This window comes from Sphingorhabdus sp., assembly GCF_044239665.1.
Lineage (GTDB): Bacteria > Pseudomonadota > Alphaproteobacteria > Sphingomonadales > Sphingomonadaceae > Sphingorhabdus_B.
This window is the reverse complement of sequence record NZ_JBIIBA010000020.1, coordinates 1-41,620: the sequence shown is the minus strand read 5'-3', so window position 1 is coordinate 41,620 and position 41,620 is coordinate 1. Positions and strand designations below refer to the sequence as shown.

The 41,620-nt window shown below is 55.2% G+C and carries 33 protein-coding genes, 1 tRNA gene and 1 riboswitch; of the genes, 16 read left to right on the top strand and 18 right to left on the bottom strand.

The window, feature by feature from the left end; genetic code table 11:
• Positions 1 to 539: 539 nt before the first annotated feature.
• The gene (uvrA, locus tag ACILP3_RS07495) at positions 540 to 3,560 is read right to left on the bottom strand and encodes an excinuclease ABC subunit UvrA (protein ID WP_395616031.1); all 3,021 of its coding nucleotides are present in this window, start codon (positions 3,558 to 3,560) and stop codon (positions 540 to 542) included.
• A gap of 205 nt (positions 3,561 to 3,765) precedes the next feature.
• On the opposite strand from uvrA, the gene ACILP3_RS07490 reads away from it, so the two are divergent.
• Positions 3,766 to 4,572 (top strand): NUDIX hydrolase, encoded by an 807-nt coding sequence (locus ACILP3_RS07490; RefSeq protein ID WP_395616030.1) that lies wholly within the window; start codon positions 3,766 to 3,768, stop codon positions 4,570 to 4,572.
• 150 nt (positions 4,573 to 4,722) lie between these two features.
• On the opposite strand, the gene ACILP3_RS07485 is transcribed toward ACILP3_RS07490, so the two are convergent.
• On the bottom strand, positions 4,723 to 5,040 hold the full coding sequence (locus tag ACILP3_RS07485; protein ID WP_395616029.1) for a 2Fe-2S iron-sulfur cluster-binding protein: 318 nt from the start codon (positions 5,038 to 5,040) through the stop codon (positions 4,723 to 4,725).
• A 153-nt stretch (positions 5,041 to 5,193) separates the two neighbouring features.
• On the opposite strand from ACILP3_RS07485, the gene trxB reads away from it, so the two are divergent.
• Entirely contained in the window at positions 5,194 to 6,147 is a 954-nt protein-coding gene (gene trxB / locus ACILP3_RS07480) for a thioredoxin-disulfide reductase (RefSeq protein ID WP_395616028.1), read from the top strand.
• Positions 6,148 to 6,153: 6 nt separating this feature from the next.
• Here trxB and ACILP3_RS07475 read toward each other — a convergent pair whose 3' ends face one another.
• Complete coding sequence (locus ACILP3_RS07475) at positions 6,154 to 8,226, bottom strand: malate synthase G (RefSeq protein WP_395616027.1); 2,073 nt, start codon at positions 8,224 to 8,226, stop codon at positions 6,154 to 6,156.
• A gap of 651 nt (positions 8,227 to 8,877) precedes the next feature.
• Positions 8,878 to 9,015, top strand: a riboswitch (yybP-ykoY riboswitch).
• Positions 9,016 to 9,087: 72 nt separating this feature from the next.
• Between ACILP3_RS07475 and ACILP3_RS07470 the strand changes: the two genes are divergently transcribed.
• From ACILP3_RS07470 to ACILP3_RS07460, 3 genes are all read left to right on the top strand, one after another.
• Positions 9,088 to 9,657, top strand: a complete 570-nt coding sequence (locus ACILP3_RS07470) for a TMEM165/GDT1 family protein (protein ID WP_395616034.1) — start codon at positions 9,088 to 9,090, stop codon at positions 9,655 to 9,657.
• A 46-nt stretch (positions 9,658 to 9,703) separates the two neighbouring features.
• Complete coding sequence (locus ACILP3_RS07465) at positions 9,704 to 10,921, top strand: argininosuccinate synthase (protein WP_395616026.1); 1,218 nt, start codon at positions 9,704 to 9,706, stop codon at positions 10,919 to 10,921.
• An 80-nt stretch (positions 10,922 to 11,001) separates the two neighbouring features.
• Entirely contained in the window at positions 11,002 to 12,744 is a 1,743-nt protein-coding gene (locus tag ACILP3_RS07460; protein ID WP_395616025.1) for an amidohydrolase family protein, read from the top strand.
• A gap of 405 nt (positions 12,745 to 13,149) precedes the next feature.
• Here the strand turns inward: ACILP3_RS07460 and dnaN are convergent, their stop codons facing one another.
• Positions 13,150 to 14,265: a DNA polymerase III subunit beta gene (gene dnaN / locus ACILP3_RS07455; protein ID WP_395616024.1), complete on the bottom strand. Its 1,116-nt coding sequence runs from the start codon at positions 14,263 to 14,265 to the stop codon at positions 13,150 to 13,152.
• A 142-nt stretch (positions 14,266 to 14,407) separates the two neighbouring features.
• On the opposite strand from dnaN, the gene ACILP3_RS07450 reads away from it, so the two are divergent.
• From ACILP3_RS07450 to ACILP3_RS07435, 4 genes are all read left to right on the top strand, one after another.
• Positions 14,408 to 15,055 carry a histidine phosphatase family protein gene (locus tag ACILP3_RS07450; protein ID WP_395616023.1) on the top strand — a complete coding sequence of 216 codons (648 nt, stop codon included), beginning with the start codon at positions 14,408 to 14,410 and terminating at the stop codon, positions 15,053 to 15,055.
• Positions 15,056 to 15,286: 231 nt separating this feature from the next.
• Positions 15,287 to 16,312: a sensor histidine kinase gene (locus ACILP3_RS07445; protein ID WP_395616022.1), complete on the top strand. Its 1,026-nt coding sequence runs from the start codon at positions 15,287 to 15,289 to the stop codon at positions 16,310 to 16,312.
• Positions 16,313 to 16,361: 49 nt separating this feature from the next.
• The gene (gene rlmN, locus ACILP3_RS07440; protein WP_395616021.1) at positions 16,362 to 17,603 is read left to right on the top strand and encodes a 23S rRNA (adenine(2503)-C(2))-methyltransferase RlmN; all 1,242 of its coding nucleotides are present in this window, start codon (positions 16,362 to 16,364) and stop codon (positions 17,601 to 17,603) included.
• A 3-nt stretch (positions 17,604 to 17,606) separates the two neighbouring features.
• Positions 17,607 to 18,191, top strand: a complete 585-nt coding sequence (locus ACILP3_RS07435; RefSeq protein ID WP_395616020.1) for a septation protein IspZ — start codon at positions 17,607 to 17,609, stop codon at positions 18,189 to 18,191.
• Here the strand turns inward: ACILP3_RS07435 and ACILP3_RS07430 are convergent.
• A complete protein-coding gene (locus ACILP3_RS07430; RefSeq protein WP_395616019.1) occupies positions 18,188 to 18,961 on the bottom strand; it encodes a thioesterase family protein in 774 nt (257 codons plus the stop codon). The genes ACILP3_RS07435 and ACILP3_RS07430 overlap by 4 nt on opposite strands.
• Here ACILP3_RS07430 and ACILP3_RS07425 point away from each other — a divergent pair.
• Positions 18,960 to 20,108 carry an AraC family transcriptional regulator ligand-binding domain-containing protein gene (locus ACILP3_RS07425; protein WP_395616018.1) on the top strand — a complete coding sequence of 383 codons (1,149 nt, stop codon included), beginning with the start codon at positions 18,960 to 18,962 and terminating at the stop codon, positions 20,106 to 20,108. The genes ACILP3_RS07430 and ACILP3_RS07425 overlap by 2 nt on opposite strands.
• A gap of 64 nt (positions 20,109 to 20,172) precedes the next feature.
• Here ACILP3_RS07425 and ACILP3_RS07420 read toward each other — a convergent pair.
• Positions 20,173 to 20,247, bottom strand: a tRNA-Val gene (locus ACILP3_RS07420).
• A 216-nt stretch (positions 20,248 to 20,463) separates the two neighbouring features.
• Between ACILP3_RS07420 and ACILP3_RS07415 the strand changes: the two genes are divergently transcribed.
• On the top strand, positions 20,464 to 21,333 hold the full coding sequence (locus tag ACILP3_RS07415) for an N-formylglutamate amidohydrolase (protein ID WP_395616017.1): 870 nt from the start codon (positions 20,464 to 20,466) through the stop codon (positions 21,331 to 21,333).
• Positions 21,334 to 21,645: 312 nt separating this feature from the next.
• Here ACILP3_RS07415 and ACILP3_RS07410 read toward each other — a convergent pair whose 3' ends face one another.
• Positions 21,646 to 22,425 carry a SapC family protein gene (locus ACILP3_RS07410; protein ID WP_395616016.1) on the bottom strand — a complete coding sequence of 260 codons (780 nt, stop codon included), beginning with the start codon at positions 22,423 to 22,425 and terminating at the stop codon, positions 21,646 to 21,648.
• A gap of 66 nt (positions 22,426 to 22,491) precedes the next feature.
• Positions 22,492 to 23,931, bottom strand: a complete 1,440-nt coding sequence (locus ACILP3_RS07405) for an FAD-binding oxidoreductase (RefSeq protein WP_395616015.1) — start codon at positions 23,929 to 23,931, stop codon at positions 22,492 to 22,494.
• Between the two features lie 90 nt (positions 23,932 to 24,021).
• Here ACILP3_RS07405 and ACILP3_RS07400 point away from each other — a divergent pair, with 90 nt between their 5' ends.
• Both ACILP3_RS07400 and ACILP3_RS07395 read left to right on the top strand, forming a co-directional pair.
• Positions 24,022 to 24,525 (top strand): hypothetical protein, encoded by a 504-nt coding sequence (locus tag ACILP3_RS07400; RefSeq protein ID WP_395616014.1) that lies wholly within the window; start codon positions 24,022 to 24,024, stop codon positions 24,523 to 24,525.
• Positions 24,526 to 24,639: 114 nt separating this feature from the next.
• A complete protein-coding gene (locus ACILP3_RS07395) occupies positions 24,640 to 26,025 on the top strand; it encodes a DEAD/DEAH box helicase (protein ID WP_395616033.1) in 1,386 nt (461 codons plus the stop codon).
• Between the two features lie 241 nt (positions 26,026 to 26,266).
• Here the strand turns inward: ACILP3_RS07395 and ACILP3_RS07390 are convergent, their stop codons facing one another.
• The 4 genes from ACILP3_RS07390 to ACILP3_RS07375 all read right to left on the bottom strand — a co-directional run bounded on the left by ACILP3_RS07390 (position 26,267) and on the right by ACILP3_RS07375 (position 32,896).
• Positions 26,267 to 29,038, bottom strand: coding sequence for a TonB-dependent receptor (locus ACILP3_RS07390; protein WP_395616013.1), 2,772 nt, complete (start codon positions 29,036 to 29,038; stop codon positions 26,267 to 26,269).
• Positions 29,039 to 29,238: 200 nt separating this feature from the next.
• Positions 29,239 to 30,255 (bottom strand): NADP-dependent oxidoreductase, encoded by a 1,017-nt coding sequence (locus ACILP3_RS07385; RefSeq protein WP_395616012.1) that lies wholly within the window; start codon positions 30,253 to 30,255, stop codon positions 29,239 to 29,241.
• A gap of 2 nt (positions 30,256 to 30,257) precedes the next feature.
• Positions 30,258 to 31,964 carry an amidohydrolase gene (locus ACILP3_RS07380; RefSeq protein WP_395616011.1) on the bottom strand — a complete coding sequence of 569 codons (1,707 nt, stop codon included), beginning with the start codon at positions 31,962 to 31,964 and terminating at the stop codon, positions 30,258 to 30,260.
• A gap of 62 nt (positions 31,965 to 32,026) precedes the next feature.
• Positions 32,027 to 32,896 carry an NAD(P)-dependent oxidoreductase gene (locus tag ACILP3_RS07375; protein WP_395616010.1) on the bottom strand — a complete coding sequence of 290 codons (870 nt, stop codon included), beginning with the start codon at positions 32,894 to 32,896 and terminating at the stop codon, positions 32,027 to 32,029.
• A gap of 56 nt (positions 32,897 to 32,952) precedes the next feature.
• Here ACILP3_RS07375 and ACILP3_RS07370 point away from each other — a divergent pair, with 56 nt between their 5' ends.
• A complete protein-coding gene (locus ACILP3_RS07370; protein WP_395616009.1) occupies positions 32,953 to 34,173 on the top strand; it encodes a threonine ammonia-lyase in 1,221 nt (406 codons plus the stop codon).
• A 105-nt stretch (positions 34,174 to 34,278) separates the two neighbouring features.
• Positions 34,279 to 35,028 (top strand): arginyltransferase, encoded by a 750-nt coding sequence (locus tag ACILP3_RS07365; RefSeq protein ID WP_395616008.1) that lies wholly within the window; start codon positions 34,279 to 34,281, stop codon positions 35,026 to 35,028.
• Positions 35,029 to 35,055: 27 nt separating this feature from the next.
• On the opposite strand, the gene ACILP3_RS07360 is transcribed toward ACILP3_RS07365, so the two are convergent.
• Genes ACILP3_RS07360 through ACILP3_RS07350 form a run of 3 tightly spaced genes read right to left on the bottom strand, consistent with a single transcriptional unit; the run spans position 35,056 to position 36,718 of the window.
• Complete coding sequence (locus ACILP3_RS07360) at positions 35,056 to 35,538, bottom strand: GAF domain-containing protein (protein ID WP_395616007.1); 483 nt, start codon at positions 35,536 to 35,538, stop codon at positions 35,056 to 35,058.
• 12 nt (positions 35,539 to 35,550) lie between these two features.
• Positions 35,551 to 35,979: an alternative ribosome rescue aminoacyl-tRNA hydrolase ArfB gene (gene arfB / locus ACILP3_RS07355; protein ID WP_395616006.1), complete on the bottom strand. Its 429-nt coding sequence runs from the start codon at positions 35,977 to 35,979 to the stop codon at positions 35,551 to 35,553.
• 25 nt (positions 35,980 to 36,004) lie between these two features.
• On the bottom strand, positions 36,005 to 36,718 hold the full coding sequence (locus ACILP3_RS07350; RefSeq protein WP_395616005.1) for a pirin family protein: 714 nt from the start codon (positions 36,716 to 36,718) through the stop codon (positions 36,005 to 36,007).
• A gap of 521 nt (positions 36,719 to 37,239) precedes the next feature.
• On the opposite strand from ACILP3_RS07350, the gene ctrA reads away from it, so the two are divergent.
• Complete coding sequence (gene ctrA, locus ACILP3_RS07345) at positions 37,240 to 37,941, top strand: response regulator transcription factor CtrA (protein ID WP_395616004.1); 702 nt, start codon at positions 37,240 to 37,242, stop codon at positions 37,939 to 37,941.
• 74 nt (positions 37,942 to 38,015) lie between these two features.
• Here ctrA and ACILP3_RS07340 read toward each other — a convergent pair whose 3' ends face one another.
• The 3 genes from ACILP3_RS07340 to ACILP3_RS07330 form a co-directional block, all read right to left on the bottom strand.
• Positions 38,016 to 39,341 carry a M20/M25/M40 family metallo-hydrolase gene (locus tag ACILP3_RS07340; RefSeq protein ID WP_395616032.1) on the bottom strand — a complete coding sequence of 442 codons (1,326 nt, stop codon included), beginning with the start codon at positions 39,339 to 39,341 and terminating at the stop codon, positions 38,016 to 38,018.
• Between the two features lie 42 nt (positions 39,342 to 39,383).
• The gene (locus ACILP3_RS07335; protein WP_395616003.1) at positions 39,384 to 40,547 is read right to left on the bottom strand and encodes a saccharopine dehydrogenase family protein; all 1,164 of its coding nucleotides are present in this window, start codon (positions 40,545 to 40,547) and stop codon (positions 39,384 to 39,386) included.
• A 90-nt stretch (positions 40,548 to 40,637) separates the two neighbouring features.
• Positions 40,638 to 41,051, bottom strand: a complete 414-nt coding sequence (locus ACILP3_RS07330) for a hypothetical protein (protein WP_395616002.1) — start codon at positions 41,049 to 41,051, stop codon at positions 40,638 to 40,640.
• Positions 41,052 to 41,620: the final 569 nt, after the last annotated feature.

Below are 41,620 nucleotides of genomic sequence, written 5' to 3'. Positions count from 1 at the left end.
CCCACGACAATATCGTCGACCTCTGCTGCGAGGCGTGGAACAAACTCATAGATCAGCCTTGGCGCATTATGACCATCGGCCATCGTAAATGGGCCAGTGAGTTGTGATCAATGCAGGTTGGTATAAGCGCTACCCATTTGAACAAATGCGCCTTCCGGGGTTTTCTGCGCCGCCCATATTCGTCGATCGTGACGACGAAAATCGCGACAGTGACCACGATGAACAGGACACGAAAGATCAATATCCGGGCAATCAATCTCAGTAGCTTGAAATTTGGGCCATCAAGCCAATCCGTAAATCTCTGCTAACTTGCAATGCGCCGAGTTGGCCACAATGTGGCTAAGGTTAACGCCCCCTCCCAAGTGGAGAGGGGCGCATAGTTTTGGCACTCTGCGCGCTCGGCGGGAACGAGAGGTTGCTGGGATATAGTTGCGCAGCAGAAGGGCGACCCAACCGTCGCTTGCCCCACCGTCAGCCGTTCCGGCTGCCACCTCCCCATCGTTCTTCGACAGGCTCAGGATCGATAGGGAGGATTTGCGTTACGTCGCCTTTTCCAACATCGGCTTCAAATAATGCCCGGTATAGCTCGCCGCGACCTTAACTACATCTTCCGGCGTGCCTTCGGCGACGATTTCGCCGCCCTTCACGCCGCCTTCGGGGCCCAAGTCGATGATCCAGTCTGCCGTCTTAATGACGTCGAGATTATGTTCGATGACCACCACGCTATTGCCCTGTTCCACCAAACGGTGGAGCACTTCGAGGAGTTTGCGGACATCTTCGAAATGCAGGCCAGTGGTGGGCTCGTCTAGGATATACAGCGTCTGGCCCGTGGAACGGCGGCTGAGTTCCTTGGCGAGTTTGACGCGTTGCGCTTCGCCGCCCGATAGGGTCGTTGCCTGTTGCCCGACCTTGACATAGCCCAAGCCAACCTCGGCCAGCATCGCCATTTTGTCGCGGATCGGGGGGACGGCCTTGAATGTTTCCACCGCGTCCTCCACCGTCATGTCGAGCACGTCGGCGATGGAGAGGCCCTTCCACTTAACCTCCAATGTTTCGCGGTTGTAGCGTTTGCCGTTGCATTCCTCGCACGTCACATAGACGTCGGGCAGGAAGTGCATCTCGATCTTGATCAGGCCATCGCCGCTGCATGTTTCGCAACGCCCGCCCTTGACGTTGAAGCTGAAACGCCCCGGCTTGTACCCGCGCGCGGCGCTTTCGGGCAATTGCGCGAACCAGTCGCGGATGTTGGTGAACGCGCCGGTATAGGTTGCCGGGTTCGAACGCGGGGTGCGGCCAATCGGGGATTGGTCGATGTCGATCACCTTGTCGCAATGTTCCAGACCCGTGACCTTGTCATGTGCGCCCGCAATGACGCGCGCGCCGTTTAAGGACCGTGCGGCAGAGGCGTAGAGCGTGTCGATGGTGAAACTTGACTTGCCGGAGCCCGACACGCCGGTGATGCAACAGAATGTGCCCAGAGGAATGCTGGCGGTGACATTTTTCAGATTGTTGGCGCGGGCGTTGTGGACGGTCAGCTTCTTCTTATTGCCCTTGCGCCGTGTCTTGGGCATCGCAATCTCCCGCGTGCCATTGAGGTACGCGGCGGTCAGGCTGTCTTTCGATTTCAGAATGTGCTTCAACGTCCCTTCGGCCATGACCGTGCCGCCATGGACGCCAGCGCCGGGGCCCAAGTCCACGACCCAGTCGGCGGTGCGGATCGCGTCTTCGTCATGTTCAACCACGATGACGGTGTTGCCCAAATCGCGCAAGCGGCGCAGCGTGGCGAGCAGGCGGTCATTGTCTTTCTGGTGCAAGCCGATGCTGGGCTCATCAAGCACATAGAGCACGCCCGACAGGCCGCTGCCGATCTGGCTGGCCAAGCGGATGCGCTGGCTCTCCCCGCCGGACAAGGTGCCGCTGGTGCGGTCGAGGTTGAGATAATCCAGCCCGACATTGTTGAGGAAGCCCAACCGTTCGTTGATTTCCTTCAGGATCGCTTTGGCAATTTGCTGCTGCTGATTGGTCAATGTCTGGTCAACGTTGCCGAACCAGACCAAAGCGTCGCCCACGCTCATGCGGGTCGGCGTGGCGATGTCGACGCCGGCGATTTTGACGCTAAGGGCTTCGGGCTTCAACCGCGCGCCGTGGCAAGTCTCGCAGGGTTGCGACGTTTGGTATTTCGACAATTCTTCGCGCATCCACGCGCTGTCGGTTTGCAGCAAGCGGCGGTTGAGATTGCCGATGACGCCCTCAAACGCCTTGCGCACGGTATATTCCTTGCGCCCGTCCTTAAACGTCAGCTCCACCGCCATGCCGCCCGTGCCATGCAGGATGATGAGCTTTTGTTCCGGAGCCAAATCTTCCCATGTGGACTCAAGGCTGAAGCCATAAGCTTTGGCGAGGCTGGATAGCACTTGCATATAATATGGGCTGGGCGGGTTGGACTTCGCCCAAGGCACAATCGCGCCCTTTTTTAAGGACAGATGTTCGTTGGGGACCACCAGTTGCGGGTCAAATTCTTGCCGCTCGCCAAGGCCATCGCAATCAGGACAGGCGCCTTGCGGGGCGTTGAACGAGAATAAACGCGGCGCGATTTCGGCAATGGTGAAACCGGACACAGGGCAAGCGAATTTTTCTGAGAACACAATGCGGTTGGCAGGCAGGCCAGTGCCTTTGAGGTTCCCCTCCCGCTTGCGGGAGGGGTTAGGGGAGGGTGAATCCGAGTTGTCGTCGCTTGCTTGCCCTCCCGCTTGCGGGAGGGGAGAGAAGGTCGCGCGGGCTTCGCCAAATGCGGTTGGCACATGATCGGGGTTGCTACTCGCCAATTCCGCAACCGTGGTGTCCGCCAGATCTACAAAGGCCAAGCCATCGGCCAGCTTCAACGCTGCCTCAAAACTCTCGGCCAACCGTTGCTGAATACCATCCTTGACGACAATACGGTCAACGACAACTTCAATGTCATGCTTATATTTCTTGTCGAGCGCGGGCGCTTCTTCAATTGCGTAGAGTTCGCCGTCGATGCGCACGCGGGTGTAGCCCGAACGCTGCCATTCGGCGAGTTCCTTGCGATATTCGCCCTTGCGGCCTTGGACGACGGGCGCGAGCAAGAAGGCGCGCGTGCCTTCGGGCAATGCCATTACACGGTCGACCATTTGGCTGACCGTTTGCGCGGTGATTGGTAGGCCAGTCGCGGGCGAATAAGGCACACCCACACGCGCCCAGAGCAAGCGCATATAATCGTAAATTTCGGTCACCGTGGCCACCGTCGAACGCGGGTTGCGGCTGGTCGTTTTCTGCTCGATGGAGATTGCAGGGGATAGCCCCTCAATATGCTCGACATCGGGCTTCTGCATCATCTCCAGAAACTGACGGGCATAAGCGGAGAGGGATTCGACGTAGCGGCGCTGCCCCTCGGCATAAATGGTGTCGAACGCGAGGCTGGACTTGCCGGAACCCGAAAGCCCAGTGATAACGATGAGCTTGTCGCGCGGCAGGTCGATATCGATGCCCTTGAGATTATGCTCGCGCGCACCGCGCACCTTGATGTGGGTGAGTGACATGGTTCAGCTTGTTCCAGATTTGTTCTAAAAGCGCAAGTGCGCGCGTTGTTTTGGAAGTGGGCTAAAATTCATCGAATTTCAAGCTAGGCTTTTGCCTTAGCCTAAGCCGTGAACTGATGTCGGTGCATCATCAGCCACGACGCAGCCATGACGATGGGTTGATTTTCCGCTTCTAACCTGTGTGAAAGCATGCTTGAGTGAATGCATGGAAACTGAACTGCGCAATCATCCGATCAGCGGCGAACCGCTACCCGTCGCGACACCGGCGGCAACAATGGTCATTTTTCGGCAGAACCCGAATGGAGGCGCGCCGTTATTGTTGATGGTCGAGCGGATCAAGGCGATGGCCTTTGCCGGCGGCGCTGCGGTCTTCCCCGGCGGCAAGGTTGACCCTGCCGATTTTGATTATGCGCAGATGTTGGGTTCGGGACTGTCGCTGAATGAAACGGCTGCAAGGCTGGCGGCTATCCGCGAAACGATTGAAGAGGCCGGATTAGCGCTTGGTCTATCGGGTGTTTCGGACGCTGCGAACTGCATCGATGCTCGCGCCGCGTTGCATGATGGGCAAAGCCTGCAAGCGGTGTGCAACCGCTTTGGCTGGGCACCGGATTTGGAACAGCTCGTGCCGTGGTCGCGCTGGCGTCCGCCCGCCCATGAAAATGCCAGCCGCGTTTTTGACACGCGTTTCTATTTGGTGGATGCAGGCGACACTACGCCGCTCGCAACCGTTGACCAGACCGAAAACCGTATGCTGTTTTGGGCAACCGCTGCCGAGGTTCTAGAAAAAGCCGACAAAAGCGAGGTGAAGATCATCTTCCCCACGCGGCGCAATTTGGAACGGCTGGCTATGTTTGGTGACTTTGACGCGGCTGCCGCCCATGCGGCGGAACATCCCGTGTCGACGGTGCTGACCTATATCGACAAACGCGCAGACGGAAGCTGGCTATGCATCCCCGACGGCCATGGTTATCCTGTCATACAGGAACCGCTCGGCAGCGCCATGCGGGGGTGAGCGTTGCTGAGAGGCGTTTTTGGCGAAAGCCCGTGACATTCACCGTCACCCTGAACTTTTTTCAGGGTCCATCTATCCTCTCGGGCTCCGGGCGTGCTGCACGATAGACCCTGAAACAAGTTCAGGGTGACGCAGTGGGAATATACAAATTCAATCCTCAGGCGCAATCGTTACGATTAAGCCATTAAGGGCATCGCTGACGGGGATCTGGCACGACAGGCGTGAGGTGTCGTTGCGGTGATCGGTGCTGTCGAGCAAGTCGTCTTCGTCGGCGCTCATTTTCGGCAGACGATCGGTAAAGGCAGGGTCGATGTGCACATGGCACGTCGCGCAGGAGCAGCAGCCGCCGCACAAAGCGAGCAATTCGTCAAAACCATTGTCGCGGATCACTTCCATAAGCGACAGGCCGTTTTCAGCCTCGACTTCGCGACCTTCGCCGTTACGTGAAATAATCGTGACTTTGGTCATGAACTGTCCCTCTATTCTGAATGTTGACGGACTGATAGTTTGCACCTGCGGACATGTGAAGCCCTAATTTAATGGGGATAAGTCAGGTGCCGCCCTTGGCCAGCGCAGCGCCAGCGCCTATGATTCCAGCCAACAGAATCAGAAAGACAATATATGACCGAAAATCGCCATGCCCCTGTTATCATCATCGGTTCCGGCCCTGCGGGATATACCGCCGCCGTTTACGCCGCGCGCGCGAACCTGACGCCGATGATGATCACAGGTGTTGAAGTTGGCGGGCAATTGATGACAACGACTGAAGTCGATAATTGGCCCGGCGATGATGCGGGTGTCATGGGCCCTGAATTGATGGAGCGGATGCGCAAACATGCCGAACGTTTTGGCACGCGCATTGAAAATGACTATATCGAGAAAGTCGATTTTTCGAAGCGGCCATTTGTGCTGACCGGTGGGGTAGGTGATTATACCGCAGACTCCGTCATCATTGCGACAGGCGCAAGCGCGCAATATCTCGGACTGCCAAGCGAAACGGCGTTCATGGGCAAGGGCGTATCGGCTTGTGCCACGTGTGACGGCTTCTTCTACCGAAACAAGCCAGTTGCCGTAATTGGCGGCGGCAATACGGCGGTGGAAGAGGCGTTATATCTTGCCAATATCGCCAGCCATGTGACCTTGGTCCACCGCCGCGACAAGTTGAAGGCGGAGAAAATTCTGCAAGACCGCCTGTTCGCGCGTGAAGCAGAGGGCAAGGTCACGATTAAGTGGAACCACCGTTTGGATGAAGTCTTGGGTGATGCGATGGGCGTCACTGGGATGCGCATCGCCGCGACCGATGGCGACGGCACCGAAGATATCGAATTGCATGGCGTGTTCATCGCCATTGGGCACAAGCCCAACACCGGCATTTTTGAAGGGCATCTTGATATGGCAGGCGGCTATATCAAAGTGCGCGGCGGGTTCGAAGGACAAGCAACCGAAACGAGCGTCCCGGGCGTGTTTGCCTGCGGCGATGTGATGGACCATATCTACCGCCAAGCCTGCACGAGCGCCGGCACCGGCTGCATGGCCGCATTGGATGCCGAAAGGTTCATCGACGCGGTTGCTTAGGACGCGTCAGCTTTTCGCTTTCTTCTCCTGCCGGAATTTATGCAGCAGCGGCTCGGTATAGCCATTGGGTTGCATGACGCCTTCAAAAATCAAAGCGCGGGCGGCTTTTAGCGCAAGGCTCGCTCCGTCTAGCTTTTCGTAGAGCGGATCGCCCGCATTTTGGGCGTCGACCTTGGCTGCCATCTTGGCCAGCGCCGCGTCCACCTGCGCCTCGGTCGCAATGCCGTGCAGCAGCCAGTTGGCGATATGCTGCGACGAAATACGCAGCGTGGCGCGGTCCTCCATCAGGCCGATGTCATGAATGTCAGGGACTTTGGAACAGCCAACGCCTTGGTCAATCCAGCGCACAACATAGCCCAATATACCTTGCGCGTTGTTCTCCAGCTCTTGCGCCACATCCTCGGCCGACCAGTTATGACCAACGGGGGCGACGGGAATGGTCAGCAGCGGATCCAGCCCCGGCGTTGCTTCCTTGGCAAGTTCCGCCTGTCGGGCAAATACGTCGAACTGGTGATAATGCATGGCGTGCAATGTCGCCGCCGTGGGTGATGGCACCCATGCGGTATTCGCGCCAGCCTTGGGATGACCGATTTTCTGCACCATCATGTCCGCCATCATGTCGGGCGCGGCCCACATGCCCTTGCCGATCTGCGCCTTGCCGCTGAGGCCGCAGGCAAGGCCGATTTGGACATTGCGGGCTTCATAAGCTTGAATCCAAGATGAGGTTTTCATCTCGGCTTTGCGGATCATCGGGCCCGCATGCATCGCTGTGTGCATTTCGTCACCGGTGCGATCTAGAAAGCCGGTGTTGATGAACACAATACGGTCGCGGACCGCGTGAATACAGGCGGCAAGGTTCGCGCTGGTGCGGCGTTCTTCGTCCATGACGCCAACCTTGATGGTATGACGGGTGAGGCCAAGCACATCTTCGACCGCATCGAACAGGTCGTTGGTAAACGCCGCTTCTTCGGGGCCGTGCATTTTGGGTTTGACGATATAGATGCTGCCCGCGCGGCTATTGCGATGCGTGCCAAGCCCCTTGAGGTCATGCAGCGCGCAGAGCGATGTGAACACAGCGTCGAGTATGCCCTCTGGCGCTTCGCTCCCGTCGGCTAGCAATATGGCCGGATTGGTCATCAGATGCCCGACATTGCGGACAAACATCAGGCTGCGGCCAGCAAGCGTCAGCCCGTCATAAACGCGGTCTGGTTCAAGCGCGCGGGTGACGGTCTTGCCACCTTTGTCAAAGCTGGCGACCAGATCGCCGCGCATGAGGCCAAGCCAGTTGGTGTAAGCGGCCACCTTGTCATCAGCATCTACCGCTGCGACGGAGTCTTCCAAATCGATGATCGTCGTCAGTGCGGATTCCAGGATGACGTCGGCAATGTGCAATGCATCGGTGGCGCCTACGGGATGTTGCGGATTGACTAATATTTCGATGTACAGGCCATGATGTTTGAACAAATAACGCGTGGTGTCATTTGTTTGCGTCTTTGCCACGAAATAGGCATTGTCACCGCCAGCTAAAGCCGCCTGCCAACCGGGAATGGCCTCATCAAGAAAATGACGCGCATAAGCAACGACTGCGTCGCCACGGTCCGTGTCATAGCCACCGGGCCGTGCGGTGGGTGCCGGAAGGGCGTCGGTCCCGTAAAGCGCATCATATAAGCTGCCCCAGCGCGCATTGGCAGCATTGAGAACGAAGCGATCATTGAGGCTTGGTACCACAAGCTGTGGCCCAGCCATTGTTGCGATTTCGGCATCGACATTTTGCGTGCCAATGCGGAAAGGCGCAGGTTCGGGGACCAGATAGCCAATTTCGCGCAAAAAGGCTTGATAGCCTGCCATGTCCGTGATGGGGCCGGGATTGGCGCGGTGCCACGCATCCAATTTGGCCTGAATCGCATCGCGCTTGGCCAACAGCATCCGGTTTTGGGGCACAAAGCGACCAAGAATATCAGATAGGCCCTGCCAGAGAGCATCGGCAGCGACGCCTGTGCCGACAAGGGCATATTTCTCGATAAATTCGGCGAGCTGCTCGGCAACCCGAATTCCGGCACGCAGTGTATAATTGGTCATAATCTGGCTCCAGTAAAAACGGCGCCTGGGGAGATTCTTATCGTTGCGCTTCCCCTAACGGGTGTTGCCCATCGACAAAAGGAAAAAACAGGGCTGGCCGTTAATTCGGTGGCGCGTCTTGAATTGGCCATGAAATCCAAGAAGCATCGGTTGAGAAACCCATCGGGGCTGAAGAACTTCGAAGTGCCAACTGGGCTGGGGACGTAAAATCTTGCACGGCAATGTGTAAAATCGGTGATTACTTCTTGACCGCAGGCAACTGCATGACGAAGGATATAATGATTATACCAAAGGTTATAGTTTTTTGATTTCGCATTCCCTCGCTGGGCTGCTTTTGCGCGTTTTTGCAAGGCCTCGGCTCTTTCAGGGTTTCTCCTTTCGGGCGTGCTGAGAATCTGACTGTAACATCGGGCTCAACAATAGGTTTGCAGGACTGCACGTTAATGGAATCAAGGGTCATCATTGCATATACGATCTGCGCCGTAGTGGCATCTATGCTGGCGTTCGCATATGGCCGTTACGCCCACAAAAAGAAGCGGCATAAGCTTCGGCAAATGGGACGGGGCAAAAACGCACCTATTGCACGCGACGGGAACATGAACCGATCGGAATAGGTTCCGCTTGAATCTTTAGGTGCTTCACATTAGAGGCGCGACAGTCATCTGGGGAGTAGCCAGTCGTTCCACCCGAACGAGACATGTATCAACATATTTGGCCGAGAGGTCATGGTGCATGTGGGGCCACAGGGTCGAAAAAGATCCCGTGGTTCAAGGCGAGACCAATGGCATCGGTTATCCGTTCCGGTCGGGCGGGGTGGCCGGTGGCATTGCGTCGAAAAACTGCCTGACCCGGGATAGTTTCATGGAAGTCTTTTTTACGTCCACTTTGCTGGTCGCTGTTGCGGAAATTGGCGACAAGACCATGCTTTTGGCAATATTACTTGCCACCCGTTTCAAAAAACCCATCCCGGTGATCGCAGGCATATTCATCGCCACTATCATCAATCATGCCCTTGCCGCATGGGCGGGCAGCGCGCTTGCGGCAATCTTTATGAGCGACATCTTCGGCTATGCTGTTGCGATAGGTTTCATCCTGATGGCGGCTTGGACACTTATTCCCGACAAGGTGGACGACAATATCAAAGTGGCATCGCAACGCGGTGCATTTGTTGCGACCGCCATCGCTTTTTTCTTAGTTGAAATGGGCGACAAAACGCAGGTCGCGACGATAGCGCTGGGCGCGCAATATCATGCCGTTTGGGCGGTTGCCGCCGGGACCACCTTGGGCATGATGATCGCCAATGTGCCAGCGGTTTATCTGGGCGAGAGGCTGGTGGCGAAAATTTCGCTGCGTATGGTGCATATCATCGCCGCTGCAATGTTCCTCCTTCTGGGGATTTGGCAGTTGTGGGAGTTGTCGAGCCGCGCCTAAGCTGTTAGGCGCGCCGCAGATATTTTAGCTTCGGAACCAAAGTGACATGACAGACAGCATCAAGAAAGTCGTTCTTGCTTATTCGGGTGGTCTCGACACCAGCGTCATCCTGAAATGGCTTCAGGTAGAATATGGCTGCGAAGTCGTAACCTTCACCGCGGACTTAGGCCAAGGTGAAGAACTCGAACCTGCGCGCGCGAAGGCGGTGCTGATGGGCGTGCCCGACCATCATATTTATATTGATGATCTGCGCGAAGAATTCGTCCGCGACTTCGTCTTTCCGATGATGCGTGCCAATGCCCGCTATGAAGGCGACTATTTATTGGGCACGTCGATTGCGCGGCCGTTGATTTCGAAACGGTTGATTGAGATTGCGGCGGAAACCGGCGCTGATGCCATTGCGCACGGCGCGACGGGCAAGGGCAATGACCAAGTGCGTTTCGAGCTGTCAGCTTATGCGCTCAATCCCGATATCAAGGTTATCGCCCCTTGGCGCGAATGGGACCTGACGAGCCGCACCCGCCTGATTGAATGGGCCGAACAACATCAGATTCCTGTACCCAAGGACAAGCGCGGCGAAAGCCCGTTTTCAACCGACGCCAATTTGCTGCACACCTCGTCTGAGGGCAAAGTGCTTGAAGATCCGTGGGATGAAACGCCCGATTATGTCTATTCGCGCACGGTCAATCCCGAAGACGCGCCCGACACGCCGGAATATATCACCGTCGATTTTGAAAAAGGCGACGGTGTTGCGCTGAATGGTGAAGCCATGTCGCCTGCGACCTTGCTGGCGGCGTTGAATGAACTGGGCCGCAGACATGGCATTGGCCGGCTTGATCTGGTCGAAAACCGTTTCGTTGGTATGAAATCGCGCGGCATGTATGAAACGCCGGGCGGTGAGATTTACGCGCGTGCCCATCGCGGCATCGAAAGCATCACCTTGGACCGCGGCGCGGCGCATCTCAAAGATGAACTGATGCCGAAATATGCCGAACTGATTTACAACGGCTTCTGGTTCTCGCCAGAGCGCGAAATGTTGCAAGCCGCGATAGACCATAGCCAAGTGCATGTGTCGGGCACTGTGCGCCTGAAGCTTTACAAGGGCCTTGCAAGCGTGGTTGGACGCAAATCGCCAAACAGCCTGTATAGCGAAAAGGTTGTGACGTTCGAAGACGATGCTGGTGCTTATGATCAGAAGGATGCAGCAGGCTTTATCAAGCTGAACGCGCTGCGCTTGCGTTTGCTGGCTGGACGTAAAGGGTAAATCTGCCGGTACAGCGACGCAAAGGTTCAATTGCCTGATGAATGCTGATAGGCTCCCTTCAAAGATTAAGGAGAGTCGACATGCATGATCTGGTTATTCGGGGCGGAACCGTAGTTGATGGCACGGGCGCGGCGCGTTTTGTGGCCGATGTCGCGGTGGATGGCGGCGTGATTACCGCCGTTGGTCAAATCAGTGCATCGGGCCGCGAAGAAATTGATGCGACCGGTAAGGTCGTCGCCCCCGGATTTGTCGACATTCACACTCATTATGATGGCCAAGCGACATGGGACAGCGAAATGGCGCCCTCCAGCTGGCATGGCGTCACGACCGTGGTCATGGGCAATTGCGGCGTTGGCTTTGCCCCTGCAAAGAAAGACAAGCATGACTGGCTCATCGGCCTGATGGAGGGTGTCGAAGACATACCCGGCACGGCTCTGGCCGAAGGCATGAAGTGGGATTGGGAGAGTTTTCCTGATTATTTAGATGCGCTGGAACGCCGCCCGCGCACCATCGATATTGGCACGCAAGTTCCGCATGGCGCGTTGCGTGCCTTTGTCATGGGACAGCGCGGGGCGGATAATGAGGAGCCAACCGAAGCAGACATCGCCGAAATGGCGCGGCTGGTGGAGGAAGGCTTGCGCGCAGGGGCTTTGGGCTTTTCCACCTCACGCACGGTGTTGCATAAATCGGTTGATGGCGAACTTGTCCCCGGGACCACGGCGACCGAACCCGAACTGGTGGGTATTGGCCGCGCCATGGGTAAGGTTGGACATGGGGTGTTTGAGCTAACCACCGATTTCTTGGAAGAATGGAACGAGTTCGGCTGGATGGGTCGGTTAAGCCGCGAGACAGGGCTGCCCATCGCCTTCACCATGTTGCAGTCGCCCATCAAGCAAATGCCGTGGACCGAGCAAATGGCAGGGATGCGCAACGCCAATGACAATGGGGCCAATCTGGTCGCGGCGATTGGCCTGCGCGGTATCGGCGTCATCATGAACTGGCGCGGCACGGTGCACCCATTTATGCGCAAGCCAAGCTGGCAGAAAATTGCAGGACTGTCATGGGATGAACAGAAGGCAAAACTGTCCGACCCGGCGTTCAAGGCTATGATGCTCGCGGAGGACAATTTGCCGCCGCCGTCGGTTGATATGGCCCCATTCTTCATGCTGGTTACCGCCGCTTGGGCCATGCAATTCCCGCTGGGCGATGGTTTTAGCTATGAACCCACACGCGAAGAAAGCATCTTTGGCTTTGCACAGGCTGCAGGCAAAGAAAGCGCCGAATATGCCTATGACCAGTTGATGGCCGACGACGGGAACGGCATGATTTACCTGCCGATATTGAACTATATGGATGGCAATTTGGATTTCACCAAAGAACTGCTCCAGCGTGACGATATCGTCGCATCGCTGTCCGACGGCGGCGCACATTGCGGGACAATTTGCGACGCGGCGTCGCCGACATTCCTGCTGTGCTATTGGGCGCGCGACCGTAAAGCCGGAACAATACCGCTCGAGCTGGCCGTCAAGCGGCAATGCCACGACACCGCGCGGCTATATGGGCTGAATGATCGCGGCGTGCTGAAGCCCGGCTATCTTGCGGACATCAACGTGATCGACTTTGACACGCTGAACTTGCAAAAACCGTGGTTGGCTTTTGATTTGCCTGCTGGCGGTAAGCGCTTGCTGCAAAAGGCGACAGGTTATGTCGCGACGATAAAATCGGGTGTGGTAACATTCCGTAATGGTACCATGACCGGCGCGTTGCCGGGCATCGTAGTGCGCGGCCCGCAGAGCATCGATATGGCGGAAGCGGCGGAATAACCCCTTGAGGGGATTGTGACGCTGCAAATATTAAGACCCTGAAACGAGTTCAGGGTGACGATTAGGGGATTAGGGGCAGTTCTGCCCGCCACGTCATGCCGCCCACCCGCAACGTCATGCTGAACTCGTTTCAGCATCTTAGTAAACGCCCGTTGTGTCGAGCCAAGTCGAGAAACCCCTCTCAGCGTCCTCTGCGTGAGTCCATTTTTTGCACGCAGAGGCGCAGAGGACGAAGAGTGTGATGATGGCGGAAGCGGCGGAGTGACGGCAGGCGGAAAGTAAGACCCTGAAACGAGTTCAGGGTGACGGCGAACGGAAACAGCCGTTCTCCGCAAAGTCATGCTGTCCAGCTGCCGCGTCATGCTGAACGTGTTTCAGCATCTTAATTTTTAACGGTCAGTCCAATTACACCCGCATCGGCATCAGAACATACAACGCCGCTGACTTGTCATTCTCACGGATTAAGGTTGGTGCGCTGGCGTCGGCCAAGTGCAGCTCAACCACATCGCCTTCGATTTCACCCAATATGTCCATCAAATAGCGGGCGTTGAAGCCGATTTCGAAACCATCGCTGCTATATTGGCCGGAGACTTCTTCCGCCGCCGTGCCGTTTTCGGGGCTGGTGACAGACAAGGTGATTTTGTCCTGATCCAGTGCCATTTTGACGGCGCGGGTTTTTTCTGTGGCGATGGTCGCGACGCGGTCGACGCCTTGTGAAAATGCCTTGGGGTCGATGCGCAGCAATTTGTCATTCGCGGTTGGAATGACGCGGCTATAATCGGGGAAGGTGCCGTCGATCAGCTTTGATGTCAGGATGACGCTATCAAAGGTGAAGCGGATTTTGCTGGCCGACAGGTCGATCTGGATGACATTGTCGCCGCTTTCGTCGAGCAGCTTGCGGATTTCGGCAACGCATTTGCGTGGCACGATGATGTCGGGCATATTTTCTGCGCCAGCAGGGCGGGGCAGGGTCACGCGCGCCAAACGGTGGCCATCGGTCGCTGCGGCTTTCAAAACGGGCTCCGCATCGTCGGTGACGTGCAGGAAAATCCCGTTGAGATAATAACGTGTTTCTTCGGTCGAAATCGCAAAGCGCGTTTTATCGATGATCTGGATCAGCGAACTTGCAGGGATTTCAAACGATGTTGGCAAGTCACCTTCGGCAATTGTCGGGAAATCCTCACGTGGAAGTGTCGCGAGCGAGAAACGGGCGCGGCCAGCGTTGACGGCCATGCGACCATCGGCGGCATGCAATTGCACTTGCGAACCATCGGGCAATTTGCGCGCGATTTCGAACAAGGTGTGCGCGGAAACCGTGGTTGCGCCGGGGGTTTCGACATCAGCGGCAAAGGTTTCAACGACCTGCAAATCAAGGTCGGTGGCGGTCAGCTTGATCTTGCCGCCTTCGCTTGCTTCGATAAGGACATTGGACAATATGGGTATGGTGTTGCGCCGCTCCACTACGGACTGGACGTGGCTCAGGCTTTTCAGCAGGGTCGCGCGTTCGATCGTGGCTCTCATTCAAATTCCCCTTGTCTGGCCGGATCGTCTGCAAACCAGCCAAGAAACTCTATTTCTATACATAATCTTCCATAACCGCTTTGACCGTTAGGGCAAGCCGATAGCTTTTGCCTCTATCAATATCCTGTGGAATAAGGGCGATATGGACATTTCAACAAACAATCGACGGCTTTTCATCGCGCGGCATGGGGAGACAGTGTTTAACAAAGTGGCACGGATGCAAGGCCAGGCCGAATTGCATACGCCGCTGACGTGGGAGGGGTGCATTCAGGCGCGCGATATGGGCCGTGCGTTGGCGGAATATCTGGGGGCGGATACAAGGCCGCAGCTTTGGTCATCCACCGCAGGCCGCGCGCTGCAAACGCTTGCGTTGATTGCGGAGGAAATTGACGCGGATTGGCACGAGACCAACCGCGACGACCGTTTGCTTGAAATCGACGTCGGACGTTGGTCAAGCCGGACCTATGCTGAAATATCTGCTGAAATCGGCCCCATAGTTGATATCGAGCATAAATTGTTTTCGGTTCGGCCCGAGGGCGGTGAATATTATGAAGATGTGGCGCAGCGTCTGTCGCACTGGCTTGGCGCATTGCCCTTTGATCAGGATATGCTGATTATCTGCCACGGCATGACCGCGCGGGTGCTGCGCGGGTTGCTGCTTGGGATCGAACCGATGGCGCAGTTCGGCGCGCCGATCGCACCCAGCCTGGCACAAGGGAGCATGGTCATGATCCGCGACGGTGTCGAAGCTTTGGTCATCGATGGCAGCGGGCAGGGCGAGCGCGCGTGAAATAGCCGCAGAGCGTATTGTCGATACAGATAATTTTCATGGCGCGCTTAGTGCCATTGCCGCTGCTGCCTTGAGGTACATTCAAATTTAAAATCGCGTTAAAGCCGAATTGACTCACTGGAACGGCGCAGGTCTGTTACAAATTATAACAGTTGATGTTTGTTCGATAACAAATTGCGCCTGGGTACGGCTCTCGCCCCGAGGGTCTCCAGTTTACAACGGCTCTATGCCATGGAAAAACCGCTGACCCGTTTGCCCGAGCATGCCGACAATATGTCGGTCGCATTGATATCGTCCTCCTTTTCACCGCTTATTTTGTTGCGGGAGGATCTGACCATTATCGCGGCGAGTAAATTCTTTTGCGCTGCTTTTGATCTCGATTGCGCGGGCGTTACGGGCAAAAAGCTCGCCGACTTGGGTGGGGGCGAATGGAATGTGCGGCAGCTCAACGCGCTGTTGCAAGCCACGATCTCGGGCAAAGCTGCAATTGATATTTATGAAATGGATTTGGTTCGCCCTGAAAAGGACACGCTGCGGCTTTTGATAAACGCCCATACGCTCGATTATTTTGAAGCGGAGAGCATTCGTGTCGTGCTCGCCATTACCGATGTCACATCGCAGCGCTTGGCCGATAAAGCGCGCGACGATCTTGTCCGCGAAAAACAGCTGTTGCTGAACGAAATCCAGCACCGCGTTGCAAATAGTCTGCAGATTATCGCGAGCGTCCTGCTGCAAAGCGCCCGAAAGGTGCAGTCGAACGAGACGCGGGAGCATTTGCGCGACGCCCATAACCGCGTGATGTCCATCGCAATGCTGCAAAAGCACTTGTCGTCGACAGCCGTCGATAATGTCGGCCTCAAAAATTACTTTGCGGATTTGTGCAATAGCATCGGCGCATCGATGATCGGTGACCCCGGGCGCGTAAAGCTCTCCACGCAATGCGATGACAGCGCGGTTGACCCAGATACGTCGGTCAGCCTTGGCTTGATTGTCACCGAATTGGTCATCAATTCGTTAAAACATGCCTTTCCGGGCCGGAACCAGCCCGGGTCGATTAAGGTAGGCTTCAGTTCGGTTGGCAAGGCATGGACGCTCATCGTTGCAGATGACGGCGTCGGCATGCCCCAGGATGAAGAAGACCGTAAGCCCGGGCTAGGCACAGGTATTGTCGAGGCATTGGCAAGCCAATTGGGTGCAGTTGTCATGATTTCGGATGCGGCACCGGGAACAAAGGTTTCGGTGGTCCGTACCGCCTAAGCCGCAACGCTGGCTTTTCGCGCACAACATAATTATAGTCGCGGCTATCATGCAGATTCCAGGCCATATCGACCCCGTTGTCACGCCGCGCGCGATTACCCCACGCAGCGATGGACGCATTGACCTCATGGGGTTGAGCCATCTCCAAATTCGGCAGCTATTTGAAGAATCGCAGTTGGACGAAAAAGCGGCGAAGCTGCGTTCCAAGCAGGTTTTCCATTGGATTTACCACCGCGGCGTCACCGATTTTGAGGCGATGACCGATATTGCCAAGACGATGCGGCCATGGCTTGCCGATCGCTTTGTCATTGGCAGGCCAGAAGTGGTCGAGGCGCAGGTGTCGACAGACGGCACGCGCAAATGGCTTTTGCGCACGGACGATGCGCAGGATTATGAGATGGTGTTCATCCCCGATGCCGATCGCGGAACTTTGTGTATTTCAAGCCAAGTTGGTTGCACGCTGAATTGCCGGTTCTGTCATACCGGCACAATGCGGCTGGTGCGCAATCTGACGCCGGGCGAAATCGTCGGTCAGGTCATGCTGGCACGTGATGCGTTGGGCGAATGGCCAAAGGGCAATATGGCCTTTGCATCGGCGGAGGAAGATGATGACGACGATGTCGGCCATTACACCGCCGATGGCCGCATGCTGACCAACATTGTCCTCATGGGCATGGGGGAGCCGCTCTATAACTTCGACAATGTCCGCGACGCGATCAAGATCGTTATGCACGGCGACGGCCTTGGTCTTTCGCGTCGCCGTATCACGCTGTCTACGTCGGGTGTTGTGCCGATGATGGCGCGCGCAGGCGAAGAGATTAACGTCAATCTGGCGGTATCGCTGCACGCAGTGGTCAAAGAGGTGCGTGACGAACTGGTACCCTTGAACCGCAAATATGGCATTGATGAATTGCTCCGCGCTTGCGCCGAATATCCCGGTATCAGCAACGCGCGGCGGATTACGTTTGAATATGTGATGCTGAAGGACAAGAATGACAGCGACGAAGATGCGCGCCAACTGGTCAGCCTCATCCGGCAGTATAAACTGCCCGCCAAGGTCAATCTAATCCCCTTCAATCCATGGCCCGGCGCAGACTATGCATGTTCTGACCCCGAACGGATTAAGCGTTTTTCCAGCATTATTTTTGAAGCTGGCATCAGCGCGCCCATCCGCACACCACGTGGCCGCGACATCATGGCGGCATGTGGGCAGCTAAAATCCTCCAGCGAGAAGAAAAGCCGCGCTGAGCTTGACCGCCTCGCCGAAGAAAAACAGGCGGCTTTGGGTTAAGGCATGAGCTTACAAAGCGGACAAGACACGCATGGCGGCGTATTTGCACGGCACAATCGCCTGCCTTTTGCGATTGATGTGGCCACGGGCTTGTTATTCTACGTCATAGCCAAAATGACCGATTTACAGACGGCCGCCTTGGTTGGTGTTGCCGTTGGCTTTGGCCTTGTGACGTTCCAACGCATCACAAAAATCGACGTCACGGGCGGCCTCGCTTTGTTTGGCATCCTCATGCTTTGCATATCGGCGGGCCTTGCAGTCTGGTTGAATGATGACGAATGGATCAAGCAGCGCGGTACGATTACGGGCCTGATTGCGGCCAGCTTCTTCATCATCGATGGTGCGCGGGGAGGGCCGTATATCGGCAAAGGCTTGGCACGCTATATGCCCTATTCGGATATCCATGCAGGCCGCTTTGCCATAGTCATGGGCGTCATCGGTCTTATCATGGCGGCGTTGAATTATGGCGCTGCAAAGTTGCTGACCACGGACAATTGGCTGTTCTACAAAACCTTCGTCGATAATTTTATCGTTATTGGCCTTGTCCTGCTTGCCATGCGCTATGCCCGGACAAAGCCGGCCGTTTAAGCGAAAATCGCGACCGATTGCATACCCGTTAGCACTGCTTCGCCGCTGCTGTTCCAGACCGTCATATATTGGCCGCTAGCGCCGTTGGCGGCGTGGTGGGTTTCGCTCGATAAATACCACCAGCCATTTTCGGTGGTTGGCGCGTCGGTCAGCATATTGATCTGCCAGTTCATGGAGCTCACCATGCCCTTTTCGGTCATCAGCCCCATGGCCGACGGCGGCAGGGCGTCCCCGATACAGATAAGCTCCGCAATATGGTCCAACCCTTGATGCTCGGTCAGCCGATGCCAGCTTGCCAGCCGATTGGTCGCCATGCCCAGCTCCAGCCTTTTGTCTGGATATTGCATATGGCCAGTGAAAAACTCTGGCGGGCCGCTGCGCACAACATCGTCGGTTGGAATAAGCGGGAAATCTGGAGCCGGGATATTCACATAATCCAAATGGCTTTGCCTACGGTTCATGAAAATGAAATTGCATGTTAACCCGACACCATCTGCGCCAGATATTTCGGCTTGGATGAAGGCGGTGTTCTTGCCGCGCCGCAGGATATGTGCGCTGACCTCTATTTCGCCTGCCAGAGGCCCGACAAAAGCAATCTGGGCCGATTGTAGGGGCGGAAGGTCGTCCGCTGCCAACTTGGCTGCCTGATAGGCCAGAACGGAGCTCATGCCGCCATAGCAGGTGCGTCCCTGATGCCAGCTTGGCGGGATGGAGATAGTGTGAGTCGTGGCGCCGGGTGAAAACTGGGCGAGAAGAGATGCGAGATTCATGCCCTTTGGCTTAGCGATGGAAAATCAATGCCGCAAGCCGCGGACGAAAACTGGCTTGCGTCGGAATGCGTTGCGTGTTGAACCTTGTGATATCGCCAAAGGGAGACATCCGATTTATAACTGGATCGACGATCTGCTGCAGCATGGAAAAGCTATCGCGCCGGACACAATATCGGCAAGACTTGCCAGCTGGATATTGCGCGTCGCAGTTGCAGAGGGCGCGAACAGGCGAGAGCTTATCTCCGTTATGGGCCTTGATGAAACAAAGCTTCGCAATCCCTTAAGCCGGATTTCCGGGCAAATCGCGTTGCGTCTTTTGACAACATTGCAGACCATTTTTAACGATCCAGCGGTGCACCTGCGGCTTGGCGGCAAGCCTGTGACGCAGAACTTTTCCGACTTCGGCTATGCCACGCGTTTTGAACGCGATCTTGCCTGCGTGATTCGGGCGTATGTGCTGATTCAACCACTGCTGCAGAATATGGTGCGGACGAACTTCCACGCGGATGGTAAGCCACCATTTTTTACATGGGATTACGCACCCGAGCTTGCGCAGAGCTACGCCAGTTTCGTCGAGTTTTCTGTCATGAACTTCGCGCGTTTGTCGCGGCAGGTGCTGAATGAACCACCTCTGCTGAAGGCTGTGCATTTTCAGCATCAGCCCCAGTTTGGTACAGCTATTTACGACGCTGCTTTTGATTGTCCGGTAGAATTCGGAATGCCGCAAACGCGCCTGGAAATCGCTGGGCGTCAGGTGTTTCGTCCATCGCCGTTCGCGCAACAGGCGCTGCTTGATGCAGAGTCTGATCGCTATGCGCTTCCAGTCAAGTGGATGCTTGCAGGCAAAACCCAATTGGCCTTTAGCTATTTCTATCTCACAAGTGAGTTAGACAAGTCACCGCCGACATTGGAGCGAATGGCCGCATCCTTTGGCATGAGCGAACGGACATTGCGGCGTAAATTGGTCGATGAGGGCATGTCCTTCCGTGACTTGCTTGATTTGGTGCGCAAGGACTTGTGCAGGCTGTACTTCATGGAAGGCACGCGCTCCTTGGGTGAGGTCGCGCTGCTGCTGGGCTATGGTGATCTGAGCGCATTTACCCGGGCGTATAAAAACTGGACCGGAACGCCGCCAAGCCGAGGTTAAGCCGCCGCTATTGTCGCGGTTAAAGGCAAAACGGTAATGCATGAAGACATCGCAAAGGAACATATGGTGGGCGTAGCAAGGATTGAACTTGCGACCCCTGCGATGTCAACACAGTGCTCTACCACTGAGCTATACGCCCACTCTGCGGCAGCCTCTAGCTGGGCTTGCCCTATCATTCAAGCCTATTTCAGTTCACCGAAACTTTCCTTTGCAAACAAGCGTTCGACTTCGAGAATAAGACCCTTGAGATGGAAGGGTTTGGACGGGAAGTTGGCGCTTGGCCTGTTCAGCTTTTTATTTTTTCCCATTTTGCGGAGTATCTGCCAATTATGTCGCGGGTAAGTTAAGGGGAAGCATGGCATCGACGGAGTTAAATGGATTCGCAAAATGGGGTACGGAAACACCCTCTGTGCCTGTACTGCTGTCCGTGCCGCATGCTGGGCGTGATTATCCATCGGCGCTGTTGGATGCATTAAGGCTACCGCCTGCCGTGCTACTGCGGCTTGAGGACAGATATGCCGACATATTGACGCGGCGCTGTGTCGCGTTGGGCTACCCTGTCATTATGGCGCACCGTGCGCGGGCGTGGATTGATTTGAACCGCGACGAGCAGGATATTGACGCAGAAATGGTGCAAGGGGCGCTGCGCAGTGATTATCCGCCGCCAGGGGTCAAGCAACGCGGCGGTCTTGGCCTTATTCCCCGAAGATTGTCGGGCGAGGGTGAATTGTGGAAACGGCAACTTACTTTGGATGATGTGCAGCACCGCATATTGTCGTTCCACCGACCTTATCACGAAGCCGTCGCCGATGTGCTCGAACAGATGCGGCAGCGGTTTGGCGTAGCCATATTGCTTGATCTGCACAGCATGCCGCCGATCCGTGGCGCAACGTCTGGACCAGCACCTCAATTTGTCATTGGTGACCGTTTCGGCAAAAGTGCAGCGTCGCGATATGCCGAATTGTTAATGGCGCGGTTGCAAGCCCATGGGTTTAGTGCCGCGCTTAACCATCCTTATGCCGGCGCGTTTATTCTCCGTCGCCATGCGCGGCCACGTGCAAACATTCATGCCATTCAGCTGGAAGTAGACCGTTCTTTATATCTCGACCCCGATTTGCGCCATCCCGGGGCTGGTTTTGACCGCATGAACAGCATGATTGCTGCTTTGGTGTCGGCGCTTGCCGACGAAGCTTTGGGTTCCGCTACCCTGATTGCTGCGGAATGATGAAAAAAACCACCCCGGATCGTTCCGGGGTGGCCTAGGTTCAGGGAGTTGATGCCCTCACAGACATCGGTGGACGGAAACGGGAGGGGATGATTCCGTCCATGCTTAAGGATGGGGTGTTGGCATTACGGTTTCAAGACTCATGTCGAAAACAAACGCAGTTTGCCGACCAGCCGCCCGATGGTTGCGGGGAATTGTGCGTTAACCGTCGCTGCAACCGCGTCGGGGCCACAGAATGTAGAAAAGAATCGCGCGGTGCGCCCTGCCGTCACGTCCCCAAATCGGTCAGTGACGGCATGAAGCATTCACGGCTTAGGTCGAAGGCAGTTCCGTCACTTGCGGTACCTTACCTTGCGCGACTTGCACTGCAAAGATTTCCCGCATTAACTGCAAAGAGAATAAATGTGCATGGATCAGCGCAAGAATACCGTTTTGGTTCAACTTGCGAACAGTATCGCCCCGAAGCTCGCGCAATTTATTTTCATCGACCATCTTAAAGCCACGATAGATGAAGGGTTGCTCCTGACCTTCTTGCTGAATGGATACTTCACCATCCATGAGAAGGTCGAGCTTTTTGATTTCTTCAACAAAGGCGTGTGTTTGCGCGCCAGCATTTTCAAAGTCTTCGCAGAACTTCAAAATCGCGTTGGTGTTCTCGCTCGGCTTGCCGTCTTCAAACAAAGGCAGTCCTTCGTCAAATTCGCCAACCGCACCGGATGTTGGGTCAAAGCACAATGACAGTTCGTCAGTGTCCGGACGCAGTTTCGCCAGCAGGAAGGGATAGCGGCGGACATAGGCAGGGATGTATACGGGGCGTTCAAAATGCCCTTCGTCATTCATGAAGGTGTTCACGCCTTCATTCATGCCCATCAAGACGAGCGGTACGGGGTTGTCCGATGCGGAGAAGATGATGGGATAGGTGCGCGACGCCGGCACAAATTCTTCGATCGTCAACGGAATGGCATGTTGACCCTCAAGAAACTTAGCGTTTTCGAGCATGCGTGACTTCCACGTTGCATGATCGTTGCTGCTCAACGGCAATAGGTCGTTGTACAAAAGCGGGAGGTTGGCGGCTTGGGGCGCGGTGGCCATATGTAACTCCATCGTTGAATTATAATAAAGAAATTTTGAAGGCGCCGTTTAAGCGGATAGCCATGTTTACGCAAGCGGAACAAGCTTGCCGGGGTTCATAATTCCCAGCGGATCGAACGCATTTTTAATGGCACGCAATGCGGCAAGCCGCGCGGGTTCTGCCAAACGTTCGAACTCGTCGATTTTGGCATGTCCAATGCCATGTTCTGCGGAAAGCGACCCGCCATAAGCGCGCACGCGATCGTAGACATGCGACGTGATTGCTTTGCCATCGCCTGCGTACCAAGAGGCGATATCGACGCCATCGGGGGCCTTGACATGAAAATGGATATTGCCGTCGCCCAAATGCCCAAAGGCAAGCGTTTTGGTGCCAGGATAGGTGCTTTCAATCACTGGCGCTTCATCCTCAATGAAACGGGCCATCGCCGACACGGGAACGCTGATATCATGTTGAAGCGCAGGCCCCGCCGCGCGCTCAGCCTCTGCAATCGAATCGCGAATTTTCCAGAATGCTTCGGCTTGCGCATCGCTGCTCGCAATGGTTGCATTGCCGAGTAGATTTTCATGCATGGCCTTTTCCAAGAGGTGCGTGGCCAGCTCGCTGGGGGGCATCTGCCCTGGATCATCCTGCACAAATTCCATCAGCGCGTGCCAGCGATGCGAAGTATCCAAGGGCGGCCGGGTTCCGGCGATGTGGGTCGTCACGGCATTCAGCGCGCGCTGCGGCAGAATTTCAAACCCTTCCAAGCGTTCCCGGCCATGCCGTTGCATGAACAATAGCAAGTCATATGCTTGGGCGGGGCTGTCAACACCGGCCCATACGACGCAGCGATCTATCAGGGCAGGGACTGTGTGTAAGACGGCCTTGGTAACGATACCAATCGTCCCCTCTGCGCCGATCAGCAGTTGTTTCAGATCATAACCACGATTGTCTTTTTTCAACGGTGCCATAGCATCGTAAATGGATCCATCGGGCAAGACCGCCTCAAGGCCAGCCACCAGCATCCGCATCGTGCCGTGGCGGAGTACTTGCGTTCCGCCTGCATTAGTTGAAATCAACCCGCCGACGGTCGCGGATCCCTTTCCACCCAAGGTCAGCGGAAAACGGCGTCCAACCACCGCTGCTGCCTCGTGCAAATTCTGCAGAATAACCCCCGCATCACAGCATATCAGGCCATCTTCCGCTTCCATCACGGCTAGGTTGTTCATGCGCCGCAAAGAAAGGATCATCTGCTGACCGCTCTTATCCGGCGTTGCGCCAGCGACCATCCCGCTATTGCCGCCTTGCGGAACCAGAGAAATGCGGTGCTTAGCCGCGAGCTTCACCACGGCTGCAACTTCGTGCGTATTGGCTGGCGAAAGCAGGGCAGGCGCGGCGCCAGTAAATCGGCCGCGCCAGTCGGTTAGCCAAGGCGCAATCACGTCGGTTTCGTCCGAATAGCCCTTCGGTCCCAATATGGCGCGAAATTCGGATAAAATCTTTACATCTGGCACAGTATTTTCCATTGTCCGCAACGGCCCTGGCTTGCAATTCATGATAGGTTCAACCTTATCGAGTAAAGCGACCCGAAGTTCAACGTTATACCGGAATGTTTCTTGCGCGCACTATTGGTAATCATCCTTTTTGGGGTCGCAGGCACAACATTGTCGCACAAGGCTTTGGCGCACTTTAAGGTCGCTGCGATTGATCGTCCGTTCATGCCCTTGCTGGGGTTGCAGACCGACTTTCATCAGGTGCGCATTGACCAACGTGTTATCGTTAGATTTCCTGCCCCAGATTCCATGCCAGCAACGGTGGGTGCGCAACGACAGTCCGTTGGCAAGATAAGGTATAAGGAAAAAAAGATTGGCAAATGCTTGTTGGTCAACAAGCTTGGTGGATCGCGGCCTGGTCCTGACCGCAGTCTGGATTTAGTGACGCGGGACGGCATTCTCATTCGTGCGTATCTAGGGGACGGCTGCCTCGCCCGCGAATTCTACGCTGGCGCTTATATGGAACGGTCATATGACGGCAAATTATGCGTCAATCGCGATCTTTTGCATGCCCGCACTGGGGCCAAATGCGATATCGACAAATTCAGGTTGCTGATCCCGCGTTAGCGCCCGTTCCATCGGGCATGCATCTTGACATTTGTTGCGGTAGCGACCAATGCCCACCCTCGTCCCCATGAATTTGTCTCTGGTGGCGCGGCGCCATTTTTTCCGGAACATTATATGCGTTTTGCCGATATCGGCCTGTCTGACGAGTTGTTGAGAGCTTTGAGTGAGGCTGGCTATGACTCGCCGACCCCAATTCAGGCAGCAGCTATTCCGCAAGTCCAAATGATGCGCGATATCATCGCCATCGCGCAAACAGGGACGGGCAAGACGGCAAGTTTCGTTCTCCCGATGATTGACGTGCTCGCCAATGGCCGCGCGCGCGCGCGGATGCCGCGCAGCTTGATATTGGAGCCAACACGCGAACTGGCAGCGCAAGTTGCAGAGAATTTTGAAAAATACGGCAAATATCATAAGCTGTCGATGGCGCTTCTGATTGGTGGCGTGCAAATGGGGGATCAGGTCAAGGCGCTTGAAAAGGGCGTTGACGTTTTGATTGCTACCCCCGGCCGGTTGATGGACCTGTTTGAACGCGGCAAGATTTTGCTGACTGGTTGCGAAATGCTCGTCATCGACGAGGCGGACCGTATGCTCGATATGGGCTTTATTCCCGATATTGAGCATATCTGCACAAAATTGCCTACAACGCGCCAGACTTTGTTGTTTTCGGCCACGATGCCGCCGCCTATCAAAAAATTGGCGGACAAGTTTTTGTCCAATCCCAAATATATTGAAGTTGCCCGTCCCGCGACCGCCAACGTCAACATCGAACAGTTTTTGGTCAACGTAACCCAGATGAAAAAGCGCGATGTTTTGCGCGACCTTCTGCGTACGGAAACAGTGTCGAACGCGATCATCTTCTGCAACCGCAAGACGACGGTGCGCGAATTAAACACCAGCCTTCAACGCCACGGCTTTCGTTCCGGCGAAATCCATGGTGACATCGACCAAGCGTCGCGCCAGAAGCAATTGGAAGCGTTTAAAAATGGCGACATTGAACTGCTCGTGGCATCCGATGTCGCGGCACGCGGGCTTGATGTAAAGGGCGTCAGCCATGTGTTCAACTTTGACGCGCCATGGCATCCCGATGACTATGTCCACCGTATTGGCCGTACGGGCCGTGCTGGCGCCAAGGGCAAGGCATTTACATTTGTCACAAAGGCCGACGAAGAAGCGATTGAAAGCATTGAAAAGCTGATCGGCAACAAGATTGCGCGTTTGGGCAAAATCGAAGCGCCTGCCGAGGGTGAAGAACGTGCGCCGGCAAAGCGGGGGCGTCGAACACCTTCGGCTAAGGCCAAGGAAGCTCGGTCTGACACGCCTGAGGCAGCAGCCAAAGTGCCAGAGCCAGTGCGTGAGAAAGCGGCTGCCAAGCCATCACGTGAGAAGTCAGCGCCTAAGGCTGACGTCGCTAAGCCCGATCAGTCGAACGGGGCAGCAGCAGGTGATGATGGCTGGAATGGGCCAATGCCCGGTTTTTTGAGCGTGGGTTTCGGCAGTTAAGCAACGCTTGCGGCGCGATTGATCGGTCAATTTCAAAATTGCTTGTTCTTCGTCATCCTGAACTTGTTTCAGGATAGCAGGCTAGGTTGATGCGTTATCCTGAAACAAGTTCAGGATGACGAAGGCTGCGCGCTGATGCTATTTGCAGTCATCGAGCTAAATCCGATTTCACTGTCTCTTCATCCAATAAAAAAAGGCCCGCATCGCTGCGAGCCCTTTTCCATTTAGCTGAGCTAAGTTCTTAAAACTTGCCGCGCAATGTGATGCCATAGGTCCGCGGTTCGGCAAGGAACTGCGAGAAGATCTGGCGACCACCGGGATATTGTGGATCCACAAATGGTGCCGAGCTTTGACCCGCCTGGAATGGCGAGTTGAAGGCGACCTGTGCATAATCCTGATTGAAGATATTCTGACCCCAAAGCTCAATACCCCAAGCTTCATCAGGTCCGCGCAGACCAATACGCGCGTTGAATACGGCGAAACCGTCTTGCTCCTTCTGCGGGAACAAGTCGGAACCCGTGTTGTAATCGCTGGTCATACGACCATCGATGTAAACAAGGCCGCTCATACCATTGCTGCCAATATCCGGCGTCCATGTGACGCTTGAGGTGGCAACGATTTCAGGAGCGTTCGACAGATTGTCGCCTGGCAATTTGCGCAGCGCAGAATCGAGAGGTGCGCCGTTCTTTGTGCCGATCAGATCGTCCCGATAGGTGGTCTTGGCATAAGTCAGACCAGCCGCCATGCGGAAGTTACGTGCTGGCGTCAGCGATGCTTCAAGCTCAAGACCTTGCGTGCGAACACCATAAGTGATGTCGCCCTTGGCGCAGCTTCCAGTCGCATTCGGGGTAGCATTGAAGTTGGTGCCAGCAGCGGAAAGATTCTGATCTGTATCCGCATTCGGTCCGCCAACGAGGTTATCACAACCATTGACGTTCTGAACGAGGAACACGGTACCGTTAAAGGTATTCAACTGGAAGCTGCTGAAGTCCGAACGGAAAGCCGAAACGCTCAGGCCAAATGGACCATTTGAGAATTTCGCACCCAGTTCATAGCTGTCCACCAATTCGGGATCGAACTGGAGATTGCCGACCAAAGCCTGCGCACCGCCAACCGAAGCAAAGGTTGGAACTGGCGATTTCAGCGCCGAGCGGTCAAGGTTGAAGCCGCCTGCTTTATATCCGCGTGCAAAGCTACCGTAGACCAAGAGATCATCAACTGGCTTCCACGAAAGGATGGCCGTTCCGGTGATTTGATCTTCATTGCGGTCATCACGGATCGACACGCCGTTGAGTTCAGCGGTCGAGTTGCCCTGACAGGAAAGGCCGATGATTGCGCCAGCAGTTGCAGCCGCGGGAGTCGTCAACAGCGACGCCAAAGCCGCTTGGTTTGCTGTACAAATCGTGTTGTCGTTGCCGAAGGTCGCGTCGAACTTTTTCTTGTCCTTCGTGTAGCGAAGGCCAAGCGTCAGATCGACAGTGTCGGTGACGTGCACGATGTTGTGCGTGAACAGCGCCCAGTTCGTTCCATTCTGGAAATAACGATCGTTGGTCGAACCAACATTGTTCATAGTGTCGAGACGGTCAAATGCGGACATGATGAGTGGCCCCGCAGCGCCCAATGCACCCGAAACGGTTGGACGCAATGCCGGCGTGATGCAGCTTTGCGCAGCAGGGTTGTATGCAAATGCCAAGCCGCCGCCGGATATAACGCGGCAATTTGCAAAGCGGCCATATTGATTACCGAAGCGCAGATTGTCACGAACGGTCAGCTTTTCATTGGCAAAGAAGCCGCCGACGAGCCAATCCAGCTTTCCGTCAAATGCTTCACCCTGCAGACGCATTTCCTGCGTGAAGGTGTGGAACTGACGATAGGCATCGTCGCTTGGTGCGCGATACAATATGTCGACCTCACCATAATCGGTGTCGGACGCCTGACCGGAGCGATACTGGCGGTAAGCCGTAATCGAGGTCAAAGTTGCACCGCCAAAGTCATAGTCCACCTGACCGGAGAAACCGTAATCTTTGGTTTCACCGCTGAATAAGCGGTTCGGGCTAACCGAAACATTGCGACCAAAGCCTTGGTTGAATGCAGCCATTGGCTGACCCAAGTCGCGCAATACATTGATGATGTTGTTAGATGTCGCTGTTGAAGCCACGCCGGTCGTGCTTGGTGTGTTCAGGTCGCCAATGAATTGATTGACGGTCCGATCAACATAGGTTGCCGCGCAGCATTCTTCCTTGCGGAACGTATAGTCCGCAATCAAACGGACGGACAATGCGTCTGTGGGTTCGAACAGCAACTGACCACGCAGGAAGTAACGGTCACGATTATTGATATCGCGGCCATTTTGGTCATCGCGGTAGAAGCCGTCGCGTTTGACGTACACGCCATCAACACGGAATGCCAATTGCTCCGAAATCGGGCCAGTGACGCTGCCCGCAGCGCGTATGAAATCATAATTGCCGTATGTCAGCTCGCCAGTGCCGCCAAAAGTGAAGCTTGGCTTTTTCGAATAAATGCTGATGAGGCCAGCTGACGAGTTGCGTCCACCCAGCGTGCCCTGGGGGCCACGTTGCACTTCGACGCGGTCAATCTCGCCGAGTTCGTTCAGGCCAATGCCCGAACGCGAACGGTACACGCCGTCGATGAACACAGGAACCGAGCTTTCAAGACCGGGGTTATCGCCCACGGTCCCAATGCCGCGAATACGGGCCGAGCCATTGGCTTCTGATCCGGTAGAGGACACGAGCAAAGATGGGGCAACTTGGTTAAGCTGACGAATGTCGTTCGCACCGCTGTTTTGCAGTGTTTCGGCGTTAACGGCAGAAATGGCGACAGGAACGTCGGAAAGCAATTGGCTACGACCCTGCGCCGTCACGACGATTTCTGCGTCGGCAGAGTCTTCGCCTTGAGGTGCTTCTTGCGCAAATGCCATGCCGGGCACGCCAAGTGCGAGGCAGGCGGCCGACAACTTCAATGCACGGCTAAAAGATTTGTCACGTCGCAACATTTATTCTCTCCTATTTGACACAATGTTGACATTCTAATGCGTGTGCAGATGAATGTCATCGGCCTAGAGTGCTGCAATCTCTTTAAATTATACGGTGCGTCAATATTGCAACAATTGGATAACCACGCGGGCGCAAGGCGTGCCACCTCAGCCCGCGGTTAAGCGTTTTTGTTGCAGATATTATTGCGCAGCATTTTGCGTTAGAGTTTAACCAACATCTTGCCAGTGTTCTCGCCACTGAAAAGTCCGATGAAAGCTTCCGGTGCTTTTTCTAGGCCGTCCTTCACAGTCTCGCGGCCTTTGACGGCGCCCGATTGAATGAGGGCAGCCATGTCCGCATTGAACTCTGGCACTTGGGCGTAAAAATCAGGGTAGAGGAAGCCTTTAATCATGATCCTTTTGCCAATGATCATGGGCAGATACTGCATCGGTTGTGCCTTAAAGTCATTATAGACGTCAATCATGCCGCAAATGGCAAAGCGCGCCCATTCCTTTGACATTGCCAGCGCCGCATCAAAATGTTCGCCGCCAACATTGTCGAAATACACATCGATACCGGTCTCGTTTATGTCCTTCAGCGCCGTCATCAATTGCGGCAGTACCTTGCCGGATTTATAATCAATTACGGCATCGGCACCGATCTCTTTGACCCAAGCGCATTTGTCTGCGCCGCCGGCCGAGCCAATGACTTTCATGCCCTTCGCCTTGGCAATCTGGGTAACAGTTGAACCTACAGCACCTGCCGCCGCCGAGACAAAGATCACTTCGCCAGCCTTCGCTTCAGCCACCTTGAGCAGACCGAACCATGCGGTGCCGCCGGGCATGCCGATGATGCTGAGCCAATGTTGGTCCGGCACGCCCAAATCGGGCAGCTTTACAGGCGGCATTCCGGCAGGAGGCGTATGGCCACCGCCAAAGACAACCGTGTCGCGCCAGCCAGCCATGTGCAGCACCTTTGTGCCAACAGGAAACTCGGCATTGTTGCTCTCGGTCACAGTGCCAACTGCGCCGCCAGTCATGGGTTCACCCAACATGAACGGGTCCGCATAGCTTTTTGCATCATTCATGCGTCCGCGCATATATGGGTCAACGGACATCCAGCTATTGGTTACGCGAAACTCGTCCGCACTCAAGGGGGCGTCGGGACGCTCAACAATCGCAAAATTGCTGTCGTTCGGAAGTCCAGATGGGCGGCTAGCCAGTGTCCATGCGCGCATTATTATCTCTCTCCATTTGTATTTTTACCTGCAGCATTCGCAGCAGCGTTTTTATAAACAGGCCGTCCACCGACCCATGTTTCTTGAACCACTGCATTACGCAATTCCCGAGGGCTTGCAAGCAAAGGGTCAACATCAATCAATATGAAGTCCGCATAATGTCCCGGGGTCAGTGAACCGAACTTGCCCTCTGCAAAGGCCGCATAGGCCGCGCCGGTGGTAAAACCAGCAAGGGCCTGTTCGCGCGACACGCGATCTTCTGGTCGCCAGCCGCCAAAAGGTTGCCCCTCGGCATCTTCGCGCGTCATTGCAGTGGCAAGGCCAGCAAAGGGATCCGCCGATTCCACTGGGACGTCGGAACCAAAAGCGAGCTTGCCCCCGGCGCGTGCAATTGACTGCCACGCATAGGCACCATTCAGGCGCTCTGGGCCAAGCCGTGCCTCAGCCATCAAGCGATCAGATGTCTGGTGCACAGGCTGCATCGAGGAAATAATGCCGTGCTTGCCAAGCTTTTGCAGATCGACTGGGTCAACGATCTGGACATGCTCAATCCGCCAGCGTTGATCACCCTTATATGTTTCGGACAATTCTTCGATGGCGCTAATGACCTCTGCATTGGCGGCGTCACCAATAGCGTGAACAGCGGTTTGGAAGCCGTCCATGGACGCGCGGACCATGAGGTTGCGGATTTCTGCGCTTGCCATAAATTGGAGGCCCGTTTGCCCAGCGGCATCGGCATAAGGTTTTTTCAACCATGCACCACGGCTGCCCAGCGCTCCATCAAGATACAGCTTTACCCCGCCAAGCCGGAGTTTGTCATTATACAACCATGGGCTTGGCCGCGGACCTGCAATTGCGACCATATTATTAATGCCGGCTGCATAAGCGAAAATCCTGACCGTTAGCCAGCCAGCATCACCCGCCCTACGATAGCTTTGCCAGTCATCCATAGATGTGCCCATGTCGGCAATGGCGGTGATACCCAAGCTATGGAGTTTCTTCTGCGCCTCCCCCAAGGCAATATCGCGCTCCAGTGGCTTGGGCGCGGGCACAAATTTGCCAACCAAATCCGCTGCGGCGTCAATAAATATACCGCTTGGTTTTCCGTTGATAAGTTCAATACGCCCACCTGGCGGCGATTTTGACGCAGCATTTACGCCAGCAATGTCCATCGCGCGGCTGTTAGCCCAGCCCGCATGGCCATCTACGCGCTCAAGCCAGACGGGCCGGTCGCTGACCGCAATGTCAAGGTCTTGCGCCGTCGGAAAGCGACCAAGGCCCCATTTTTCCTGGTTCCAACCGCGACCAATGATCCAGCGGCGCTCGGGATATTTTGCGGCATACGCCTTGATCGCTGCCTGTGCTTCGGAAAGGCTGTTCGTATTGGAAAGGTCAAGTGTCAGTAATTGGAAGCCAAGGCCCATGACATGTCCATGCGCATCAATCAGGCCGGGCAATAATGTCGCGCCCCGTCCGTCCAAACGGAAATCGAGTATCTTGGGAAGCGTATCCTTTTTGGTCAGCAGTTCCGTAACTTTGCCGTCTCTACCCACGAGCATGGCGTTAAAACGGATGACCTTGCCATTTTGGTCTAGCGTAATGCCGTTCACATTTTCGACAAGCCCTTCGGCGAAAGCTGGCGAAACGGCGGTGCTCGCGAACAAGGCGATCGCGCATAACTTCAAAAATAGCGATTTCTTGTCGGACACGAACGGGGCTTGGAATGAGGACGGAGCTTGAAGGCGGAGCGCCAGTGATGTTGCGGTTTTCATCATCCTTTAGGCAATCTTTTCACAATCGCACTGGTATCTAGCCGGCCACCGCCCATATGCTGCACATCCGCGTAAAACTGATCAATTATCGCAGTGATGGGCAAAGTCGCCCCGACCGCGCGGGCTTCTTCAAATGCCAATCCAAGGTCCTTGCGCATCCAATCAACAGCAAAGCCGAAATCAAACTTGTCCTCAGCCATCGTCGCCCAGCGATTATCCATTTGCCAGCTTTGCGCCGCGCCGCCGGAAATGGCCTCATATACTTTCTCAACGTCCAGTTCAGCAGACTGCGCAAACCGCATAGCTTCGGATAAAGACTGGATGATACCCGCAAAGGCAATTTGATTGCACATTTTCGTGATCTGCCCCGTACCCGGGCCACCGACATGTACGATACGTTTGGAGTAAGCTGCGATAATTGGCGATGCTGCCTCAACGGAAGCCTGTGTCCCGCCACACATGATGGATAAGGTGCCGTTTTCTGCACCCGCCTGCCCGCCGGTCACAGGTGCGTCGACGATCAACAGCCCCCGCGATTTCGCTTCAACGCCAAGCTGCCGCGCAATCCGCGCGGAAACCGTTGTGTGGTCAATATACAGGCTGCCTTTGGTCATCGTCGAGAACGCACCGTCGCGGCCAAGCGTCACGCCCGACAGGTCATCATCCGTGCCGACACAGCTAATTACGACCTCGGCCTCTTTGGCCGCGTCTGCTGGCGATGTGGCAAGCGTGCCGCCATAAGCTTCGATCCATTTTTCAGCCTTGGCACGCGAACGGTTATACACCGTCACATCATGCCCCGCCTGTATGAGATGCCGTGCCATCGGGCCGCCCATGACGCCCAATCCGATAAAAGCTATTCTGGTCATTCTTTGGTCTTAATGTCTGTTTTCAGTTAACGCCAGATGCGTTAGGGCCATTTTATATGTCTGACCTATTGACCCTGGACCATGTCCGCGCCGCCCATGACCGTATTCGCGATTCCATCGTGGCAACGCCGACCCTGCACAGCCAGACTTTGTCGAAGCTGACGGGCGCAAATATTTACCTGAAGTTCGAAAATCTGCAGTTTACGGCAGCGTATAAAGAACGCGGCGCGCTAAACGCGATCCTTCTGCTTTCGGAAGAACAACGCAGCAAGGGCGTGATCGCAGCGTCGGCTGGCAACCATGCACAAGGCTTGAGTTATCATGGTACGCGCCTTGGTATTCCAGTGACCATCGTCATGCCCGTACCAACGCCGACGGTTAAGGTCATGCAGACAGAGAGCGTTGGCGGCAAGGTTGTCCTGTTTGGCGAGACTTTTGACGACGCCTATAAACATGCACGGCAGCTTGAGGAAGAGCAGGGGCTGACCTTTGTGCATCCTTTTGACGACCCGAATGTTGCCGCAGGGCAGGGCACTGTTGCGCTTGAGATGCTTGAAAGCATTCCGTCCCTCGACATGCTGGTGGTGCCTATTGGCGGCGGCGGCTTGCTATCTGGCATGGGGACGGCGGCGCGCGCTTTGAAGCCCGATATCGGCCTCATCGGGGTTCAAGCCGAGCTTTACCCATCCATGTATGCTTTGCTGAACAATCTGCAGATGCCGTGCGAAGGCGACACTTTGGCAGAAGGCATAGCCGTCAAAATACCCGGCGCATTCACTAGCGAAGTCATCCGCGAACTGGTCGACGACATAGTCCTAGTAAATGAAGCGCAACTGGAAACCGCGGTTAGCCTGCTGCTGCAGATTGAAAAAACCGTTGTCGAAGGTGCCGGTGCGGCTGGCCTTGCGGCAGTGATGGCCCATCTTGAGAAATTTGCCGGCAAGAATGTTGGCATCGTCCTGTGCGGCGGCAATATCGATACGCGGTTGCTAGCAAATGTCCTTTTGCGTGACCTTGCACGGTCCGGTCGCTTGGCGCGTTTGCGTTTGACCCTTCAGGACCGCCCCGGCGCGCTGTTCAAGGTGATGCGTTTGTTCAACGAGCATAATGTCAACATCATCGAAATTTACCATCAGCGGATTTTTACGACCTTGCCCGCTAAGGGGTTGATTACCGATATTGAATGCGAAGCGCGGGATGCCAATCAATTACAAGGACTAGTTGATGGTTTGAATGCGGCTGGCTACAAAGTCGAACGGGTCGAGCTGAATAAATGATAAGCCATTGCAAGAAAGATGGTAAATGCGCTTCCCAGCATTGGATGCGCGGTGCATAAAAGGTAAACAATGTATTAAAGGCCAACGCTGCCCAGCGGAGAGAATATGAGTGCACCAGTCCGTTTTCCGCGATTTTTTGTAACCAGCCCTGGCCCTTGTCCTTATCTTCCGGGCAGAACCGAACGGAAAGTCTTTACCGAACTCAACGGCAACCACGCCGATGAACTGAACGAAGCGCTTGGTCGCATTGGTTTTCGCCGTAGTCAGAATGTCGCGTACAGGCCAAGTTGTCTGGACTGCAAGGCATGCGTGTCGGTGCGCGTGCGAACGAACGAGTTCCAGCCCAATGCCACACAGCGCCGAATTTTGCGGCGTAACGCCGATCTGGTTGTGAGCGCCTGCCGCCCTTGGTCAACGACCGAGCAATATGATCTGCTCAGCCGCTATCTCTCCTCACGCCATCCCGACGGCGGCATGGCGAATATGGATGACATGGATTATGCCGACATGGTCGAACAATCGCCCGTCCGCAGCCAAGTGATTGAATACCGGACCCCGCCGCTGTCCGGCCGGATTGGCGAATTGGTTGGTGCGTGCCTGACGGATCAGCAGAGCGACGGCATGTCGATGATCTACAGCTTTTACAATCCGGAGATTGAGGGCCGCTCTGGTCTCGGCAACTTCATCATCATGGACCATATCTTGCGCGCAAAGGCCGCCGGGCTGCCTTATGTCTATTTGGGCTATTGGGTAAATGGTGCGGCACGGATGCATTATAAGACCCGCTATAGGCCGTTGGAGCGCCTTGGGCCTGACGGCTGGGAATGTTTCGATCCCGATGCTGAGGCGGTCTAGGGTTAGGATAAAAGCGTTAAGAGGCCGTCAAATTCTGTCCGCAATCATCTGGGCAAGCAGCTCAACGCCTTTTGCATCTTCGGTATCAAAGCGGTTCAGTGTTGGGCTATCAAGGTCAATGACCGCGATAACGGTGCCATTATGTTTTACAGGCACCACCAATTCCGAAGCGCTATTGGCATCGCAGGCAATATGACCGGGGAAGACGTGGACATCTGCCACCAACTGCGTCTCGCCCGATTGCGCCGCGGCCCCACATACACCTTGGCCAAAGGGTATCCGAATGCAGGCTGCCTTACCCTGAAAGGGCCCAAGGACAAGTTCGCCATCGACCACGCGGTAGAAACCCGTCCAGTTGACGTCCGGTAAAAACGCCCAAAGCAAGGCGGCGATATTCGCCATATTGGCAACGGCGTCAGGCTCCCCGCTGGTCATCGCATCGGCAGAGCGAACCATTTCTGCGTATAGTTCGGATTTCGGCGCGTTGGTATCAATGTCAAATGTGTACATTCTCTTGCCTTATCAATCGAAACTGACCTTGCCACGGTTTTTCTTGATCGTGGATCGGCCCTTTTTGGTGTCAACCCGCCGTGCCTTGGCGGCTTTGCTTGGTTTGGTGGCGACGCGGCGGGTTTGGCGGATATGTGCACGGTCGATCAGATCGATGACCCGGGCGCGTGCGTCCTGCCGATTGGCTTCCCGCGTGCGGTGACTGCGGGCGGTAACGATCAGTTCACCCGACAACGTCATCTTGCTGCCCGCTAGAATCTTCAATTGGCGAAAAGCGTAAGGTTGCAGGCCCAGCGCATAAACATCGACGCGCAATTGGCAGGCGGTCGCGACCTTGTTGACATTCTGCCCGCCCGGTCCGGTGGAGGCCAGGAAGGTTTCTTCAAGATATTCTTCGGGAAGGTCAAAGGCCATAAAGACGGCTGTAACAGCCAATGCCATATTTTGCCAATATCACACGCATGGATTACCGCGAGTCCACCAGAATGACGTCTGCATCTTCAATTGCCGTGAGCATGATTTTACCTGCGCCGATGGCCACACCATCGCGGGCATTCGCACGCTGCCCGTCAATCTCAATCGCGCCGGTTGCCGGCACCATATAGGCATGACGATTGGCGCCGATGGTATATTCCAGGCTGTCACCCGCCTTGATGGTCGCGCCAAGCACGCGGGCGTCGGTGCGGATCAGCAAGGCATCACTATCTTCGTCAAAGCCGCTGGCAAGGATTTGCCATGCGCCCGAACGGTCATTCTTGGGGAATGGCTTTGTGCCCCAACTTGGCGCGCCGCCTGTCCGATCTGGCAGGATCCAGATTTGGAACAAGGTCGTTGGTGTATTTTCTAGATTATATTCCGCATGGCGAATGCCGCTGCCCGCGCTCATGACTTGAACATCACCAGCCCCCGTGCGGCCTTCATTGCCGAGACTGTCCTTGTGGGTGATCGCGCCAGTGCGGACATAAGTGATGATTTCCATATCCGCATGGGGGTGGGGTGGAAAGCCTGACTGCGGCGCAATCAAATCGTCATTCCATACGCGGATTGCACCCCAATTCATCCGTGCAGCGTCATGATAGCTGCCGAATGAAAAATGATGATGGGCATCAAGCCAGCCATGGTTCGCCGCACCAAGCGTTTCAAAGGGACGAATTTCAAATTTCGTTTTGGCGTCAGTCATGTCATGCGCTCCTGAATCAGGACCTTCTTAATAGGTCCTGACCTTAAGATAGTGCACGACATGGGTATGGGAATAGAGACGTTCCAAACATATTATTTCCATTGCGCAGCTGCCCGATTTTCAATCTTCACTTAAGCGGCGCAGGCGCTTTGTCTGTTCAAGGCTCTGATATCCAAAACGGTCGCTGTGCGCATTGACTATATCATCACTGAACGCGGATGACGGCTTTATGAACTATCGTTAAGTTTTCGCCGTCGCGAATGTGTTTTTCGTTCGATTCTGAAATCAGTCCCCCCAAATGTCACAAAATGTATAAAAAAATTTACATTCTTTGTGCCCCTGCAGCCATTGAAAAATAGTCATTTTTTGTGAATTTATATGTCACAATCGTTGAATATCATGATGTTAATACCAAATTAACCTTTGAAGTTCATTCCCCTTATGGTTAATAAAGTGCGAAGCAATGCTGGATAAATCCGCGCGGCTTCGAAGGTCCAGCGGTTTGAAAAAGGGGTTTGCCCATGCGTGTTCTTTTGATTGAAGATGAACCTACCACAGCGAAGGCCATCGAAATGATGCTCGCGACGGAAGGGTTCAATGTCTACACGACTGATCTGGGTGAGGAAGGTCTCGATCTGGGTAAGCTCTATGATTATGACATCATATTGCTCGACTTGAACTTGCCCGACATGCACGGTTATGATGTTTTGAAAAAACTGCGCGTTGCCAAAGTGCAAACGCCCGTGCTTATTCTTTCAGGTATCAGTGAGATGGACACGAAGGTCCGCTCCTTCGGCTTTGGAGCCGATGATTATGTAACAAAGCCGTTCCATCGCGAAGAACTGGTCGCGCGTATCCATGCGGTTGTGCGCCGTTCCAAAGGCCATTCGCAGTCCATCATCCGCACGGGCAAGTTGGCTGTGAACCTCGACGGCAAAACCGTTGAAGTCGATGGTAGCCGCGTGCACCTTACGGGCAAGGAATATGCAATGCTTGAGCTGCTGAGCCTGCGCAAAGGGACTACGCTGACCAAGGAAATGTTCCTGAACCATTTATATGGCGGCATGGACGAGCCTGAATTGAAAATCATCGACGTCTTTATCTGCAAGCTGCGCAAGAAATTGTCGCTGGCCTGTGCCGGTGAAACCTACATCGAGACGGTGTGGGGCCGTGGTTATGTCCTGCGCGATTTCGACAATGTGGCGCAGACGCTCGTCGCCTGAAGCGGTCGGACATATCGATTTTATGGGGACAATGGGCGCAGTCAGAAATGGCTGCGTCCATTGTTATATGTGGCTTAACGCCGGGGCGGCAGTCCTGCAAAAGTGATCGTGCTTTCCGCGCCTGTCGCACTTAATGCACTGACGCCCACAAAATGATCATCCACAATCAAGCCCTCTAGCAATGTTTGGGTGCCCTGCAGTTCACGGACAAAGACCCAATCCTGTGCATCGGCGCGGCGTTGATACACGCGATAGCGTTGCGCGCCGGGGCTAGCGTCCCAACTGACACTGGTATTGGAGGTAACCGCGCCGCCCAATGTCGCCGATGCTGGCGCTGGCGGGGCATCGGCCAAGGCCGTTGCGGTCAGAATATTCAACATCGTCACCTTGGCCAAATAGTCAAAGTCCATCTTGTCGACAGTGTCGCCATATTCAATGCCATTTTCGGTGCGCAGATCCTGATGCTGATGGTGATAATTTTCAACGCCGACGGTGTAACGGATGGCCGGAAAGCCAAGCTCCAGCGCGGGCAAATGGTCCCCGCCACGCGCAAAGCGGTCTGGCCGGCGGACGCCAAAGACATCGAGTGCCACGTCCGGATAGGCTTTGGCCGCAACCTTATCAGCATAACGCATTAGCGAACGGCTTGGACCGTCATCTTCACCGCCGCTGTTGCGCCGCGCCATTTGCCCCGCCAGATCTTCAGATGCCCGAATGCCTTCGCTGAACACCCGCACGACATTATCAACCTTGCGCCCGTCGGTGCCAAGCGTGCCGCCGACAATATCATTGTTCAACATCGCGCTGACTTTCCAGCCACGTTCCTTGGCGGTTTCCGCGAGCAGCCGCCCACCCATCAGGCCCTGTTCTTCGCCCGACAGCAAGGCAAAGACAATGGTCGCTTCATTCTGCGGCTGCTGCGACAATATGCGCGCCGCCTCAATCACCAAGGCGCTGCCCGAACCATCGTCATTGGCGCCCGGCGCATCCTTGGTAAAATCCATCACATCGGACACGCGGCTGTCGATATGTCCGGCGATTATGATGACATGGCCCCAGCCCATTTTGCCGGGTTTGATGGCGAGGACATTGACAATATTGACGCCGGTTGGAATGCGCGGGCCCGACATGTTGCGTTCCAGATTTTCGGTCTGCAAGCAGCCATTGCACGCCTTGGCGATTTTTTCGAATTCACTATGCGCCCATTTGCGGGCCGCGCCGATGCCGCGTTTCGGGTCCGTGGCCGATGACAATGTATGGCGCGTGCCAAAGCTGACGAGTTTTTCAACATCCGCCTTCAGCCGTTGTGCATTGGGGTTGCTTGGCGGGCTGGCATAAGCAGCCATGGGGGACGCGAAGCCGATAGCGATAAAGCCTGCATATGCGCATAATTTTTTCATCATCGTTCCTGTCCCATCCCGTCCCGCGCTTTATGAAAGCGGTCAGCCTTCAACCGCGAAAATCAATCCGGCATTTTTCTGCAATCGGTCCACAAGATGCTCGCTTAAGGCCGCGCCCGGCGTGGTGACGCCGCCGGCGCCATCAACTTCGCACAATGCAATGGCGGTTTCGCTGATCATCTTGCTGGTCGAACCATAGCCAGGGTCACGGTCGCCCTTGACGCTGAAACGCGCCGTGCGGCCATCGGGATATTCGGCAACGAACAATATGTCATAAAAACCGGTTTCGCGTTCTTCTTTGGTGGGGCCTTCGCCGGGCTTGGGGTCATCCGCGCCGCCCATCATCGGGGTGGAGGCGACATGTTTGGCAATGGCCTCACCCTGTTCGCCCGGGCCTGTCAGCATCATTTCATCATACACAAAATCGGCGCCATATGCATGGCCAAGCAAATGGTTGGTGCGGTGGACATTTTTGGTGTTGATCGGGGCCATGACGAAATTGGTCGCCCAGCTGCCGAGGCTCTCGTCATATTCGGGCTTATTACCCGCAGGTTGCGGCGGGCCAGCAAAATCGGCGGACAGGCTGAACGGGTTGGTCAAATAGCCGATGACCGCAGGATCCTTGCTTGCGGCGGCCATGGTCGCTTTTAAGCTGGCTGCGGTACCGCCGGAAAAAGTACCCTTCATGGCGCGCACGCGGCCCTTCACCCGTGGCGCAGGCGCGCCGAATGTCGCCACGCAATGTTTTTGCAGCATCATCACGCCCAAATCGAAGGGGATGGAATCAAAACCAGCGGAAAACACGATCCGCGCGCCCGACGCCTTGGCAGCGGCATCATGCTGGTCAATTTTCTGGCGCATCCATGCAGGCTCGCCGCATAGATCGGTATAATCGGTGCCATTGGCAACGCAGGCGGCGACAAGTTCATTGCCATAAAGCTGATAGGGGCCGACGGTTGTCAGAACGACCTTGGTCCGCTTGACCATCGCATCGAGCGTAGCGGGGTCAGATGCATCGGCCACAATCAAATCAGTGTCTGCGGCGGCACCAATAAGATCACGCACTTCTTCCAGTTTGGAAAGGCTACGCCCCGCCATCGCCCATTTCAGGCCGCTCTTGTCCTTGAGATATTCGGCCACCAAACGCCCCGTATAGCCCGTCGCGCCATAGACAATGATATTGAATTCGCGTGGGGTATTTGGCATGAATATTCCTCTCTTTGGGGTGACGGCATTATAGGGTCACCTGACCCTAAGTTTACAAACATATATGCATAAGCCGCCTTTTTTGTAAACTTAGGAAGCGCGCAGGCGTGCTTTGGCATCGCGGCGCGGCGGGGGCAAGCGCAACACTTTCATGATATGCTTGGCATCGGGGCCAGTTTGAAATTCAAACGCGCCGCCCAGCCGCATTTTAACAATGGTGACGCCGTGCATGGCGCGTTCCATGGCATAATCAAGCATGATGCTCCGCCCGAAACCCAACGCCCGGTCCCATTCATCGGCAAAGCTTTCCGCGCCCGCACGTTTTTTGAGGTTATAGGCCGAAATCCGCGACATCCCCACCGCCTGCGCCGCTGCATCAACTGTACCCATCGTCGCCAGCGCAACCAAAAACAACCGCTGCCGCGCGGGCGTCCACCCATCATGCCGCACGCGATCGAGCGCGACGGGGGTAAATTCGGGTTCATAGTCTGATATGGTTTGCATGGTCGGTTTTATTAACCTATCTGGATAATATAGTCAATTGCTAGTTGCATGTTAATGCACTTGAGAATATATGGGCCTCGTGAGCTGTGGAGAGGTTGCGATATGCCCCTCCCATGGACAAGATCAGAGGGCGGGCTGCTTCGGTAGCGCCGCCCTCAACTTTTTTCCAACCTCTGTTTATCATCCTACGCTCTCTTTACGTTGTCCACGTAACTTAGGCGTTAGAGATAATTCGTCAATCTTTACAATTACATCATCAATTTATCAAAGACGGTCTGTGATGCGCTTAGCACAACTGGCTACATGCGCAGGTCGTTCAAAAGTGCCACTGCAGCTGGCCCATATATGTGCTTGCGCGGTCGGCGTAGCTCGTTTTGCAGGGCCGCTCGCTTTTTTAGAATAGGCACTGGCTCGCGGGTGCATTGGTGCAGATTTTGGGGGATTATACCAGCGTGCGCTGATGCTGACTCAGATTTGGGATTCCCAATCGGTTGAAAGTCTGATTCTATGTTGTTCTTCATTTGGAGGAGGTGACATGGGAGCATCGATTAGCTTGCGGGATGATTTTG

Coding starts and splice junctions, on each gene's coding strand:
- uvrA (WP_395616031.1), bottom strand. CDS start 3,560: ATGTCACTCACCCACATCAAGGTGCGCGGTGCGCGCGAGCATAATCTC.
- ACILP3_RS07405 (WP_395616015.1), bottom strand. CDS start 23,931: ATGGAAAATACTGTGCCAGATGTAAAGATTTTATCCGAATTTCGCGCC.
- ACILP3_RS07425 (WP_395616018.1), top strand. CDS start 18,960: ATGCCCTTTGGCTTAGCGATGGAAAATCAATGCCGCAAGCCGCGGACG.
- ACILP3_RS07470 (WP_395616034.1), top strand. CDS start 9,088: ATGGAAGTCTTTTTTACGTCCACTTTGCTGGTCGCTGTTGCGGAAATT.
- ACILP3_RS07375 (WP_395616010.1), bottom strand. CDS start 32,896: ATGACCAGAATAGCTTTTATCGGATTGGGCGTCATGGGCGGCCCGATG.
- ACILP3_RS07450 (WP_395616023.1), top strand. CDS start 14,408: ATGGACATTTCAACAAACAATCGACGGCTTTTCATCGCGCGGCATGGG.
- ACILP3_RS07370 (WP_395616009.1), top strand. CDS start 32,953: ATGTCTGACCTATTGACCCTGGACCATGTCCGCGCCGCCCATGACCGT.
- ACILP3_RS07465 (WP_395616026.1), top strand. CDS start 9,704: ATGACAGACAGCATCAAGAAAGTCGTTCTTGCTTATTCGGGTGGTCTC.
- ctrA (WP_395616004.1), top strand. CDS start 37,240: ATGCGTGTTCTTTTGATTGAAGATGAACCTACCACAGCGAAGGCCATC.
- ACILP3_RS07330 (WP_395616002.1), bottom strand. CDS start 41,051: ATGCAAACCATATCAGACTATGAACCCGAATTTACCCCCGTCGCGCTC.
- ACILP3_RS07365 (WP_395616008.1), top strand. CDS start 34,279: ATGAGTGCACCAGTCCGTTTTCCGCGATTTTTTGTAACCAGCCCTGGC.
- ACILP3_RS07390 (WP_395616013.1), bottom strand. CDS start 29,038: ATGTTGCGACGTGACAAATCTTTTAGCCGTGCATTGAAGTTGTCGGCC.
- ACILP3_RS07350 (WP_395616005.1), bottom strand. CDS start 36,718: ATGACTGACGCCAAAACGAAATTTGAAATTCGTCCCTTTGAAACGCTT.
- ACILP3_RS07430 (WP_395616019.1), bottom strand. CDS start 18,961: ATGAATCTCGCATCTCTTCTCGCCCAGTTTTCACCCGGCGCCACGACT.
- ACILP3_RS07435 (WP_395616020.1), top strand. CDS start 17,607: ATGAGCTTACAAAGCGGACAAGACACGCATGGCGGCGTATTTGCACGG.
- trxB (WP_395616028.1), top strand. CDS start 5,194: ATGACCGAAAATCGCCATGCCCCTGTTATCATCATCGGTTCCGGCCCT.
- dnaN (WP_395616024.1), bottom strand. CDS start 14,265: ATGAGAGCCACGATCGAACGCGCGACCCTGCTGAAAAGCCTGAGCCAC.
- ACILP3_RS07385 (WP_395616012.1), bottom strand. CDS start 30,255: ATGCGCGCATGGACACTGGCTAGCCGCCCATCTGGACTTCCGAACGAC.
- ACILP3_RS07395 (WP_395616033.1), top strand. CDS start 24,640: ATGCGTTTTGCCGATATCGGCCTGTCTGACGAGTTGTTGAGAGCTTTG.
- ACILP3_RS07415 (WP_395616017.1), top strand. CDS start 20,464: ATGGCATCGACGGAGTTAAATGGATTCGCAAAATGGGGTACGGAAACA.
- arfB (WP_395616006.1), bottom strand. CDS start 35,979: ATGGCATTGGCTGTTACAGCCGTCTTTATGGCCTTTGACCTTCCCGAA.
- ACILP3_RS07490 (WP_395616030.1), top strand. CDS start 3,766: ATGGAAACTGAACTGCGCAATCATCCGATCAGCGGCGAACCGCTACCC.
- ACILP3_RS07475 (WP_395616027.1), bottom strand. CDS start 8,226: ATGACCAATTATACACTGCGTGCCGGAATTCGGGTTGCCGAGCAGCTC.
- ACILP3_RS07485 (WP_395616029.1), bottom strand. CDS start 5,040: ATGACCAAAGTCACGATTATTTCACGTAACGGCGAAGGTCGCGAAGTC.
- ACILP3_RS07445 (WP_395616022.1), top strand. CDS start 15,287: ATGGAAAAACCGCTGACCCGTTTGCCCGAGCATGCCGACAATATGTCG.
- ACILP3_RS07360 (WP_395616007.1), bottom strand. CDS start 35,538: ATGTACACATTTGACATTGATACCAACGCGCCGAAATCCGAACTATAC.
- ACILP3_RS07335 (WP_395616003.1), bottom strand. CDS start 40,547: ATGCCAAATACCCCACGCGAATTCAATATCATTGTCTATGGCGCGACG.
- rlmN (WP_395616021.1), top strand. CDS start 16,362: ATGCAGATTCCAGGCCATATCGACCCCGTTGTCACGCCGCGCGCGATT.
- ACILP3_RS07340 (WP_395616032.1), bottom strand. CDS start 39,341: ATGAAAAAATTATGCGCATATGCAGGCTTTATCGCTATCGGCTTCGCG.
- ACILP3_RS07460 (WP_395616025.1), top strand. CDS start 11,002: ATGCATGATCTGGTTATTCGGGGCGGAACCGTAGTTGATGGCACGGGC.
- ACILP3_RS07410 (WP_395616016.1), bottom strand. CDS start 22,425: ATGGCCACCGCGCCCCAAGCCGCCAACCTCCCGCTTTTGTACAACGAC.